Source organism: Vibrio sp. 10N.222.54.E6, from assembly GCF_041473955.1.
Taxonomy (GTDB): domain Bacteria; phylum Pseudomonadota; class Gammaproteobacteria; order Enterobacterales; family Vibrionaceae; genus Vibrio; species Vibrio tasmaniensis_A.
In genome coordinates this window covers 122,508-180,005 of record NZ_JBFRTD010000010.1, presented here as the reverse complement: position 1 = coordinate 180,005, position 57,498 = coordinate 122,508, and the positions used below count along the sequence as shown (strand labels likewise).

55 protein-coding genes, 1 riboswitch and 1 other annotated feature (2 of these 57 running past the window's edge) are annotated in these 57,498 nt (G+C 43.9%); of the genes, 38 read left to right on the top strand and 17 right to left on the bottom strand.

The genetic code is table 11. The features are described from left to right. From AB4513_RS05715 to pyrF, 11 genes are all read left to right on the top strand, one after another. Positions 1-310: the final stretch of a DNA internalization-related competence protein ComEC/Rec2 gene (locus AB4513_RS05715; protein ID WP_372069756.1), read on the top strand. The gene continues 1,823 nt to the left of window position 1, outside the view; 310 of the gene's 2,133 nt are visible here — the last part of the coding sequence; its start codon lies beyond the left edge, outside the window; the stop codon is at positions 308-310. A 31-nt stretch (positions 311-341) separates the two neighbouring features. Then, a complete protein-coding gene (msbA, locus tag AB4513_RS05710; protein WP_009847143.1) occupies positions 342-2,090 on the top strand; it encodes a lipid A ABC transporter ATP-binding protein/permease MsbA in 1,749 nt (582 codons plus the stop codon). A gap of 14 nt (positions 2,091-2,104) precedes the next feature. Beyond that, positions 2,105-3,112, top strand: a complete 1,008-nt coding sequence (lpxK, locus tag AB4513_RS05705) for a tetraacyldisaccharide 4'-kinase (RefSeq protein WP_009847142.1) — start codon at positions 2,105-2,107, stop codon at positions 3,110-3,112. Continuing rightward, entirely contained in the window at positions 3,093-3,272 is a 180-nt protein-coding gene (locus AB4513_RS05700; RefSeq protein ID WP_004736429.1) for a Trm112 family protein, read from the top strand. The genes lpxK and AB4513_RS05700 overlap by 20 nt, the downstream gene beginning before the upstream one ends. Beyond that, positions 3,272-4,018: a 3-deoxy-manno-octulosonate cytidylyltransferase gene (gene kdsB, locus AB4513_RS05695; protein ID WP_009847141.1), complete on the top strand. Its 747-nt coding sequence runs from the start codon at positions 3,272-3,274 to the stop codon at positions 4,016-4,018. Before AB4513_RS05700 ends, kdsB begins: the two co-directional genes overlap by 1 nt. A 278-nt stretch (positions 4,019-4,296) precedes the next feature. Beyond that, a complete protein-coding gene (cmk, locus tag AB4513_RS05690) occupies positions 4,297-4,977 on the top strand; it encodes a (d)CMP kinase (protein WP_009847140.1) in 681 nt (226 codons plus the stop codon). Between the two features lie 106 nt (positions 4,978-5,083). Then, complete coding sequence (gene rpsA / locus AB4513_RS05685; protein ID WP_012604398.1) at positions 5,084-6,754, top strand: 30S ribosomal protein S1; 1,671 nt, start codon at positions 5,084-5,086, stop codon at positions 6,752-6,754. A 121-nt stretch (positions 6,755-6,875) separates the two neighbouring features. Next, a complete protein-coding gene (gene ihfB, locus AB4513_RS05680; RefSeq protein WP_010439923.1) occupies positions 6,876-7,160 on the top strand; it encodes an integration host factor subunit beta in 285 nt (94 codons plus the stop codon). A gap of 129 nt (positions 7,161-7,289) precedes the next feature. Then, positions 7,290-7,562 (top strand): LapA family protein, encoded by a 273-nt coding sequence (locus tag AB4513_RS05675; protein WP_012604397.1) that lies wholly within the window; start codon positions 7,290-7,292, stop codon positions 7,560-7,562. Between the two features lie 12 nt (positions 7,563-7,574). Further along, positions 7,575-8,750 carry a lipopolysaccharide assembly protein LapB gene (lapB, locus tag AB4513_RS05670; RefSeq protein WP_009848862.1) on the top strand — a complete coding sequence of 392 codons (1,176 nt, stop codon included), beginning with the start codon at positions 7,575-7,577 and terminating at the stop codon, positions 8,748-8,750. Between the two features lie 122 nt (positions 8,751-8,872). Next, positions 8,873-9,568 (top strand): orotidine-5'-phosphate decarboxylase, encoded by a 696-nt coding sequence (pyrF, locus tag AB4513_RS05665; protein WP_102257828.1) that lies wholly within the window; start codon positions 8,873-8,875, stop codon positions 9,566-9,568. Between the two features lie 107 nt (positions 9,569-9,675). On the opposite strand, the gene miaE is transcribed toward pyrF, so the two are convergent. Both miaE and AB4513_RS05655 read right to left on the bottom strand, forming a co-directional pair. After that, a complete protein-coding gene (gene miaE, locus AB4513_RS05660) occupies positions 9,676-10,470 on the bottom strand; it encodes a tRNA isopentenyl-2-thiomethyl-A-37 hydroxylase MiaE (protein WP_012604394.1) in 795 nt (264 codons plus the stop codon). A 98-nt stretch (positions 10,471-10,568) separates the two neighbouring features. Next, positions 10,569-11,333, bottom strand: coding sequence for a hypothetical protein (locus tag AB4513_RS05655; RefSeq protein ID WP_009848859.1), 765 nt, complete (start codon positions 11,331-11,333; stop codon positions 10,569-10,571). A gap of 322 nt (positions 11,334-11,655) precedes the next feature. Between AB4513_RS05655 and cysB the strand changes: the two genes are divergently transcribed. Then, a complete protein-coding gene (gene cysB, locus AB4513_RS05650; protein WP_009848858.1) occupies positions 11,656-12,630 on the top strand; it encodes an HTH-type transcriptional regulator CysB in 975 nt (324 codons plus the stop codon). A gap of 169 nt (positions 12,631-12,799) precedes the next feature. Beyond that, the gene (locus AB4513_RS05645) at positions 12,800-14,002 is read left to right on the top strand and encodes a methyltransferase (protein WP_102257829.1); all 1,203 of its coding nucleotides are present in this window, start codon (positions 12,800-12,802) and stop codon (positions 14,000-14,002) included. Between the two features lie 191 nt (positions 14,003-14,193). Here the strand turns inward: AB4513_RS05645 and ald are convergent, their stop codons facing one another. Next, positions 14,194-15,318, bottom strand: a complete 1,125-nt coding sequence (gene ald / locus AB4513_RS05640; RefSeq protein ID WP_009848856.1) for an alanine dehydrogenase — start codon at positions 15,316-15,318, stop codon at positions 14,194-14,196. A gap of 156 nt (positions 15,319-15,474) precedes the next feature. On the opposite strand from ald, the gene lrp reads away from it, so the two are divergent. The 5 genes from lrp (at position 15,475) to serS (ending at position 22,824) form a co-directional block, all read left to right on the top strand. Continuing rightward, a complete protein-coding gene (gene lrp / locus AB4513_RS05635) occupies positions 15,475-15,969 on the top strand; it encodes a leucine-responsive transcriptional regulator Lrp (protein WP_004734558.1) in 495 nt (164 codons plus the stop codon). Between the two features lie 163 nt (positions 15,970-16,132). After that, the gene (locus tag AB4513_RS05630; protein ID WP_102257830.1) at positions 16,133-19,282 is read left to right on the top strand and encodes a DNA translocase FtsK 4TM domain-containing protein; all 3,150 of its coding nucleotides are present in this window, start codon (positions 16,133-16,135) and stop codon (positions 19,280-19,282) included. 75 nt (positions 19,283-19,357) lie between these two features. After that, entirely contained in the window at positions 19,358-19,954 is a 597-nt protein-coding gene (lolA, locus tag AB4513_RS05625; RefSeq protein ID WP_009848826.1) for an outer membrane lipoprotein chaperone LolA, read from the top strand. 64 nt (positions 19,955-20,018) lie between these two features. After that, positions 20,019-21,374 (top strand): replication-associated recombination protein A, encoded by a 1,356-nt coding sequence (locus AB4513_RS05620; RefSeq protein ID WP_032555347.1) that lies wholly within the window; start codon positions 20,019-20,021, stop codon positions 21,372-21,374. Positions 21,375-21,516: 142 nt separating this feature from the next. Next, positions 21,517-22,824 (top strand): serine--tRNA ligase, encoded by a 1,308-nt coding sequence (serS, locus tag AB4513_RS05615; RefSeq protein ID WP_009848824.1) that lies wholly within the window; start codon positions 21,517-21,519, stop codon positions 22,822-22,824. A 110-nt stretch (positions 22,825-22,934) separates the two neighbouring features. Here serS and AB4513_RS05610 read toward each other — a convergent pair whose 3' ends face one another. Together AB4513_RS05610 and bioA are read right to left on the bottom strand one after the other, a co-directional pair. Beyond that, positions 22,935-24,602 (bottom strand): response regulator, encoded by a 1,668-nt coding sequence (locus tag AB4513_RS05610; protein ID WP_102257831.1) that lies wholly within the window; start codon positions 24,600-24,602, stop codon positions 22,935-22,937. A gap of 457 nt (positions 24,603-25,059) precedes the next feature. Further along, positions 25,060-26,343, bottom strand: a complete 1,284-nt coding sequence (bioA, locus tag AB4513_RS05605) for an adenosylmethionine--8-amino-7-oxononanoate transaminase (RefSeq protein ID WP_102257832.1) — start codon at positions 26,341-26,343, stop codon at positions 25,060-25,062. Between the two features lie 159 nt (positions 26,344-26,502). Here bioA and bioB point away from each other — a divergent pair, with 159 nt between their 5' ends. From bioB to bioD, 4 genes are read left to right on the top strand one after another with little or no spacing between them, the layout of a single operon-like run. Then, entirely contained in the window at positions 26,503-27,555 is a 1,053-nt protein-coding gene (gene bioB / locus AB4513_RS05600; protein ID WP_009848820.1) for a biotin synthase BioB, read from the top strand. Beyond that, on the top strand, positions 27,542-28,753 hold the full coding sequence (gene bioF / locus AB4513_RS05595) for an 8-amino-7-oxononanoate synthase (protein ID WP_102257833.1): 1,212 nt from the start codon (positions 27,542-27,544) through the stop codon (positions 28,751-28,753). The genes bioB and bioF overlap by 14 nt, the downstream gene beginning before the upstream one ends. After that, the gene (gene bioC / locus AB4513_RS05590; RefSeq protein WP_009848818.1) at positions 28,754-29,557 is read left to right on the top strand and encodes a malonyl-ACP O-methyltransferase BioC; all 804 of its coding nucleotides are present in this window, start codon (positions 28,754-28,756) and stop codon (positions 29,555-29,557) included. Next, positions 29,554-30,237: a dethiobiotin synthase gene (gene bioD / locus AB4513_RS05585; protein ID WP_102257834.1), complete on the top strand. Its 684-nt coding sequence runs from the start codon at positions 29,554-29,556 to the stop codon at positions 30,235-30,237. Before bioC ends, bioD begins: the two co-directional genes overlap by 4 nt. A 113-nt stretch (positions 30,238-30,350) precedes the next feature. Here bioD and AB4513_RS05580 read toward each other — a convergent pair whose 3' ends face one another. Continuing rightward, entirely contained in the window at positions 30,351-30,518 is a 168-nt protein-coding gene (locus AB4513_RS05580) for a hypothetical protein (RefSeq protein WP_009848816.1), read from the bottom strand. Between the two features lie 277 nt (positions 30,519-30,795). On the opposite strand from AB4513_RS05580, the gene htpX reads away from it, so the two are divergent. After that, positions 30,796-31,659, top strand: a complete 864-nt coding sequence (gene htpX, locus AB4513_RS05575; RefSeq protein ID WP_017098153.1) for a protease HtpX — start codon at positions 30,796-30,798, stop codon at positions 31,657-31,659. Positions 31,660-31,967: 308 nt separating this feature from the next. Here the strand turns inward: htpX and purB are convergent, their stop codons facing one another. The 3 genes from purB to mnmA all read right to left on the bottom strand — a co-directional run bounded on the left by purB (position 31,968) and on the right by mnmA (position 35,282). Next, complete coding sequence (purB, locus tag AB4513_RS05570) at positions 31,968-33,338, bottom strand: adenylosuccinate lyase (RefSeq protein WP_009848814.1); 1,371 nt, start codon at positions 33,336-33,338, stop codon at positions 31,968-31,970. A 143-nt stretch (positions 33,339-33,481) separates the two neighbouring features. Next, a complete protein-coding gene (gene hflD / locus AB4513_RS05565; protein ID WP_009848813.1) occupies positions 33,482-34,099 on the bottom strand; it encodes a high frequency lysogenization protein HflD in 618 nt (205 codons plus the stop codon). 46 nt (positions 34,100-34,145) lie between these two features. Then, on the bottom strand, positions 34,146-35,282 hold the full coding sequence (gene mnmA / locus AB4513_RS05560; RefSeq protein ID WP_009848812.1) for a tRNA 2-thiouridine(34) synthase MnmA: 1,137 nt from the start codon (positions 35,280-35,282) through the stop codon (positions 34,146-34,148). Positions 35,283-35,485: 203 nt separating this feature from the next. Between mnmA and AB4513_RS05555 the strand changes: the two genes are divergently transcribed. Together AB4513_RS05555 and AB4513_RS05550 are read left to right on the top strand one after the other, a co-directional pair. Then, positions 35,486-35,755, top strand: coding sequence for a hypothetical protein (locus tag AB4513_RS05555; protein ID WP_009848811.1), 270 nt, complete (start codon positions 35,486-35,488; stop codon positions 35,753-35,755). 102 nt (positions 35,756-35,857) lie between these two features. Continuing rightward, the gene (locus AB4513_RS05550; protein ID WP_009848810.1) at positions 35,858-37,162 is read left to right on the top strand and encodes an inosine/guanosine kinase; all 1,305 of its coding nucleotides are present in this window, start codon (positions 35,858-35,860) and stop codon (positions 37,160-37,162) included. Positions 37,163-37,329: 167 nt separating this feature from the next. On the opposite strand, the gene AB4513_RS05545 is transcribed toward AB4513_RS05550, so the two are convergent. Continuing rightward, positions 37,330-37,740, bottom strand: coding sequence for an H-NS family nucleoid-associated regulatory protein (locus tag AB4513_RS05545; RefSeq protein WP_012604381.1), 411 nt, complete (start codon positions 37,738-37,740; stop codon positions 37,330-37,332). A gap of 378 nt (positions 37,741-38,118) precedes the next feature. After that, a riboswitch (Lysine riboswitch) is annotated at positions 38,119-38,296 on the top strand. A 112-nt stretch (positions 38,297-38,408) separates the two neighbouring features. On the opposite strand from AB4513_RS05545, the gene AB4513_RS05540 reads away from it, so the two are divergent. The 9 genes from AB4513_RS05540 (at position 38,409) to hisIE (ending at position 47,686) form a co-directional block, all read left to right on the top strand. Next, on the top strand, positions 38,409-40,001 hold the full coding sequence (locus AB4513_RS05540) for a Na+/H+ antiporter NhaC family protein (protein ID WP_029223134.1): 1,593 nt from the start codon (positions 38,409-38,411) through the stop codon (positions 39,999-40,001). A 189-nt stretch (positions 40,002-40,190) separates the two neighbouring features. Then, positions 40,191-40,326: a sequence feature (His leader region), on the top strand. Between the two features lie 53 nt (positions 40,327-40,379). Then, positions 40,380-41,276, top strand: a complete 897-nt coding sequence (hisG, locus tag AB4513_RS05535; RefSeq protein ID WP_009848806.1) for an ATP phosphoribosyltransferase — start codon at positions 40,380-40,382, stop codon at positions 41,274-41,276. Further along, positions 41,276-42,595 (top strand): histidinol dehydrogenase, encoded by a 1,320-nt coding sequence (gene hisD / locus AB4513_RS05530; protein WP_017098157.1) that lies wholly within the window; start codon positions 41,276-41,278, stop codon positions 42,593-42,595. Before hisG ends, hisD begins: the two co-directional genes overlap by 1 nt. A gap of 9 nt (positions 42,596-42,604) precedes the next feature. Then, positions 42,605-43,645, top strand: a complete 1,041-nt coding sequence (gene hisC, locus AB4513_RS05525) for a histidinol-phosphate transaminase (RefSeq protein WP_009848804.1) — start codon at positions 42,605-42,607, stop codon at positions 43,643-43,645. Between the two features lie 130 nt (positions 43,646-43,775). After that, complete coding sequence (gene hisB / locus AB4513_RS05520; protein WP_009848803.1) at positions 43,776-44,864, top strand: bifunctional histidinol-phosphatase/imidazoleglycerol-phosphate dehydratase HisB; 1,089 nt, start codon at positions 43,776-43,778, stop codon at positions 44,862-44,864. Between the two features lie 24 nt (positions 44,865-44,888). Beyond that, positions 44,889-45,503: an imidazole glycerol phosphate synthase subunit HisH gene (gene hisH / locus AB4513_RS05515; RefSeq protein ID WP_009848802.1), complete on the top strand. Its 615-nt coding sequence runs from the start codon at positions 44,889-44,891 to the stop codon at positions 45,501-45,503. A 43-nt stretch (positions 45,504-45,546) separates the two neighbouring features. Then, positions 45,547-46,284: a 1-(5-phosphoribosyl)-5-[(5-phosphoribosylamino)methylideneamino]imidazole-4-carboxamide isomerase gene (hisA, locus tag AB4513_RS05510; protein WP_009848801.1), complete on the top strand. Its 738-nt coding sequence runs from the start codon at positions 45,547-45,549 to the stop codon at positions 46,282-46,284. Continuing rightward, positions 46,266-47,039, top strand: coding sequence for an imidazole glycerol phosphate synthase subunit HisF (hisF, locus tag AB4513_RS05505; RefSeq protein ID WP_004734577.1), 774 nt, complete (start codon positions 46,266-46,268; stop codon positions 47,037-47,039). Before hisA ends, hisF begins: the two co-directional genes overlap by 19 nt. Beyond that, positions 47,036-47,686, top strand: a complete 651-nt coding sequence (gene hisIE / locus AB4513_RS05500; protein ID WP_009848800.1) for a bifunctional phosphoribosyl-AMP cyclohydrolase/phosphoribosyl-ATP diphosphatase HisIE — start codon at positions 47,036-47,038, stop codon at positions 47,684-47,686. Before hisF ends, hisIE begins: the two co-directional genes overlap by 4 nt. Before the next feature lie 241 nt (positions 47,687-47,927). On the opposite strand, the gene AB4513_RS05495 is transcribed toward hisIE, so the two are convergent. The 4 genes from AB4513_RS05495 to AB4513_RS05480 form a co-directional block, all read right to left on the bottom strand. Then, a complete protein-coding gene (locus AB4513_RS05495; RefSeq protein ID WP_009848799.1) occupies positions 47,928-48,443 on the bottom strand; it encodes a YchJ family protein in 516 nt (171 codons plus the stop codon). A 118-nt stretch (positions 48,444-48,561) separates the two neighbouring features. Then, positions 48,562-49,779, bottom strand: coding sequence for an EAL and HDOD domain-containing protein (locus AB4513_RS05490; RefSeq protein WP_009848798.1), 1,218 nt, complete (start codon positions 49,777-49,779; stop codon positions 48,562-48,564). A gap of 123 nt (positions 49,780-49,902) precedes the next feature. Further along, on the bottom strand, positions 49,903-50,637 hold the full coding sequence (gene lpxH / locus AB4513_RS05485; RefSeq protein WP_102257835.1) for a UDP-2,3-diacylglucosamine diphosphatase: 735 nt from the start codon (positions 50,635-50,637) through the stop codon (positions 49,903-49,905). 77 nt (positions 50,638-50,714) lie between these two features. Continuing rightward, positions 50,715-51,209 carry a peptidylprolyl isomerase gene (locus tag AB4513_RS05480; protein ID WP_004734582.1) on the bottom strand — a complete coding sequence of 165 codons (495 nt, stop codon included), beginning with the start codon at positions 51,207-51,209 and terminating at the stop codon, positions 50,715-50,717. Between the two features lie 190 nt (positions 51,210-51,399). On the opposite strand from AB4513_RS05480, the gene cysS reads away from it, so the two are divergent. Beyond that, positions 51,400-52,785: a cysteine--tRNA ligase gene (gene cysS / locus AB4513_RS05475; RefSeq protein ID WP_102257836.1), complete on the top strand. Its 1,386-nt coding sequence runs from the start codon at positions 51,400-51,402 to the stop codon at positions 52,783-52,785. A 97-nt stretch (positions 52,786-52,882) separates the two neighbouring features. Next, positions 52,883-53,461: a thymidine kinase gene (locus tag AB4513_RS05470; protein ID WP_102257837.1), complete on the top strand. Its 579-nt coding sequence runs from the start codon at positions 52,883-52,885 to the stop codon at positions 53,459-53,461. A 134-nt stretch (positions 53,462-53,595) separates the two neighbouring features. Here the strand turns inward: AB4513_RS05470 and AB4513_RS05465 are convergent, their stop codons facing one another. The 3 genes from AB4513_RS05465 to AB4513_RS05455 form a co-directional block, all read right to left on the bottom strand. Beyond that, positions 53,596-54,261: a YdcF family protein gene (locus tag AB4513_RS05465; RefSeq protein WP_102257838.1), complete on the bottom strand. Its 666-nt coding sequence runs from the start codon at positions 54,259-54,261 to the stop codon at positions 53,596-53,598. After that, positions 54,254-55,108 carry an NAD(P)H-binding protein gene (locus tag AB4513_RS05460; RefSeq protein WP_102257839.1) on the bottom strand — a complete coding sequence of 285 codons (855 nt, stop codon included), beginning with the start codon at positions 55,106-55,108 and terminating at the stop codon, positions 54,254-54,256. The genes AB4513_RS05465 and AB4513_RS05460 overlap by 8 nt, the downstream gene beginning before the upstream one ends. Before the next feature lie 114 nt (positions 55,109-55,222). Further along, positions 55,223-55,453 (bottom strand): TIGR02647 family protein, encoded by a 231-nt coding sequence (locus tag AB4513_RS05455; RefSeq protein WP_009848792.1) that lies wholly within the window; start codon positions 55,451-55,453, stop codon positions 55,223-55,225. 259 nt (positions 55,454-55,712) lie between these two features. Here AB4513_RS05455 and AB4513_RS05450 point away from each other — a divergent pair, with 259 nt between their 5' ends. Then, positions 55,713-57,017, top strand: a complete 1,305-nt coding sequence (locus AB4513_RS05450) for an ATPase (RefSeq protein ID WP_102257840.1) — start codon at positions 55,713-55,715, stop codon at positions 57,015-57,017. A 362-nt stretch (positions 57,018-57,379) separates the two neighbouring features. Then, on the top strand, positions 57,380-57,498 hold the start of the coding sequence (gene focA / locus AB4513_RS05445; RefSeq protein ID WP_009848790.1) for a formate transporter FocA. The gene runs 724 nt beyond the window's last position; the window shows 119 of its 843 coding nt (coding positions 1-119); its start codon is at positions 57,380-57,382; the stop codon falls past the right edge of the window.

The following is a 57,498-nucleotide window of genomic DNA, read 5'->3' as shown; positions in this document are numbered from 1 at the left end:
AGGCGAACGGCTTCGAAGTGACGTAATGCTTGTTCCTCATCATGGTAGCAATACGTCTTCGATCGCCAGTTTTATTGAGGCCGTTTCACCTCAGTTAGCGATCGCTTCTTTGGGCAAAGGCAATCAATGGGGGATGCCGAGTGAATCCGTTATTGAACGTTATCACGACGCAGGGAGTGCTTGGCTTGATACTGGAGAAAGCGGCCAAATAACCATCAGTATTGGTCAAGAAGGTTGGCAATATCATGAGATTAGAGAACAACAAGGCAGACAGTGGTATAGGCAGATGCTTCGTAAGGGAGTAGAATAGGAAGATTATTGTGAGAAAATTAAGCGATTCTATGTCAACACAAACAGATGAAACTACCTGGGTCACATTTAAAAGACTTTGGACTTATATTCGACTATATAAGGCCGGCCTTGGTGTTGCGGTTATTGCGCTTATTATAAATGCTGTCACTGATACCTACATGATTTCCTTACTAAAGCCGTTACTTGATGAAGGCTTTGGTAATGCAGAATCTGACTTTTTACGTACGCTCCCTCTCATTATCTTTGTCATGATGTTCGTTCGTGGCATCAGTGGCTTTGTTTCAACTTATTGTTTGAGCTGGGTTTCAGGCAATGTGGTCATGGAAATTCGACGTAAAATATTCAGCCATTTTATGCATATGCCAGTTTCTTTTTTTGATAAAGAACAGACTGGTGCGCTGCTATCTCGAATTACTTACGATTCAGAGCAAGTCTCTGCGGCAACCAGTAAAGCATTAGTCAGTATTGTCCGTGAAGGTGCAAGTATTATTGGCCTGTTGACGCTGATGTTCTGGAATAGTTGGCAGTTGTCTTTGGTGTTGTTCGCTGTCGCCCCTCTTGTCGCGTGGGCAATCAGTATCGTATCGAAGCGATTCAGAAAGATCTCTAAGAACATGCAAACCAGTATGGGTCACGTCGCCTCTTCTGCAGAACAAATGCTGAAAGGACATAAAGTCGTTCTAACGTATGGCGGACAAGATCTAGAAAAACACCGCTTTGACCAAGTTAGTAACCAAATGCGCCAACAAAGCATGAAGCTAATCACTGCTCAAGCGGCCGCTAACCCAATTATTCAGATGATTGCATCACTTGCAATCGTAGTTGTTCTATTTCTTGCTAGTGTTGATTCAATTAAAGCAGAGCTTACTCCTGGTACGTTCACTGTTGTGTTCTCGGCGATGTTTGGTTTACTACGCCCACTAAAAGCTCTGACTAACGTAACGTCTGAATTCCAACGTGGTATGGCAGCGAGTACGACCCTATTTGGTTTGATGGATCTAGATACGGAACAAAATAAAGGTACGTTGAAGCCTGAAACCGTAGCGGGTGAAGTTGAAGTAAAAGATGTGACATTTACTTACCAAGGAGCAGAGAAAGCAGCGCTTGATAAGGTCAGTTTTAATATACCGAAAGGCAAGACAGTCGCACTTGTCGGCCGTTCAGGTTCGGGTAAGAGTACCATTGCGAACCTGTTTACTCGCTTTTATGACGTAGACTCTGGCTCTATTGAGCTTGATGGTCACGACATTCGTGATTATGAATTAAGAAATCTACGTGAGCACTTCGCTCTTGTTTCCCAGAATGTGCACCTATTTAACGATACGGTTGCGAACAACATCGCTTACGCAGCTGAAGAACAGTATTCACGTGAACAGATCGAACACGCGGCTAAACTTGCGCATGCAAGCGAGTTTATCGAAGGCATGGAAAATGGCATCGATACGGTTGTTGGCGAAAATGGCGCGAGCCTGTCTGGCGGTCAAAGACAGCGTATCGCGATTGCACGTGCTCTATTGAGAGATGCACCTGTTCTGATCCTTGATGAGGCGACATCTGCATTGGATACCGAGTCAGAAAGAGCGATTCAATCTGCGTTAGAAGAGCTGCAGAAAGACAAAACAGTACTTGTTATCGCACACCGACTTTCTACTATCGAGCAAGCTGATGAGATTCTAGTGGTTGATGATGGGCATATTGTAGAAAGAGGTGCACATGCCGAGCTCATCGCCCTTGATGGCGCTTATGCACAACTACACCGAATTCAGTTCAGCGGATAAGATTAGGTCTTGTTGTGATCGAAAAAATTTGGTTTAACAATCACCCATTAAAATACTTTCTCTGGCCGCTATTGTGGCCATTGAGTCAGCTGTTCAAAATGATCAGCGGTCAACGTCGTGATGCTTATCTATCGGGGAAAAAAGAGACCTATCGCCCGCTTTTACCCGTGATTGTTGTTGGTAATATCACCGCTGGCGGCAATGGCAAAACACCGGTTGTGATTTGGTTGGTAGAGATGCTTCAGGCTCACGGTTTTAAGCCAGGTGTTGTTTCTCGAGGTTATGGGGCGAAAGCACCAAACTATCCGTTAGTGTTGGATGAAAACACGCCAGCAGAGCACTCTGGTGATGAGCCTCGTTTGATTCGTAAGCGAACTGGTGCGCCTGTAGCGGTTGACCCTGTGCGCGCAAACGCAGTAAAGGCTTTGCTGAGCGAAGGGGTTAATGTCATCATCACTGACGACGGCCTTCAGCATTATGCACTTGAACGCGATATTGAATTTGCTGTTATCGACGGTGCGAGACGCTTTGGTAGTGAGTGCCTAATTCCTTTGGGCCCATTAAGAGAGCCTATATCTCGTTTAGATGACGTAGACTTTTTGGTTAATAATGGCGGTAAAGCGCACGGGCGAGAGTTCTCGATGTCTTTGCTTCCAAGCCAAGCGGTTAACCTGAAGACGGGTCAGAAAAGGTCTGTGGCAGAATTACAGAAGCTGGTGGCTTTTGCTGGTATCGGTCACCCACCACGCTTTTTCAAAACATTGGAAAACCTTGATGGTGACGTGGTTTACACGCAGGGCTTCGCTGACCATCAAGATTTTGATAAAGATGAACTTCATGCCTTGGCAAAAAAAGGTATGAATATGATTATGACAGAAAAAGACGCTGTAAAATGCGAAGAATATGCGCAAGATAACTGGTGGTATCTTCCAGTTTCTGCGCAGTTTGATGAAGATTCGCAACAGCAAATTTTAAAAAGAATAAAAGAGGTTATGGAATACTATGGATCACCGTCTACTTGAGATCGTTGCTTGCCCTGTATGTAAAGGTAAACTAACTTTTGACAAGGATAAGCAAGAGCTTGTTTGTAAAATTGATCGCCTTGCTTACCCAATTAAAGAGGGTATTCCTGTTCTTTTGGAACCTGAAGCTCGCACCGTTTCAATGGATGAGGGTAAGTAATGTCTTATACGGTTGTTATACCTGCAAGATACCAATCGAGCCGTTTACCAGGGAAGCCACTTGCTGACATTGGTGGAAAGCCGATGATTCAATGGGTATACGAACAGTCAATGAAGGCGGGTGCCGATAACGTTATTATCGCTACCGACGACGCTCGAGTTGAAAAAGCGGCCAAAGCATTTGGCGCGACCGTTTGTATGACATCACCGAATCATGAGTCAGGCACTGAGCGCCTCGCTGAAGTGATTGAAGTTATGAAGATTCCAGATGATCATATTATCGTGAATGTTCAAGGTGATGAGCCACTTATCCCACCTGCGATCATTAATCAGGTCGCGAACAACCTTGCGAACAGTACAGCTCCGATGGCAACACTCGGTGTGGAAATTACTCATGCTGACGAAGTGTTTAATCCTAACGCCGTAAAAGTTGTGACCGACAAAGATGGGTATGCCCTGTACTTTAGCCGAGCTACTATTCCTTGGGATCGCGATGCTTACGCGAACAATGGTACAGCTGCTGAATCTCCACTGCTTCGTCACATTGGCATTTACGCTTACCGTGCGGGTTTTATTAATACCTATATCAATTGGGAACCAAGTACCCTTGAGCGTATTGAGTGCCTAGAGCAGCTACGTGTACTTTGGTACGGTGAAAAAATCCATGTAGACGTTGCGGCAGAAGCACCTGCAGCTGGTGTTGATACGCCAGAAGACCTAGAAGCGGTTCGAGCTATTATTGGCTAAGCGTCTTTTAGCGACTACTTCTTTGCTCTACAAAAATGCAAAATCATGAGCCTTGCTTATCGCGAGGCTTTTTTATGCCTAAAGAGAAGCGGATGACAGCCTTATTTATCTAAGTTAACGGATATTGAGTTGGTTGCATGGGTTTCTGTAGCATCACCCCGGAATTATCTGAGATTTACCTCGCTCGACTTGCAAATTTTCTCTATAATATGCCGCCTATAAAGTAGTGGCGAATCGCTAGTACAGAATAAAACTTACGACAAAACGTGGAGTAAAAGATGCCTTCTCAAAGCCCAGTGATTACGGTTGATGGACCAAGTGGTGCAGGTAAAGGTACCCTGTGTATGTTACTAGCAGATAAGCTAGGCTTTCATCTTCTAGACTCAGGCGCGATCTATCGCGTATTGGCTTTAGCGGCAATTCACCATGGCGTGGATACTGAATCAGAAGATGCTTTAGTACCGCTTGCAACTCACTTAGATGTTCAGTTTATCGCTGAAGGTGAGCTAGTGAAGGTTATCTTAGAAGGCGAAGATGTGTCTGGTGAACTTCGTAAAGAAGAGACGGGCATGGCGGCTTCAAAAGTCGCTGCTTTACCTCGCGTTCGTGAAGCACTGTTACGTCGTCAACGTGCTTTTAGCGCAGCTCCTGGTTTAGTTGCAGACGGTCGTGACATGGGAACCGTTGTATTTGTTGAAGCTGAAGCGAAAATATTTTTAGATGCAAGTGCTGAAGAGCGCGCGAGTCGTCGCCTTAAACAGTTGCAACAGAAGGGGTTAGATGTTAAATTTGACGACCTTTTGAGCGAGATCCAAGAGCGAGACGATCGAGATCGTAATCGCCCAGTGGCGCCACTTCGCCCTGCAGAGGATGCTCTAGTGCTTGATTCCACCTCAATGAATATTGAGCAGGTAGTCGAAAAAGCACTACACTATATTGAATCGAAACTGGCTGGGTAATTTCGCCGAGCTAGTACGAACGTTGGTCGCAAGGATGATGACCGGCGAATTTATCAACCCCATGCGGTAGGATACCCATGGACGTTTAATTATTGAAGATTAAATAATGACTGAATCTTTTGCTCAACTCTTTGAAGAGTTTCTATCTGAAACTGAATTCCAACAAGGCAGCATCGTTAAAGGTACTGTAGTAGCTATCGAGAACGGTTACGTTCTTGTAGACGCTGGTCTTAAGTCTGAATCTGCTATCCCTGCTGAACAATTCAAGAACGCTGCTGGCGAACTTGAAGTTGAAGTTGGTGCTGAAGTAGACGTAGCTCTAGACGCTGTTGAAGATGGTTTCGGTGAAACTCAACTTTCTCGTGAGAAAGCTAAGCGTCACGAAGCTTGGATCGTACTTGAGAAAGCTTGTGAAGAAGCTGAAACTGTTGTTGGTATCATCAACGGTAAAGTTAAAGGCGGTTTCACTGTTGAACTTAACGGTATCCGTGCTTTCCTTCCTGGTTCTCTAGTAGACGTACGTCCTATCCGTGACACTGCTCACCTAGAAAACAAAGAGCTAGAGTTCAAAGTAATCAAGCTAGACCAGAAGCGTAACAACGTTGTTGTTTCTCGTCGTGCTGTTATCGAATCTGAAAACAGTGTTGAGCGTGACGAACTTCTTGAAACTCTACAAGAAGGTACTGAAGTTAAAGGTATCGTTAAGAACCTTACTGACTACGGTGCATTCGTTGATCTTGGCGGTGTTGACGGTCTTCTACATATCACAGATATGGCTTGGAAGCGCGTTAAGCACCCATCAGAGATCGTTAACGTTGGTGACGAAATCCTAGTTAAAGTTCTTAAGTTCGATCGTGAGCGCACTCGTGTTTCACTAGGTCTTAAGCAACTAGGCGAAGATCCATGGGTAGCAATCGCTAAGCGTTACCCAGAAGGTCACAAGCTTTCTGGTCGTGTTACAAACCTAACTGACTACGGCTGCTTCGTTGAAATCGAAGAAGGCGTTGAAGGTCTAGTACACGTTTCTGAAATGGATTGGACTAACAAGAACATCCACCCTTCTAAAGTTGTTAATGTTGGCGACGAAGTTGAGGTTATGGTTCTTGATATCGACGAAGAACGTCGTCGTATCTCTCTAGGTCTGAAACAGTGTAAAGCTAACCCATGGCAGTCATTTGCAGAAATGCAAGCTAAGGGCGACAAAGTTACTGGTAAGATCAAGTCTATCACTGACTTTGGTATCTTCATCGGTCTAGAAGGCGGTATCGACGGTCTTGTACACCTATCTGACATTTCTTGGAACGCTGCCGGCGAAGAAGCTGTACGTGAATACAAGAAAGGCGACGAAATCTCTGCTGTTGTTCTAGCAGTAGATGCAGAGCGTGAGCGTATTTCTCTTGGCGTTAAGCAAATGGAAAACGACCCGTTCAACGCATACGTTGCTGACAACAAGAAAGGTGTTCTTGTAAACGGTACTGTAACTGCAGTTGACGCTAAAGGCGCTACTATCGAGCTAATCGAAGGCGTTGAAGGCTACCTACGTGCTTCTGAAGTTTCTCGTGACCGTATCGAAGATGCATCTCTAATCCTAAGCGTTGGCGACAGCGTTGAAGCGAAGTTCACTGGTGTAGACCGTAAGAACCGCGTAATCAACCTATCTATCAAAGCTAAAGATGAAGCTGATGAGCAAGAAGCAATGGCTTCACTGAACAAGTCTGATGAAGGCGCGTTCGGTAACGCAATGGCAGACGCATTCAAAGCTGCTAAAGGCGAATAATAGCTTCTCATTAAGAGAATTATAGCTATCTAGCCAAGAAAGGAGCCGTAAGGCTCCTTTTTTTTTGCTTATTTTTCCTATAGGTCTATAATTTCTAAAAAGAAAACCAACGAGGGTAACTATGACTAAGTCTGAATTGATTGAAAGACTGTGCGCTGAGCAAACGCATCTTTCTGCAAAAGAAATTGAAGACGCTGTAAAAGACATTTTAGAGCACATGGCTTCAACACTAGAAAGTGGTGATCGAATCGAAATTCGCGGCTTTGGCAGCTTTTCTCTGCATTACCGTGAACCTCGTGTTGGACGTAATCCTAAAACTGGTGACAAGGTTGAGTTGGAAGGTAAATACGTTCCTCACTTCAAACCAGGTAAAGAGCTACGCGAACGAGTAAACTCAGGGTTGTAGGCTACTTATCGGAATTAAGAAAAGCGGCATACTATAATGTATGCCGCTTTTTTATGACCATAATATGGTGGTCTGATTAGTAATTTTCCTGCATAATCGTACAGCTAATTAATCAATGAGTGATGAACTATGAAAATTATAAAAATAGTCGCTGTTATCGCACTTTTCCTAATGGCACTGGCTTTAGGCTCTCAAAACCAAACAATTGTGAATTTCAATTATTTGCTAGCGCAAGGTGACTTCCACCTGTCAAGCTTGCTAGGTGTTGTATTCGTTTCAGGTTTTGCTCTTGCTTGGTTAGTCTTTGGAAATATGCACATGCGATCTCAACTAAAAATTCATCGCTTGAAGAAGCAACTCAATAAGCAATCAAAGCAGGTCGCTGCTGAAACTAAAGCTTAAAGGCCATATTTGATGTTAGAGTTACTGTTCTTACTTTTGCCCATCGCAGCCGCTTATGGTTGGTATATGGGTAATCGTAATGCTCAGCAAGAAAAACAAAAGCAATCACACCAGATCTCCCGCCAATACGTGACGGGTTTGAACCTATTACTGTCAGACCAATCTGACAAAGCGGTTGATCACTTCATTGAGTTACTTCAAGTAGACAATGAAACCATCGATACTCACTTGGCTTTGGGCAACTTGTTCCGCTCAAGAGGCGAAGTCGACCGCGCTATTCGTATTCACCAAAATCTTATCTCTCGGTCTGGGCTTACCCTCGATCAAAAAAACCTCGCATTGCAACAATTAGCTAAAGACTATACGGTCTCAGGCTTTCTTGATCGCGCAGAGAAAATTTTTGAACAGCTTGTAGAAGAGCCTGATCATAAAGAAGGCGCTTTACAGCAGTTGGTTGCCATTTATCAGCAAACGCGTGAGTGGAATAAAGCGATTCATTACGGGAATATCTTAGTTAAGCTGAGCAAGAAGAAAATGAAGACGCGTGCGATGGTTGCACACTTCTGGTGTGAGCTTGCGATGCAAGAACAAGCCGACGGCAACCGCCCTAAAGCGCTTCAGCACTTCAAGAAGGCCCTTTCAGAAGACCCTAAATGTGTTCGAGCCAGTATTGCTTTAGGAAAATTCTATTTAGCCAATGAAGATTATCACAAGACAATTACTTATTTAGAGTCAGTTCTCGAGCAAGATATCGACTTCATTAGTGAAGTCCTGCCAACGCTTGCTGAGTGTTACCACAAACTTGGACAAGAAGCGCAGTTGGTCGAGTTCCTTAAAGCGTGTATTCAGAAGAAAGCCGGTGTTTCCGCTGAGTTGATGCTGGCTCAACTCGTTGCCGACCATGAAGATGTTGGCTCTGCTCAAGAGCTACTGACAAAGCAGCTTGTTAAAAACCCAACCATGAAAGGTTTTTATCGATTAATTGATTATCACCTAGAGGAAGCGGAAGAAGGTAGAGCCAAAGACAGCTTAACAACGCTTCAATCTATGGTTGGTGAACAACTCAAGGTTAAGCCTCATTACCGATGCCGTCAGTGTGGTTTCTCAACTCACTCAATGTATTGGCACTGCCCTTCATGTAAGGGGTGGGGAACGATCAAGCCTATTCGTGGGCTTGATGGTGAATAGATTTGTGGTCATTTTAAGACCAAATTATTAATTGCAGCTTTCGGGCTGCATTTTTATGACTGTTATTTATGGCCTGATTGGTATAAATATTTTGTAGAAAGTTAACTGCGTTAGGAGATGAAATGAACGACCAAAAAATCATTGTAGCATTGGATTATGATAACCAAGCGGATGCGTTAGCCTTTGTCGATCGTATTGACCCAGCATCTTGCCGCCTAAAAGTTGGCAAAGAGATGTTTACTCTGTTTGGCCCTGAATTTGTTCGTGAATTACATAAACGTGGTTTCTCTGTGTTTTTGGACCTTAAGTTCCACGATATCCCGAACACATGTTCAAAAGCGGTACGTGCTGCCGCTGAGATGGGCGTGTGGATGGTGAACGTACACGCGAGCGGTGGCGAGCGTATGATGACGGCTTCTCGTGAAATTTTGGAACCATATGGTAAAGCTCGTCCATTGTTAATCGGTGTGACGGTACTAACCAGTATGGAGCAATCTGACTTAGCGGGTATCGGTCTGGATCTAGAGCCACAGCAACAAGTGATGCGCTTAGCGTCTTTGACTAAAAACTCAGGCCTAGACGGTGTTGTATGTTCTGCACAAGAGGCTTCTTTGCTCAAAGGTGCACTTGGTCAGGAGTTCAAACTAGTAACTCCAGGTATTCGTCCTGTAGGCGCTGATGTTGGTGACCAGAAGCGTATCATGACGCCTTCTAAGGCGATTGAGTCAGGTTCTGACTATCTTGTTATCGGTCGTCCAATTACTCAAGCAGCAGACCCTGCATCAGTACTTGCTGAAATCAACGGCACGCTAGCTTAAGCTTATCATTAAGTCGTAATTCCAATAAAGAAGGCCAGCAATTTGCTGGCCTTCTTATAGGTGTACTAAATACAGAATTGGTCTGGAGTAGACTTGTTCTAAACGGCTTAAACCGGAGCGCCACTATGAAACTTAAAGTCGCTGTCTTCTGAAGTGATAAGTTCTGCTTCAACTTGCGCAAAATGAGCAATACGCTCAGAGATATCTTTCCCTGCGATTTGTTCCGCGAGTTCAAGATAGTCTTGATAGTGACGAGCTTCTGAACGAAGTAGAGATACGTAAAACTTTTCCATGTCTTCTTCTAAGAAAGGAGCCAGTTTAGCAAAGCGTTCACAAGAGCGAGCTTCAATAAATGCACCAATAATAAGCTTATCAACTAGAGCATCAGGCTCGTAAGTCTTAACTTGCTTGATTAAACCCTTAGCGTAGCGGCCCGCCTCGATCGGTTGATAAGTCACGCCTTTTTTTACCATCAATTCCATCACTTGGTAGAAGTGATGCAGCTCTTCTTTGATCAGCAATACCATTTTATCGATCAAGTCAGCACCGTAATTACAGCCTTCTTTCGCTGTAATTTGCTTTGATACATTACTTTTACCACGTAGAGACTCCAAGTCTCCAATACGACGGTAAGCAAATTGCTCGTAGGGCAAAATCCACTCATTCAGTTGCTTCGCGCTTTCTTTATCTACCGCATATTTACGGATAAGGAACAAAGCACTTTGAGCTGCTTTAAGTTCACAAAGCATGTGATCGCGTAGAATGATATGAAGGTTTTCAGGCTTCTTGGCTTCATCTATCCATGAATCTGGCGTTTCAGCTTTAAGAAAAGAGTGTATAGGGGCTAATAATTCTTGATACATGGTAAGGGCAAGTTTGTTGATAATGCGGGATTTTATCACAGCTTAAGAGATCCCCCTATACGGAGAAAGGAAATTCCACAGGTACAAAAAAGGCCGCTAATTTAAATAGAGCGGCCTTTAAGTGTTGAGTTAGAGCGTTACCATTTTTTCTTCTGACCGAATAGAGCATCCATGTCATCTTCACGCTCTTTCGATTCCATCTGCTGTAAATCTTCTGCGTTTTTATTTAGGCGCTTCTGATCAAGATCGTCAAGCATCTGTTGTAGCTTGTCTTTCGCTTGATTGGAGTATGCGTCGTTTTTAGTGGCTAATGCATCGATGCCTTTGCGCAACAGTTGAATCGCTGTGCCAGGCTGTCCACGAGATATCGAGTCATTTGCACGTTTGATAACATTCTCGATGTTGATGCGAATTTGGATTGTTTCTAAGCGAGCGTTTTCAACCACAAAAGCTTGAGTATTAAAACGTCCTTTATTGTGCTCGTTACGAACCGTGTCACGCAAGCGTTTAACTAGCTTAAGCATCATGATTGCTTGCTTGTCACTACTAGGCATGCGAAAAGCGGTGCTTTCGCCCCCTTGGTGGTTCTCTTTAAGCTGAGTGATTTGTTGCTTTACGCTTTCGATGCGTTGGGCAAGCTGCTTATTTTTAGGATCGAGTTCATACATATTAACTAATGCATCAAGAATTCGATTGTTTAAGCATATAAGAAGATCTTGGCTAAACGGCATGTGGTGAGCATTGCCAATTAACTCTTCTGTTCCATCTATAATGGTTAGATAACGAGAAGCTTCCTGTTTCTTCGTTGTTTCTACCTTAACTTTGTATTGAAGCATGATGTTGTAGCCTAAAACCAACACCAAAAGCACGGCTACCAAGGCGATTATTAAACCAATATTCATATATTTGTGTCTGCTTATTGTTTTCTATAGCTAACTAGAGAGGATACACGATTCCATTGTGTATAGGCACTTGTAAATTACAATTTTTGATTATCTCTTGTTGAGCGCAATCGGCAATCAAAATTTACTAACTAATGTGTGAGAATGAGGAGTGGCTTACAAAGCGTCAGTGATGTTTTTATTTGTTACGCTTTAAAAGCTCGATATTTCTGTCATTTTAGTTCTCGAAGCGTTATAACTATTAATTATATTACACGAGACTATAACGCTCTATTTGCAAATAAGTTAGCGCAGAAATGAGTAAAGGATTACGAGGTTAGATATGAAGTTACAGCAACTGAAGTACATTGTTGAGGTTCTAAACCATAACCTAAATGTTTCAGCGACAGCAGAGAGTTTGTACACATCTCAGCCCGGCATAAGTAAACAGGTTAGATTACTTGAAGACGAGCTAGGCATTCAAATATTTGAGCGTAGCGGTAAGCATTTAACTCAGGTTACACAAGCCGGTGAGGATATTATTCGTATCTCTCAAGAGATTTTGGCTCGTGTTGAGAGTATTAAAGCGGTTGCGGGTGAGCACACTCATCCTGAGATGGGCACATTGAATATTTCAACCACTCATACTCAAGCTCGTTATGCACTCCCTGATGTTATTAAAGGTTTCACGGCGCGTTATCCAAAAGTGTCGCTTCACATGCATCAAGGTACGCCAAGCCAGATGTCAGAAGCGGTAGCTAAGGGTACAGCGAACTTTGCGATTGCAACGGAAGCGCTACACCTTTATCAAGATGCAATTATGCTGCCTTGTTATCATTGGAACCGTTCGATCGTGGTAACGAAAGATCACCCTCTTGCACAGAAACGAAATATCTCGATTGAAGATCTTGCCGCTTATTCTCTCGTGACTTATGTATTTGGTTTTACTGGCCGTTCCGAGCTGGATACAGCATTTAACAAAGTAGGCTTAACACCGCGTGTTGTGTTTACCGCGACGGATGCTGATGTGATTAAAACTTATGTTCGGATGGGGATCGGGGTGGGTGTAATTGCAAGCATGGCGATTGACCACGAGCAAGATACAGACTTGGTTGCTATTGACGCGAGCCACTTGTTTGGTGCGAGTACCACAAGTATTGGCTTTAGAAAGGGTACTTTCTTACGTTCTTACATGTTCGATTTCATGGAGCGTTTTGCACCGCACTTAACTCGCCCAGTAGTTGAGCAAGCTATTTCTTTGAAATCGAATGAAGAGATCGAAGAGATGTTTAAAGACATCGACTTACCCGTTCGCTAAGGGTCATAGTCTTACCTAGATTCCCAATTCGGCCTGTTTACAGGCCGTTTTCATTTAAGCTCATTTGTGGTTTTATTGCTGGTAGGTTGTCTTTATACAACCTCAATTTGTAACCTTCCTTTCCATTTAGGCCTCTTACCCCTACAATCATCGCACCATAGGGGGAAGCATGCATTCACGATTCAAAATACTCGATTCATTTTTGCTAGAGCACCAGATTTACTGGCGTTCAGAGCCTTTTCACCTATGCCAAACTCACGATCAGCCATGGACAGACGTGAACCTTCCACTTGTCGATTGGTTAGATGGTTTGAGTATTGAACGCATTCAAACGCTAAAAGAACAGCCTCAAGTTCTGATTTCGGAACTTATGCGTTTTCTCCCAGAGTTAGGGAATGCCAATCAACACATCCAGTTTGATAATTCGGCTTTAGTTGGGCTTGATCTTCCGCGCGGTACTGCCGATGGTATTCCCGGCAGAAAGCTGCAACAAATCGTCGCGATGGGTGAGGCTTCATTAGAGCACCATCATGGTAAAGAGTGGCTTGAATGGTGTTCTGGCAAAGGCTTTCTCGGTCGGATCTTATCTCAGCAATCAGATCAAAAAGTCACTAGCTTTGAATGGCAACAATCGTTGTGTGAAAGCGGACAAAAGATTGCAGATGACCAGAAACTAGAGATGGACTTTGTTCAAGGTGACGCGTTTTCAAAAGATGCAGATAGGGTGTTTAACTCAAATCAACATGCTGTTGCTCTTCATGCTTGTGGTGACCTTCATGTCGAATTAGTGAAGAAATCTGTTTCACATGGGCTTCCTGCAGTCACCATTTCTCCATGTTGCTACCACCTTATTCACGATGAAAGCTACCAAGCGATGTCATCCGTTGCGAAAAGCTCAGCATTAACGTTGAGCAAGAGCGACTTAAGAATCCCGCTTCAAGAAACCGTCACTGGTGGTGAAAGAGTAAAAAGGCACCGTCAGTTAGAAATGAGTTACCGATTAGGCTTTAGCCAACTACTTAAGGGTGAGCTTGGTGTCGACGAGTACATTCCTGTACCAAGCATCAAGAAATCGGAGCTATCCGAAGGCTTTGAATCATTTTGTTGCTGGGCATCTGAAGTGAAAGATATATCGCTGGGTTCAGATATTGATTTTGACTCTTATTTAATTCAAGGCGAAGCGCTTTTCTGGGAAATGGAAAAGCTGAGTTTAGTTCAACAAGTCTTTAGAAGACCTTTAGAGATATGGTTGGCCTTAGATCGTGCCATTTATCTGCAAGAACAAGGTTATCAAGCTTCGATTGAAGAGTTCTGCGAACGTAGTGTAACGCCAAGAAACCTATTGATTCATGGGGTTAAGATCGAGCGCTAGCGGTAAACAGCACTGGTACGTGTTTTTACGATCTAACATCATGAATGCAAAATAAAGCTATAAATACAAAAAAATGATAAATACAAAAAAGCCAGCGCGACATAATGTCGTACTGGCTTTTTGTTTAATGTGTCTGAATTAACTGAACGCTTCAACGAGAAGGTTATTGCATTCAGTTAGCCATTACATCATTAGTTAAACATCGCGATTGCTTCTGCAGGCGCTACGTATTCTAGGTCAAAGCTTTCTGCAACTTCTTTACAAGTCACTTTACCGTGGATTATGTTTAGACCTTCTAGGAAACCTTCATCAGATAGAAGTGCTTCGCGGTAACCTTTGTTCGCTAGCTTAACAATGTAAGGAAGTGTTGCATTGTTTAGTGCGTAAGTAGAAGTACGAGCAACGGCACCTGGCATGTTAGCAACACAGTAGTGAACTACGTCATCAACGATGTAAGTTGGATCGGCGTGAGTCGTTGCATGTGAAGTTTCAAAACAACCACCTTGGTCGATTGCAACATCAACAACCGCTGAACCTGGCTTCATCTTAGCGATGTGATCTTTTGTAACAAGTTTAGGAGCGGCTGCGCCTGGGATTAGCACTGCACCAATCACTAGGTCAGCTTCTAGAACATGCTTCTCAATAGCGTCTTCAGTAGAATAAACCACTTTTGCGCGACCTTGGAATTCTTCATCAAGACGACGAAGAGTATCTACGTTGCGATCAAGAATGGTTACATCAGCGCGAAGGCCAACAGCCATACGTGCTGCGTTAGCACCAACAACACCGCCGCCAACAACAACAACTTTTGCTGGCTCAACACCAGGAACGCCGCCAAGAAGAAGACCACAACCACCGTTAGATTTCTCTAGTGTTTGTGCACCTGCTTGAATAGACATGCGACCAGCGACTTCAGACATTGGTGCTAATAGTGGCAAGCGACCCATATTATCTGTTACAGTCTCATAGGCTACGCAGACAGCTTTGCTCTTGATCAGCTCTTCAGTTTGTGGAAAATCTGGTGCAAGGTGTAAATAGGTAAATAATATTTGCCCTTCGCGAAGCATAGCTCGCTCGACAGCTTGAGGTTCTTTAACCTTTACAATCATTTCTGCTTTCGCGAAAACGTCAGCAGCAGTAGGAAGAATGGATGCGCCTACAGCGATGTAATCATCGTCTGAAAAACCGATACCATTACCGGCATTGGTTTCTACAAAAACTTGGTGGCCGTGTGAGATTAGTTCTCTCACGCTAGCTGGGGTCATACCAACGCGGTATTCGTGGTTCTTGATTTCCTTAGGTACGCCAATGATCATCCTGACTCCTCATTTTATTTTGGTTGTTTTATCTATGTGTAGGGTAATTCTGTCGAATTAATATCTAGTATAGATATGTTTAAGTAAAATTTGATACTGAATATTAAAAAGTTGTAGTATATTTTTTTGCAAGGAAGTAATAAGGTGGAATAAAAAATGGCAGACAATTATAAGAAGCCGTCCAAGGAACTAGATCGTATTGACCGCAACATTCTTAATGAGTTGCAAAAAGACGGTCGTATCTCAAACGTTGAACTCTCAAAACGAGTAGGACTTTCTCCAACTCCATGTCTTGAGCGTGTTCGTCGTTTAGAGCGTCAAGGTTACATTACTGGGTACACAGCATTGCTGAACCCACAGTACCTTGATGCTTCACTTTTAGTGTTTGTTGAAATTACGTTGAACCGTGGTGCGCCAGATGTGTTCGAACAATTCAACACCGCTGTGCAGAAACTGGATGACATCCAAGAGTGTCATTTAGTGTCGGGTGATTTTGACTATCTTCTAAAAACACGTGTATCTGATATGGGTGCTTACCGTAAGCTACTGGGTGATACGTTACTTCGTCTACCAGGCGTAAACGACACTCGAACTTACGTTGTAATGGAAGAAGTGAAACAAACCAATCAACTTGTGATTAAAACTCGTTAATCACAATTGGTGAAATGAAAGAAAGCGGACATTTGTTCCGCTTTCTTGCTTTCTGGAATTGGGTTTTTCTGTTTGATATGGTTAAATCAACAGTAGTTTCATTGAAACGAGCGGCTATTGCCGCTCGAGATGTTTTTATCCCGTTTAATTATTAAGTTGGTTTATGTTCAAGCAGAGCAGTAATAAAGTAGAAACAATCATTAAAACGAGTGAAGAGCCTCAGTCTCCTCGTTTAAGTGGTTCTCAACGTCTAAAAGAGTGCAGCCTAATTCTAGGTGTTCTCTTCTCTATTCTACTTGCCGTTGCGTTATTAACTTTTAGCCCTGCTGACCCATCATGGTCGCAAACGGCTTGGGGTGGTGATATTCAAAATGCAGGAGGCTACGTAGGTGCATGGTTGGCGGATACGCTTTTCTTTGTGTTTGGTTCTTTAGCTTATCCTTTACCTATCTTGGTGACGGTTGCTGCGTGGGTATTATTCCGTAAACGTAATGAAGATGAGCAGATCGATTTCATGCTGTGGGGTACTCGTTTACTTGGACTGATTGTCCTTATTCTTACTAGCTGTGGTTTAGCGGATATCAACTTCGATGATATTTGGTACTTTTCATCTGGTGGTGTAGTCGGTGATGTATTAACAAGTCTTGCACTTCCAACGCTGAACGTTCTGGGCAGTACGTTGGTTCTTCTTTTCTTATGGGGAGCTGGCTTTACCCTATTAACGGGCATTTCCTGGTTAAGTATTGTTGAATGGTTAGGCGAGTGTGCAATCAAATCCTTTACGTCAGCCGTTAATAAGGCGCGCGGCCAAGATCAAGAGCTGCTTGAACCTCAGTTAACAGAATCGGCAGACCGCGATTTAATCGAAGAACGTCATCAAGAGCCGAGTTACCGTGATGTTCCTGCTTTAGAAGATAACAAAGAATCAAAAGAGCATGATCTACTAGATCCTGCGATGAGCTTCTCAGCGACCAATGAGTCTTCAGGCGAGGCTACAAATGCGCTAGACAGTGCCGCGTCGCCGAAGCGCCATTACAATATTCATATGCCTGTCGATGCGCCAGCGAAGCAAGACGCTTCAGCTCAAGAAGTGTCTGATATTCAACGTCAACCTGAAGTTGAACCTGAGCCGATCCCTGCTGCGCCTGTTTACCAAGCGCCAGAAGAGCCTTTGGAAGAGGGCATTGAGCGCTCGAAGCAGTTGAATGCAACGATAGAGCAGCTAGAGAATGCTGCAATGTATGAAGATGATCTAGCGGCTCAAGAGCAAGTTGACGCACATGAATCTCAGGTTGCGTACCAACAATACATGCAAAACGAACAAGCGGAAGTTAGTCCAACTCATAGTGATTTTGATAGTGCTGAAACAGCAACGGATAGTTCCTCTGAAGTCGAGGGTGAACTCGGTGCAGAAGACGTTCAGCCTGAATCTTTATATGCTTCGCCAGTGGATGAAACAGAAGAAACAATCGAAGAAGGTTCTTCTGTGCAAGCATCTCCGTTTGATATGGCGGAAGAGCAAGATGAACAAGCTTCAGTGTTCCAACCTGTATCGATTGAAGATGTTAATACTGAGCAACAAGAGCCTTTCGCTGCCCAGCAAGGTAATGCGGAGTTTGAACAAGCTAACGAACAAACTGAAGAGCTTGCTGTTGATCTTCCATGGGAAGAGGTCACGGAAGATGAGTCTGCGCACCAAGACCAAGACCAAGACCAAGATGTAGCAGCATTCCAAAATCTGGTATCTGAAGCGCAAGCGAATATGGCGGCGACACAAAACCCGTTCTTGGTACAGCAAGATGTGAATTTGCCCAAACCTGCCGAGCCATTGCCAACACTTGAGCTGTTGTTCCACCCTGAAAAACGTGAAACCTTTATTGACCGCGATGCACTAGAGGCGATTGCTCGTCTTGTTGAATCGAAGCTAGCGGACTACAAGATAAAGGCAGATGTGGTTGATATCTTCCCTGGCCCTGTCATCACTCGATTCGAACTCGATCTGGCTCCTGGCGTGAAAGTGAGCCGTATTTCTGGTCTTTCTATGGACTTAGCGCGTTCACTTTCTGCATTGGCAGTGCGTGTCGTAGAGGTAATACCGGGTAAACCTTATGTTGGTTTGGAATTGCCGAACATGAGCCGTCAAACCGTATTCTTCTCCGATGTGGTAGGTAGCCCTCAGTTCCAAGAAGCGACGTCACCAACGACCGTTGTTCTAGGACAAGATATTGCAGGTGAAGCGGTTATTGCTGATTTATCGAAGATGCCACACGTACTGGTTGCAGGTACCACCGGTTCTGGTAAGTCGGTGGGTGTGAACGTGATGATCTTGAGTATGCTTTACAAGGCATCGCCTGAAGACGTTCGTTTCATCATGATTGACCCGAAAATGTTGGAATTGTCTATCTATGAAGGTATTCCACATCTATTGTCTGAAGTCGTTACCGACATGAAAGATGCGTCTAACGCCCTTCGTTGGTGTGTTGGCGAAATGGAACGTCGTTATAAACTGATGTCGGCACTTGGTGTTCGTAACATTAAAGGCTACAACGACAAATTGAAGATGGCTGCGGAAGCGGGTCACCCAATTCATGATCCTCTGTGGAAACCGGGCGACAGCATGGACCCTGAAGCACCATTATTGGAAAAACTGCCTTACATCGTAGTTGTCGTCGATGAATTCGCCGATTTAATCATGGTAGTGGGTAAGAAAGTTGAAGAATTGATTGCTCGTTTGGCACAAAAAGCACGTGCGGCGGGTGTTCACTTGATCCTAGCGACTCAGCGCCCGTCAGTGGATGTTATTACGGGTCTTATTAAAGCCAATATCCCGACACGTGTAGCCTTTACTGTATCAACCAAAACGGACTCTCGAACGATTCTTGACCAAGGTGGTGCAGAATCATTATTGGGTATGGGTGATATGTTGTACTTGCCACCGGGTTCAAGCCACACAACTCGTGTACACGGCGCATTTGCATCTGATGATGATGTACATGCGGTCGTGAATAACTGGAAAGCACGCGGTAAGCCAAACTATATTGAAGAGATTACTAACGGCGACCAAACCCCAGAAACACTGTTACCAGGTGAGAAAATGGAAGGCGATGAAGAAGTCGATCCTCTGTTTGATCAAGTTGTCGAACACGTTGTCCATTCACGTCGTGGTTCAGTTTCTGGTGTGCAACGTCGATTTAAGATCGGCTACAACCGTGCCGCACGAATTGTTGAGCAATTAGAAGCTCAAGGTATTGTCAGTGCTCCAGGACATAACGGTAACCGAGAAGTCTTGGCGCCCGCGCCACCAAAAGATTAGTTCCAATAGGAACTCATAACTATTCAGTCGGTCAAAACCAAAACATGACCGACTTATGTTCTAACAGGATTATTGATGAAAAAAGTATTCGCACTTTTATTTATGAGCTTCTCAGTATTTGCTTCTCCGAAAGAAGAGTTGAGTAGCCGCTTGTCGCTGAATGCAGGTTTTAGCGCTGACTTTAAACAAGTTGTCACCAGCCCTGACGGTGATGTTGTGATGGAAGGCGAGGGCACAGTAGAGATTGCACGCCCTAGCTTGTTCCGTTGGGAAACGACTTTCCCTGATGAAAACCTATTGGTCTCTGATGGTCAAAGCTTGTGGTACTACAGTCCGTTCATTGAACAAGTGAGCATTTACTGGCAAGAACAAGCCACATCGCAAACGCCATTTGTATTGCTGACTCGTAACCAAGCAAGTGATTGGGATAACTACAATGTTGCGCAAACGGGTAACCAATTTACGCTAACGCCAACGGCTGTGGACTCTAATCAGGGCGATTTCCAGATTAACATCACTGAGAAAGGCATTGTTCAGGGCTTTAATGTGATTGAACAAGACGGCCAAAAAGGTGAGTTTACCTTTAACAATGTTGACTTAGGTAAACCTGCTGCAGACCGCTTTACTTTTGTGGCGCCGGAAGGTGTCGAGGTCGACGACCAAAGAAACTGATCCAAACTGGCAGATCGTTTGGTAGTAAGTCGATAGGTATTGATGCCATCAACGAATCAAGAGATTGCAATTGAGTAATTACAGCTTAGATTTTGCGGGGGACGAAGATTTTCGTCCCCTTGCTGCTCGTATGAGACCTGAAACTGTTGAACAGTATATTGGTCAGCAGCATATATTAGGTCCAGGTAAACCCCTTCGCAGAGCGTTGGAGGCGGGCCATATCCACTCCATGATTTTATGGGGGCCTCCGGGCACCGGTAAAACCACGCTGGCAGAAGTGGCAGCTAATTACGCCAATGCAGAAGTCGAGCGCGTATCTGCGGTGACTTCGGGTGTAAAAGACATTCGTATCGCCATTGAAAAAGCGCGTGAGAACAAGCAAGCAGGGCGTAGAACGATTTTATTTGTGGACGAAGTCCATCGCTTTAACAAAAGTCAGCAAGATGCTTTTCTACCTCATATCGAAGATGGCACGGTTACGTTTATTGGCGCGACGACAGAAAACCCTTCTTTTGAATTGAACAACGCTTTGTTGTCGCGTGCGCGTGTTTACAAATTGACTTCGCTCAATACAGAGGATATTTCTCTCGTCATTCGCCAAGCCATTGAAGATAAACAGCGTGGCCTAGGTGATGTGTCGGCTGATTTTGCTGATAACGTACTAGATCGCCTCGCTGAACTGGTCAACGGTGATGCACGTATGTCGCTCAACTATCTTGAGCTGCTGTATGACATGGCAGAAGACAACGACAAAGGCGAGAAAGCGATAACGTTGCAGTTGTTAGCGGAAGTGGCTGGTGAGAAGGTTGCTCGTTTCGATAATAAGGGGGATATTTGGTACGACCTAATCTCTGCCGTTCACAAATCGATTCGCGGTTCAAACCCTGATGGGGCGTTGTATTGGTCGGCGCGAATGATTGCGGCGGGTTGTGACCCTTTGTATATCGTAAGGCGTTTATTAGCGATTGCTTCTGAAGATATTGGTAATGCTGACCCAAGAGCAATGCAGGTTGCGATGTCGGCTTGGGATTGCTTCACGCGTATTGGCCCTGCAGAAGGGGAGCGTGCGATTGCTCAGGCAGTTGTCTATTTAGCGTGTGCACCAAAGAGTAACGCCGTTTACACCGCTTGGAAGCAAGCCTTAACGGATGCGCATAATCTTCCTGAATATGAAGTGCCTCATCATTTAAGAAATGCACCCACAACTTTGATGAAGGACATGGGCTACGGGCAGGAATACCGTTATGCTCATGATGAACCAGGTGCCTACGCGGCTGGCGAAAAGTATTTACCGCCTGAAATGGGCGAAACACAATACTATTTCCCAACAAAACGAGGCTTAGAGACCAAAATTGGCGAGAAGCTAGATTATCTGGCGGATTTGGACGCAAAAAGCCCACAAAAACGCTATGAAAAGTAGTCTTTTTTGGATATCGTTACCTAGTCATAAAAATTCAATTAAATCGTTACAAATTGGTCGAAATAGCACCAGTTTTAGGGGTTTAGCAGTGATTCAGTAGCAATCTACTGAATATTCAAATAACTAAAGCATAGGATTAGCAATGCTGGATTCTAAATTACTTCGAGCTGAGCTGGATGAAACAGCGGCAAAATTAGCACGTCGAGGCTTCACCCTTGATGTAGAGACAATTCGTGAACTTGAAGAAAAACGTAAGTCCCTTCAGATGAAAACTGAAGAGCTACAAGCGTTACGTAACTCTCGATCGAAGTCCATTGGTCAAGCGAAAGCAAAAGGCGACCATGAAGAAGCTGAGCGTATCCTTGCAGAAGTAGGCAACTTAGGCGCAGAACTAGACCAAGCTAAAGTAACATTGGCTGAGCTTCAATCTGAGCTAGAAGCGATCACAATGTCAATTCCTAACCTACCTGACGCAGAAGTGCCAGATGGTAAAGATGAAGACGACAACGTAGAAGTTTCTCGTTGGGGTCAACCTAAGACTTACGACTTCGAAGTGAAAGATCACGTGGATCTTGGCGAAATGTCTGGCGGTCTTGATTTTGCTAGCGCAGTTAAAATCTCTGGTTCTCGTTTTATCGTGATGAAAGGCAAATTCGCACGTCTACACCGTGCTATTGCTCAGTTCATGCTGGACCTTCACACTGATGAGCACGGCTACACAGAAATGTACGTACCGTACCTAGTGAACCACGATAGCCTATACGGTACTGGTCAACTTCCTAAGTTCGGCGAAGACTTGTTCCACACAAGCCCGCTAACTGAGCAAGTAAGTGATGTACCGCTTAAGACGTTATCGCTTATCCCTACTGCGGAAGTACCGGTAACGAACATGGTTCGTGACACGATTACTGATGAAGCTGAACTGCCACTTAAGATGACAGCTCACACTCCATGTTTCCGTTCTGAAGCGGGTTCTTACGGTCGTGACACTCGTGGTCTTATCCGTATGCACCAATTCGACAAAGTTGAATTAGTACAAATTACTAAGCCAGAAGACTCAATGGCAGCGCTTGAAGAGCTAACAGGTCATGCTGAGAAAGTACTTCAACTTCTAGAGCTTCCTTACCGTAAAGTGATTCTATGTACGGGTGACATGGGCTTCGGTTCTGCGAAAACTTACGACTTAGAAGTCTGGGTTCCAGCACAAGAGACATACCGTGAAATTTCTTCTTGTTCAAACATGTGGGATTTCCAAGCGCGTCGTATGCAAGCTCGTTTCCGTCGTAAAGGCGAGAAGAAACCTGAACTTGTACACACACTTAACGGTTCTGGTCTTGCTGTTGGTCGTACTATGGTTGCTATTCTTGAGAACAACCAAGAAGCAGATGGCCGTATTGCTATCCCAACAGTACTTCAACCATACATGGGCGGCGTAACGCACATCGGCTAATGCCAATTTTGGTTAATCAAATTTAGATTAATCTGACTTGTTAGAATATTTAAAAGGCTTTGCTGTAATGGCAAAGCCTTTTTTGTATGCGGACGTTGTTTAAATAGAAGCTACATATATGAGAAGGCAGCCTCGGAAGTATTGTTTGCTTGTTTCCAGGCCAAGTCTGCTTGCTTACATGCCAGAAGCGCCTTTCGGTAATAGTTTTGATAGTTGTTTTGTGTCAGCTCATCAATCGTATAAAGCTGTGTGATCACTTCGTCACATTGCTTGATGATGGTTAGCACTTGTTTTGCACCCATTGAATCAGGCCAAATAACAGAGAGCAATTTTATCGTATTCATACATACGTTCTTGATCATCGGACATCGTTTATGAATATCTAAGTAAGCCACAAGCACCTGTTTGTAGTCTGACTTTGCTAGTTTGATGCCGATATTCTTCTCTTTGAGCCAGTTCATTTTTGCGGTGTTGCGATGTTTCATCTCAGTGCACATCGTTATCTGACTTGAAACCACTGTCTCGCTCGCTGTTTTCACTATCAACATGCTGCAACGGTTTTCCGCAATTTTAAACTCGTTTTCACAGCTCATCCTATCCAATAACCATGCATGGTGATAAATCACAGGGAAGGCATCAAAGTCATTCTTATCGTGCAATGCGGTTAGTATAGTGACTGCTTTTTGATATTGGTTAGCTTCCATCGCGATGTGAGCTGCGATAAGTGCTAAGTCAGTTTGAAGCCCTGATCTTGCCTCGGTAGGGATCTTCGAAATTAAGTAATTGACGTGACCCAAATTCGCTTGCTTATCGATGCCATCTGAGGCGCAATAGAGCAAGAATCGTATATGACTTAGCTTCATATATAGGTTGTCTCGAAAGGTGTCCTTATTGATTTGCACATGGTTTTGGTAGTGGAATAGCGCTGTTTTAGTATCATTAACCGATAAGCATAGATTTGCGATTGCAAGCTCTCTCTCAGAGTTACCTGGTGTTAGTTTACTCGCTAACTTGAAGTGAGCAATGGCTGCCGGAACCTTATTGCTGATCAGGTTTACTTGAGCTGCTTGGTCTCGATACAAAATGCAGGTTGGCGCAGAATTGATCAAACTTTCAATCATCGACTGTGCTTCGCTAAGCTGCCCCAAATTCGCAAGGCTGTTTGCTAATCCTGCTTGAGCCCAATCAAAACTGCCTTCATCTATCGCTTTCCGATAGACATTCTTGGCTTCCTCGTAGAGCTCTAGTTTTGATAGAAAGCTCCCTCGAAATTGCTGGATTGTTGCGAAGTATTCGGGATGAAACGCGGCAAGCCCTTCGCAATGCTCTAGGCCCGCTTGATAGTTATTCTCTCTCTCAGCCTTATAAATGTCTTGTAAAATCAGCTTCTTCCTTAAGGAACTGGTGATGCGCTGTTTTAGAGTTTCGCGGTTAAACGGTTTTAACAAATAGTTATCAGGTCGTAGTTCAAGGATAGGGCGTATCGATAGAGCTGAATTTTCACCTGTAACAAGAATAAATATTCCGTCATCTTTTAATCTGTTGGCTTGCTTCAATTCTTCAAATAGCTGTTTGCCGTTGATCGTGTTACCAAAGTTGTAATCACAAATGATGACATCAAAAGTTGTGTCATTCGTGATGGTCATTGCAACACGAGGTGATTTCGCAATGGCAATCAAACGTTCTGAAAAACCAATATGAACCAGCATGTTACGAATAGTTGATAACACTATCGTTGAGTCATCAATGATAAGTGCATTTAGTTGGGTTAATTTCATGCTTACTTTAAATTATTTACTGACGTGAATTACGTAGCTATTGCGGATTGTCTTGATGTCTTGCACGACCGACAAAACAAGAAGCGTTAGGTTTCTACGAAGTTGATATAAGCCTTCGCTAGAATTGGATTCTTTTTTTGCGAATATTTTTATCTAATAGGAGTTAAAAATATTGGCTAATTTGATTCTGAGATGAACTCGAATAAGGAAGGTCATTCATTATATTCAGTACCAAAATGGCGCGTATTTTATGACGGCTTTTTACCCGATAGGTAACACTCTTTTGCTAATTGTTTTTATGGAGAGGATTAAATTTATTTGTGGGGTTTTTCGAGTTCAAATCAAAGATAAAACAATGGCTTGGGGTGTGTTTGTTGGCTGGTTTTTCACGTGAAGGATAAGCCGCCGTTAGTATTTTATGGGCGGCTTATAGGTTTTCTAAATGATGTTTGTTAAATCAACTTGGTTTGAAGCAAGCAGATTGTTGGAGGGCTTTATCAATAGATGAAACAAGTTGTTCGATGTGCTCAGCCTTGCTAATGAAAGGAGGCATCATATAAATCAACTTACCAAACGGACGTATCCAAACGCCTTGTTCAACAAAGTGAGCTTGGATGGTTTCCATATCGACAGGTGTGTGGGTTTCAACGACGCCAATAGCGCCCAACCAGCGAACATCTTTGACAAGAGCATGCTTGAGTAGAGGCGGTAGTAACTCAGAAAAGAGTTGTTCAATCTGATGAGTCTGATTTTGCCAATGACCTTGCTCTATGATGGACAAACTTGCCGCACCTACTGCACAAGCTAAAGGGTTGCCCATGAAGGTTGGCCCGTGCATAAAGCACCCGGCTTCACCGCCACATACCGTGTCGGCGACATCTTTACTCGCAAGCGTCGCTGACAGCGTCATGTAGCCACCAGTTAAAGCCTTCCCTACGCATAAGATATCAGGTTGAACATCGGCATGTTCGCAAGCAAACAATTTCCCTGTACGGCCAAAGCCGGTCGCAATCTCATCCAAAATAAGTAATACGTTGAATTCATCACACAGTAGGCGAACTTGTTTTAGGAACTCAGGGTGGTAGATGCGCATGCCGCCAGCGCCTTGAACGATTGGTTCTAAGATCACAGCTGCCACTTCTTTGTGGTGGACCGTTAGCTTTTCTCGAAAGCTATCGATGTCACTTGAGTTCCACTCATCCCAGAAGCCAGTTTTTGGTGAATCGGCAAAGACGTGCTCAGGCAAAAAGCCTTTGTAGAGACTATGCATTGAGTTATCAGGATCGGTCACTGACATTGCCGCAAAGGTATCACCGTGGTAACCATCTCTCAACGTGAGGAATTTTGAACGAGGTTGCCCTTTAGCGTGCCAGTATTGGAGAGCCATCTTGAGACTAACCTCTACGGCTACTGAACCTGAATCAGCCAAGAATACGTGCTCGAGATTATTTGGTGCTAGGTTCAAAAGTTTCTTACATAAATCGATAGCAGGCTGGTGGGTGATACCTCCAAACATAACATGCGAAACCTTATCGATTTGGCTGTGAGCTGCAGCATTGAGCTCTGGATGATTGTAGCCGTGGATGGTTGACCACCAAGAGGACATACCATCAATAATTCGTTTTCCGCCCTCTAATTCTAGGTAAACGTCGTCTGCGTTAGTGACTGGGTAGCAGGTCAGAGGTGTCAACGTTGATGTATAAGGATGCCAGATATGCTGGCGGTCAAAGGCGAGATCCATAGTAACTTCCATTCTTGGTGTGGCTAAAAAATAACCAGATGTAAACTTTTGATATTATCAATGTGTTGACAGTCTAAAGCTTGTCGGTAGACTATCCAAGCATAAATACAATCTCTATTGATAGAGATGTAACATCAAATAATAAAAAAGGATCGACACGTGGAAGTTCGTCATGACTGGACAGTTGCTGAAGTAAGAGCACTGCTTGAAAAACCGTTTATGGATTTAATGTTTGAAGCTCAAGTGGTTCATAGACAGTACCAAGAGCACAACCACGTGCAGGTGAGTACACTGTTATCGATTAAGACAGGTGCTTGTCCTGAAGATTGTAAGTACTGCCCTCAGAGTGCTCACTACCGAACGGATGTCGACAAAGAACGCTTAATGGAAGTCGAGCGTGTTTTGGATGCGGCGCAAAAAGCCAAGAACGCAGGCTCGACTCGCTTCTGTATGGGCGCGGCATGGAAAAACCCGAAAGAACGCGATATGCCTCACCTAACTGACATGATCAAAGGTGTGAAAGGCATGGGCCTAGAAACATGTATGACACTAGGCATGTTAACGCCTGATCAAGCAGGTGAGCTAGCGGACGCAGGTTTGGATTACTACAACCATAACCTTGATACGTCTCCGGAGTTCTACGGCAGCATCATCACCACTCGTACTTACCAAGACCGTTTAGATACGCTATCTCATGTGCGTGATGCCGGTATGAAGATCTGTTCTGGTGGTATTATTGGTATGGGCGAAAGTACCAATGACCGTGCAGGCCTGCTTGTAGAGCTTGCGAACCTTCCTGTTCACCCAGAAAGTGTACCAATCAACATGCTCGTAAAAGTCAAAGGCACACCGATGGAAAACGTCGATGATGTTGAGTCTTTCGACTTCGTCAAACTGATTGCGATTGCTCGCATCATGATGCCTATGTCTGCGGTTCGTTTATCAGCAGGCCGTGAGAACATGAACGAACAGATGCAAGCTATGTGTTTCATGGCGGGTGCGAATTCTATCTTCTACGGCTGTAAGCTACTGACTACGCCAAACCCAGATGAAGACACGGACATGCAGCTGTTTAAGAAGTTAGGTATCAACAGCCAACAGGTGGCTCAGAAGCCAGACGAAATTCAAGAAAATGAACTGTTAGATCAAGTGGTGGAGCGCGTTGCTGCTCGTCCAACGAAAGATGACATGTTCTACGATGCCACTGTTTAAATCTCGCATCAAAAGTGCCCTTGCTCATCGCCGTGAGCAAGGGTTAACTCGTCAACTTAAGGTGCTCGAAAACAGCAATAGCCCTTTGCTTAATAGTGAAGGTTCTCGCTTTATTAACTTTTCGAGTAATGATTACCTAGGCTTGGCAAACGATCCTGAACTGGTCGATGCATGGCAAACCGGACTTTCCAAATATGGTGCTGGAAGTGCAGCATCGCCATTGGTCACGGGTTTTAGTCCTGCTCATCGAAATTTAGAGGCTCAGCTGTGTGAATGGCTTGGCTTTGAACGTGCCATTCTATTTAGTTCTGGTTTCAGTGCTAATCAAGCTTTGTTGTTTTCTCTGCTCGAAAAAGACGATTTTCTACTGCAAGATAAGCTCAACCACGCCTCTTTGATGGAAGCGGGGATGCTTTCACCTGCAACCATGAAACGCTTTAAGCATAACGACACGCAACATTTAGAGTCGCTATTGAGTCAAACTCCACAATCCTTGGTTGTGACTGAGGGTGTGTTCAGCATGGATGGTGATCAAGCGCCTCTCAGCCAGATATCTAGCCTGACTAATCAATACGACAGTTGGTTGGTGGTTGATGATGCCCACGGTATTGGCGTATTAGGTGATAACGGGGCAGGGAGTTGCAACGCCGCACAAATCTCACCTGATATCTTGGTGGTGACCTTTGGTAAAGCATTTGGCCTTTCTGGTGCTGCGATTCTTTGTTCGTCAGAAGTGGGTGATTACTTAACTCAGTGTGCGCGTCATCATGTGTATTCGACGGCAATGCCACCTTCACAAGCGGTGGCTTTGTCTCATGCATGCCAGATGATTCAAACGCAAGAGTGGCGTCGTGAGAAACTCACGGAGTTAGGCGCTCTCTATGCAGAGCAGATGAATGATGTGAAAGGTTTTATTGATACTCAGACGCCGATCAAGCCATTTTTAATCGGCGAAGCCCAAGCAGCACTATCTATTGCTGAAGAGTTAAAGCGCAACCAAGTTTGGGTAACGGCAATAAGGCCACCAACGGTGCCTATTGGGACTGCTCGTTTGCGTATTACCTTAACGGCGAACCACAGTCAGAAACAGATTCTTCAGTTAACTGACTCGTTGCTTCAAGCAATAGAGCGAAGCAACGACTCTGGAAGCAAACCAAGCATAGAATCAAGCTTTGAATTAAAGAAAGAGGCTCAGTAAATGTCACAAGAAGCAGTAGTGCATAATTACGTAAGCCAAGATAAGAGTGCGATTGCTGAAGCCTTCGGCAAAGCAGCTGCAACCTATGACAAACACGCTGAGTTTCAGCGCGATGTAGGCCACCGACTATTGGATAAGCTACCGAGTGACCTCTCTGGGTTAAAGGTGCTCGATCTAGGTTGTGGTACAGGGTATTTCTCTGAACAGTTAGTTAAGCGAGGTGCTGCAGTGGTATGTGCTGACCTTTCCAATGGAATGTTGGACGAAGCAAAACAGCGCTGTGGTGTATCAGTCTCTTCATATCAACAAGCCGATGCCGAGCAATTACCGTTTGAAGACGGGCACTTTGACATCGTTTTCTCTAGCCTTGCGTTGCAATGGTGTGACGACTTGTCGTCGCCTTTGAGAGAGATGAAGCGTGTTACAGCGGTTGGTGGACGTGTTATTTTCTCAACTTTGCTTGATGGATCACTGTTTGAACTGAAAAAGTCGTGGTCCAAAATTGACGCACATCAACACGTTAACCATTTTATTACAATCAATCAGGTAAAAATTGCGTTAGCGCAATCTAGCTGTACGGCTCATCAACTAGACTTGCCCACCATCACCGTTTGGTACGACACTGCGTTTGAACTGATGCGCGACCTTAAAGGTATCGGCGCTAATCACGTAAGTGGTCGCTCACAAGGTTTAACAAGTCGCCGCATGTTGCAGCTTGTTGAACGGGAATATCGAGAGTTTAAAAACCATCAAGGTTTCTTGCCAGCAACATATCAAGTTTGTTTAGGGGTTATTCAATTATGATTGATGCATTATTCATTGCAGGTACGGATACCGAAGTGGGAAAAACTATGGTTTCAAAAGCGATTCTTCAAGCTTTGGCCGCACAAGATTTATCAACAATTGGTTATAAGCCAGTTGCAGCAGGGTGTGAACAATACCCTGAAGGGTTACGTAACAGTGATGCATTGCACCTTCAAGAAGCTGCGACGCAAGATATCGCCTACGAAGACGTTAATCCGTATGCGCTGTTGCTACCATCATCACCACACATTGCAGCAAAGCATGATGGTGTGGTGATTGATGAAACCGTATTATCAGCTAAGTTGGCAGAGCATAAGCAAAACTCTGACATCGTGTTAGTTGAAGGTGCTGGTGGTTGGCGTGTACCGGTTTCTGATGAAGAATATTTGTCTAGCTGGGTCAAAAAAGAGCAGCTGCCAGTGGTATTGACGGTCGGCATTAAGCTTGGCTGTTTGAGTCATGCACTGCTAACTGCAGAAGTGATTCGTGCTGATGGACTGAACCTAGTAGGTTGGGTTGCAAACCGCATTAACCCAGGTACTGAACATTACGCTGAAATTATAGCGATGCTTGAAGATAAGCTAGGTGCACCGAAGTTAGGTGAAATTCCGTATGTGCCAAGAGCAAAGTCTAAGAACATTGGTAAGTATATTAATATACAGCCATTGCTCGACCTTTAAACTTCGAGTTATACGTTAAACAAGAAAAGGGCTGCGATTGCAGCCCTTTTGCTATGTTAAGCCTTTTGGCCATGAGTTTATAAACAACTGGCCTTTGAACAAGTCGCTATGGGTTAGTGTTCTTTTGTAAGTCCCATTAGTGCTTGTTGTGTCTCTGTGATTTTTGTCTGTGCCGCTTGCGGTGTTAGGATCCCAATCTGCTTTTTTGCTTCTTCTTCAGTAATCCCTAGGTGACAGCACAGTAAATCGATAGCCATTTGAGTGTTAGTACCTTCAACCATGATTCTTCCCTTTTTGTACATGGACTAGCCAATAAATCATCTGAAGCCACTGTAAACGGATTGTTATACCGACACCATACGACTTAGGTCTAATAGACTGGAGGTGATTCGAATATGGTCTCGTAATCAAATGTTGCAATTTAATGCTTAACCTTGTTTTCTTAATCTAAGACTATATGTATAAGTAAGTATAAGTCTTCAAGGTTGGAATAAATTGCTGTCTGCCTTGTCTATAATAATAAGTTTTATAAAAACAGCTTTCATGCGGAGATAAGTAATGAAGCGAGTAATGTTGTTCCTTGCAACCAACCTAGCGGTTGTATTGGTACTAAGTGTTGTTCTTAATATTGTATACGCAGTTACAGGTATGCAACCTGGTAGCCTATCAGGCTTATTGGTGATGGCTGCAGTATTTGGCTTTGGTGGCTCATTCATTTCATTGATGATGTCAAAGAAAATGGCGCTACGATCGGTAGGCGGTATGGTCATTGAAAGCCCACGTAACGAAACAGAACATTGGTTGATGGAGACGGTAAGCCGTCAATCTCAACAAGTTGGTATTGGTATGCCAACAGTGGCGATCTACGACTCGCCAGACATCAACGCATTCGCGACGGGCGCTAAGCGTAATGATTCATTAGTAGCAGTCTCTACGGGTCTGCTACACAACATGACGCGTGATGAAGCTGAAGCAGTGTTAGCGCATGAAGTGAGTCACATCGCGAACGGTGATATGGTGACCATGACGCTAATGCAGGGCGTGGTGAACACGTTCGTTATCTTCCTATCTCGTTTCATCGCCAACATTGTTGCGTCGAATGACAACGAAGAAGAGGGTGGCAGCAACATGATGGTGTACTTTGGTGTGTCTATGGTGCTGGAATTAGTATTTGGTTTCTTAGCAAGCTTCATTACGATGTGGTACAGCCGTCATCGTGAATTCCATGCCGATGCAGGTGCTGCGCACTTAGTAGGTAAAGAGAAGATGATAGCAGCGCTAGAGCGTCTTAAGGTGAGCCATGAGCCACAACTAGAAGGTTCTATGATGGCATTTGGTATCAACGGCAAGAAATCGCTTACTGAGCTTCTGATGAGCCACCCACCACTAGACAAGCGTATTGCGTCTCTACGTAACATGTAATCGCTACGTAATTCTCGTCGCTAGACGACAAGAGACCTTTGAAAGGCTTCCTTCGGGAGGCCTTTTTTGATCTTGGTATTCAAGACAGTAAGTATCCGAGGGATATGTGTCTGGTGATAGAGGGTTACTAGTGATGAAGCGTTGCAATATTTATTGGTTGATATCGCACGGACTGACATGTGTAGGGTAATTAGGAGGGGGGCTATGTTCTTTTGATAACAGCGCGTACTAAGCACACTTTCTTCCGCCCAACAAAAAGGCTTCCACATGGGAAGCCTTAGTCTATTCTGTGATTCGAAATTCGAATCTTACAGCTTGTCAGTTAGCTCGATAGCTTGACCGATGTAGTTCGCTGGAGTCATCTCTTTCAGACGAACTTTCTCGTCTGCAGGGATTTCAAGGCCGTCGATGAATGCACGCATGCCTTCGCCATCTACACGTTTACCACGAGTTAGCTCTTTTAGCTTCTCGTATGGCTTCTCGATGCCGTAACGGCGCATTACTGTTTGTACTGGTTCTGCTAGTACTTCCCAGTTCTTGTCTAGTTCAGCAAGTAGCGCTTCACGGTTAACTTCTAGCTTGCTAATACCTTTCAGAGTCGAAGTGTATGCAATGATAGCGTAGCCAACACCAACACCTAGGTTACGAAGAACCGTAGAGTCAGTAAGGTCACGCTGCCAGCGAGAAACTGGAAGCTTTTGTGCAAGGTGGCTGAATACTGCGTTTGCTAGACCAAGGTTGCCTTCAGAGTTTTCGAAGTCAATTGGGTTAACTTTATGCGGCATTGTAGAAGAACCGATTTCGCCAGCAATAGTCTTCTGCTTGAAGTGACCAAGAGCGATGTAGCCCCAAACGTCACGGTCGAAGTCCAGAAGGATTGTGTTGAAACGTGCAACTGCATCAAAAAGCTCAGCGATGTAATCGTGAGGTTCGATTTGAGTTGTGTACGGGTTCCAAGTTACGCCAAGAGATTCAGTGATGAACTCTTCGCTGAACTGGTGCCATTCAACTTCTGGGTATGCAGAAAGGTGTGCGTTGTAGTTACCTACAGCACCGTTGATTTTCGCTAGGATCTCAACGTTTTCGATTTGCTTGTATTGACGTTCCATACGGTACGCAACGTTAGCCATCTCTTTACCCATAGTAGAAGGAGAAGCCGGCTGACCGTGTGTACGAGACAGTAATGGAATGTCGCGGTACTCGTTCGCAAGTGCTTTGATAGCATCAATTACGTTACGGATTTCTGGAAGAATCACTGTGTCACGAGCTTCTTTAAGCATAAGCGCGTGAGATGTGTTGTTGATGTCTTCAGAAGTACATGCAAAGTGAATAAATTCGTTTACAGCGTGAAGTTCAGGAACGCCAGCAACTTTCTCTTTCAAGAAGTACTCAACCGCTTTAACGTCGTGGTTAGTCGTGCGCTCGATCTCTTTGATACGTAGAGCATCTTCTTCACTGAAGTTAGCTGCTAGTTCATCAAGAAACTGGTTAGCTTCTGCACTGAACGCTGGTACTTCTTTGATTGCATCTGTAGCTGCAAGCTTTTGTAACCAACGAACTTCAACGATAGAGCGGTACTTTAGTAGGCCAAACTCACTAAAGATGCTGCGTAATGCAACAGTCTTGCTTCCGTAACGGCCGTCTACTGGTGAAACAGCAGTCAATGCTGACAGTTCCATGGTGTTCTCCTGAATTGAGTTTTCTAAATTTTGAGAGGTTTATACCAGTAACAATCTCAATTGTCACGCATATTGCGCAATCGTTTGCGTGAGAGTTGTGTTGGTACAAAAAACAAGCTCGCGACGAGGCGCGAGCTAATAAATTACATGCGAGCTAGCAGGATTTGAGCCTGCTCGATCATCTTCTTGCGACCGAAGATAAGGTGGCGACGTTTACCGCCAACTTGACGCCATAACACAGCGCTTCGAATTCCTGATAGCAGCAGGGCACGAACCTTATGCTGGCTCGACGTCTGTTGAAGTACAGCTGGCGTCCCAGAAACCTGAATACGCGGGCCGATAGGGCTCACAACATCAAGGTAGATACTGGCTAGGTTGCTGATCATTTGCTCGTCAAACAGATCAAAGTGTTCAGTTTGACGTTCTGCAGTTTGAATACGATCGCCAAGCTGAGACATAGAGTCGTTACGAGAAGATAGCTTACGCTCAAGTGCCATCAAGCTGATGATGTAGCGAGTAATATCGCTACCAGCGGGAGTACTATCGATACCTTTTACTAAGCACTCAAGGCCAAGCTTTAGGTTCGCTTCACGTCCAAAGACACCCACGGTGTTCGCTGGATTGGTATTTAAAATGGCACTGAGTGAAGCTTCGAAGGCATCTTTATCACAATGGCCGTCTTTCGCTACTTGTTGAACCAAAGCCACAGCTTGGCAAATTCCAGCGAAAGCAATAGTACGGTCATAAAGTGTATTAGCCACGTAGTAACTCCTAGTTGTCTTCTATTGTTTGTCGTTCGATTATTGGTTAGATGCGCTTTTCAATGATACCACCACCAAGACATACGTTGTCTAGGTAGAACACTGCTGATTGACCTGGGGTCACCGCAATTTGTGGTTCGTCAAAAATAACCTTAATGTTCTCGTCATCAATTGGGATGATTGTACAAGGAATATCGGTCTGACGGTAACGTGTTTTTACCGTGCACGTCATAACTTCAGTAATTGGTGTGCGATTAACCCAATGAAGCTGAGAAGCGATCAAACCTTCTGATTTTAAAAGAGGGTGGTCTTTACCTTGTACCGCGATCAGAACATTACGTTTAAGATCTTTTTCACCAACAAACCATGGTTCTTCATTACCGCCGCCACCTTTGGTACCACCGATATGCAGGCCTTTACGTTGGCCTAGCGTATGGTACATCAAGCCTTGGTGTTGCCCAATAACTTGGCCTTCTGGTGTCTCGATGTTTCCCGGTTGAGCGGGTAGGTATTTGCCTAAGAACTCAGTGAACTTTCGCTCACCAATAAAGCAGATGCCTGTTGAATCTTTCTTTTTCGCAGTGATCAAGTCTTGCTCTTCAGCAATACGTCGTACTTCTGGCTTCTCTAATTCACCCACAGGGAATAGGCTGCGTGCCACTTGATCTGAGCTTAGCGTATAAAGGAAATAACTTTGGTCTTTATTGCCGTCTAGGCCGCGTAGCATTTCTGGCTTCGCACCAGCGTCTAGCTCTTCTTGTGTTGGGAAAGTACGACGAACATAGTGACCCATCGCGATGTAGTCTGCGTCTAATACTTCATCCGCAAACTCTAAGAATGCTTTGAATTTGATTTCTTTGTTACAAAGGATATCTGGGTTCGGTGTACGACCCGCTTTGTATTCTTCCAGAAAGTACTCGAATACATTATCCCAGTACTCTGCTGCAAAGTTGATAGTGTGAAGGTGGATACCTAACTTGTCACATACCGCTTGAGCATCAGCAAGGTCTTCAGCTGCCGTGCAGTATTCTTCGTTATCGTCTTCTTCCCAGTTTTTCATGAAAAGGCCTTCTACCTGATAGCCTTGTTGCTGAAGAAGATACGCCGATACTGACGAATCTACACCGCCGGACATACCGACAATTACTTTCTTTTCGCTGTTTCCAGAGCTGATATCTGACATGTCTAAACACCGTTACTATTACTTGGTCGCAGATTCTAACAGAAAGAGAAACACCGTGACAGATCCGAGACCGGAATCACAGTTTCATTTGCACAAATAATGCGCTGACTTCGTTAGAGAATCGCATGAACGCGAGGAGACTCGCTAGGATGTCAGATCTATATGTGGCATAGTCGCTCAAAATCCAAGAGCTGAGATAAAAAATGTCTGAACAAAATGAGTTTATGCAAGAAGAACAGTTGATCGAGATTATCGAGAACCAACTTGAAGATGGGCAACCAGTAAAAGTTAAAGAGACGCTAATGCGTTTAATGATGACAGGTACACCTCGTGAAGAGGCAATTGTAGCGATGGCATGTGCACTGGCAATTGAAGTATTTGATGTAATGAAAAACGGCGCAGAGTTTAATCAAAAACGTTACGCCGAGCATTTGGGCATGCTGCCTGATCTTAGCTTTATGGAAGGCGAATAAAAAAATAGCCTAGCAAACGTTTGCTATAGTTTGAAAGATTGCCGCGTTAAATATAGCGCGGTAGAATCCGCCACCTATTTCCCCTTGACTTAGACTAGCCCTATGAAATTCCCTGGACAACGTAAATCAAAGCACTATTTTCCGGTTCACGCTCGTGACCCTTTAGTAAGCCAAGCTCAAACGAGCAAAAGAATGTCACGTACCCATATTATCGGTATTGACCAAACTTTGGTGGATATTGAAGCAAAGGTGAGTTCTGAGCTAATCGAAAAATATGGCTTAAGTAAGGGACACTCTTTGGTTATTGGTGATGAAGCTGCTGAATCTTTGTATCAAGAATTAAAAGAACAGTGCCTGATCACTAATGAATACGCAGGTGGCACAATTGGTAATACATTACACAACTACTCAGTATTGGCGGATGACCGTTCAACACTATTGGGTGTAATGAGCCAAGATATTAAAATTGGTAGCTACGGTTACCGCTATTTATGTAATACATCAAGCAGAATGGATCTGAACCATTTACAAGGGGTAGATGGCGCAATTGGTCGCTGCTTTGCATTAATTACAGAAGATGGTGAACGTACTTTCGCAATTAGCGAAGGACAAATGAACCAATTAAAACCAGAAAGCATTCCTGAGAAAATTTTCAAAAGTGCTTCTGCTTTAGTATTAACGGCGTATTTAGTTCGTTGTAAACCAGGTGACCCTATGCCTGAAGCAACAATGAAAGCTATTGAGTACGCGAAGAAATACGATGTACCTGTTGTTTTAACGCTTGGTACTAAATTCGTTATTCAAGATGATCCAGAGTTTTGGAAAGATTTCCTTGAACAACATGTAACCGTTGTTGCAATGAATGAAGACGAAGCTGAAGCATTAACGGGTGAAAGCGATCCTCTAGCTGCTTCAGACAAAGCACTAGATTGGGTAGACTTAGTTCTATGTACAGCAGGCCCTGTGGGCTTGTTTATGGCGGGTTACACAGAAGATGCAGTGAAGCGTGAAACATCATTACCGTTGTTACCAGGCTCGATTGCTGAATTTAACCGTTATGAGTTTAGTCGTCCCGCACATAAAGATTTATGTGAAAATCCAACGAAAATCTATTCGCATATCGCACCTTACATGGGCGGCCCAGAAAAGATTAAGAATACGAATGGTGCCGGTGATGCTGCGTTGTCTGCTCTATTACATGATATGGCCGCTAATAAGTACCATAAAGAAAATGTGCCTAACTCAAGTAAGCATCAGCATTCATTCTTGACGTATTCTTCTTTCTCACAAGTTTGTAAATATTCAAACCGCGCAAGTTATGAAGTATTAGTTCAGCACTCGCCACGATTATCTCGAGGCCTTCCTGAAAGAGAAGATAGTCTAGAAGAAGCGTACTGGGAAAGATAAGGCATTTTTTTGATTTATATTTCACTATTAGAAATATAAAAAAGGCTCCGAAAGGAGCCTTTTTTGTTTCTGAATATATTGAAGCCGTAAATAATACTTTAGTCGACTTAAATATTAATTCTATTGCTTAGTGGGTTATTGATGATTCACTTAGCAAACTCGATGCCTTAAAGAGCAAACTCTTCTAGAGATTTACCAGCATCTAGTTGTTCTTGGATAGCTGAAGGCGTACGGCCTTGACCTGTCCAAGTTTTTTCGTCGCCATTCGCGTCTACGTATTTGTATTTCGCAGGGCGAGGAGCACGTTTAGATTTTGTTGTTTTAGATTTTGCTTCACCAGAAAGTGCAGCAATAAGATCGGCAACATCGATTCCGTCTTTTGCAATTTGTTCTGCGATAGCAGAAAGCTTAGCTTCTTGCTCTGCTTTTGCTGCGCGTTCTTCAGCTTCAGACTCTTGACGTTCTTGTACAACAATAGTCAGCTTGTCTAGCGCTTCTTCAAGTTGCTCAAGAGTTAATTCACGTGAGAACGCACGAAGGCTACGGATATTTAATAGAGTTTTTGTTAATTCAGACATGATATTTCCCATCAAGGTAAACTAAATAATCCTCCTAATAATAAACAGAGCCTAAGAATAAAACAAATAGTATTTCTTCTATTAGTTATTTAAATAAGAAAATGAGACGAGTGTTTTAAGATGAAAAGATAGACTTCTAATGAACTTATAATAACTATTAAGAATATCTTAAAAAAAACAGGTGATATCTGATATGTGTTAAGTGGAGTAATCCGTAAAAGTTGACTATTCTTCTATTGATTACTTCATTAACAAAAAGCTTATTTTTCTCGGAATGATATGTTGCATTGTTGCTCTTGATGGGTACAATTGCGGCTACCTGATGCGGTGCTTTGGTTAATCTGTTGTTAAACTCTGGTTTACACGGTTAATAATGTTACCGCACGTAGAGGTGCAATTATAAAGAGTAGTTTTCGTTGGGGTGATGCCAATGAACGGGAATGAAAGGTGTAATTGCCGAAGTAAATTGTATATCTAAGCAATTTGCTGGGGTTGTGCTCAATAGGTACAACACTGCCATAGTCTTAATTTTAAACTATGGAGCGCTACTGTAGGGTTGGGTGAAGTGTTCACTTCCCTTTCGCTTAGTTCAACATGAGCTTGATAAGCCGTATCAAGTTTATCTGCAGTAGATCTCTAGCCAAATAAAAAACTGGTTTTTGAAGATCATGAATTTAATAGATTTTGCAACATCGCCTTTATCGCTGCTTCCTCCCTTGGTTGCCTTGACTCTTGCTATTGTTACCCGCCGTGTATTAGTTTCCTTGGGTGTCGGTATCGTCATGGGTGCGATTCTACTTGCTGACTACTCAGTAGGTAACGCAGCTAGCTACGTCTTTACTAAAGTATCTGGTGTTTTCATCGAAGATGGTGGTATTAACACTTGGAACATGAGCATCGTTGCTTTCCTAATTATCCTTGGAATGACAACGGCATTATTAACACTATCTGGCGGTACTCGCGCATTCGCTGAGTGGGCACAGTCTCGTGTTAAGAGCAAACGTGGTTCAAAACTACTTGCTGCATTTTTAGGTGTATTCATCTTTGTTGATGATTACTTCAACAGCTTAGCGGTAGGTGCCATCTCTCGCCCTGTAACTGACCGCTTCTACGTATCTCGCGCTAAGCTAGCTTATATCCTAGATTCAACTGCTGCTCCTATGTGTGTGATCATGCCGGCTTCTAGCTGGGGAGCTTACATCATCACTATCATTGGTGGCATCTTAGTGACACACGGTGTGACAGAGTATTCTGCACTGGGTGCTTACGTTCGCCTTATCCCAATGAACTTCTACGCTGTGTTCGCGCTATTAATGGTGTTTGCTGTTGCGTGGTTTGGTTTAGATGTTGGCAAAATGCGCGAGCATGAGATCGAAGCCTCTCAAGGCCGTGGTTTTGAAGGTGATAATGATCAAAAGCAAGCGCACGATCTAAACGAAGAGCTGGATATTCAAGAGAGCGAAAACGGTTCTGTTTCTGATCTCGTTATGCCAATCGTAGCGTTAATCGTCGCGACGGTTGCAGCAATGCTTTACACCGGTGGCCAAGCGCTTACTGCTGATGGTCAAGCATTCAACTTACTTGGTGCATTTGAAAATACAGATGTAGGTAAGTCTCTGGTTTACGGTGGTGTTATTGGTTTACTCGTTGCGCTAGCAACGGTATTCAAACAGAAACTGCCTATGGCTGATATCACAAGAACAATGTGGATTGGTGCAAGCTCAATGTTTGGCGCTATCCTTATCCTTGTATTTGCATGGACGATTGGTTCTGTTATTGGCGACATGAAAACAGGTTCGTACCTATCCTCTCTAGCAACAGGTAACATCGATTACCACTGGCTACCGGTTATCTTGTTCCTTCTTGCTGGCCTAATGGCATTCTCGACAGGTACATCTTGGGGTACGTTCGGTATCATGTTACCGATTGCGGGTGACATGGCTGCTGCCTCTGACATCGCGCTAATTCTTCCTATGCTAAGTGCGGTTCTTGCGGGTTCTGTATTTGGTGATCACTGTTCTCCAATCTCGGATACAACGATTCTGTCTTCTACAGGTGCGCGTTGTAACCACATTGACCACGTATCGACTCAGCTCCCTTATGCGCTGTCTGTGGCGTTCGTATCGTGTATTGGTTTTATCACCCTAGGAATGACATCATCAACTGGCATTGCATTTGGCGCAGCGTCTCTAACGTTTGTTGCGGTATGTTTTGCATTGGCTTATTTCTCTCGTTGCAAGATAGCAACGTGTAAAAGCTAATCATCATTTGATTGAATAATGAGAAGGGAGGCGTTTGCCTCCCTTTTTTTGTGTTCGTTAATTTAATTTTAAATTTCGTGAAAAAAGTTCGAATAAATGGTTGAAAAAGGGTGTCAGCTTAGTTAGTGTGGAGACAAGACAGCAAACAACCTAAGAGCTGATAAGTATGCGTAAATTAGTAATGAACATTCATCACCATCATCACCCTATCTAGTCTTTCGGGGAGATTTACGTATACCCGGGAGCAAGAATTCTCCCGGAGGTTAAGTCAAAGAATTTAGATTTAAACCCTCGGGACGACAAAGTCTTCCGAGGGTTTTTTAGTTTTAGCACTTTTAAATAATCAATAAATTCAAATATTTGCACAGGGATACAGCAATGCAGACACAACGCCTAAGAATCGCAATTCAAAAGAAAGGTCGCTTAAGTAAAGAGTGCCAAGATCTACTTAAAAAATGTGGTGTGAAATTTAACATCATGGGTGAGCGCTTAGTTGTTCATTCACTAAATATGCCAATCGACTTGTTACTCGTTCGTGATGATGACATCCCAGGTCTTATCATGGATGGTGTGGTTGACCTTGGTTTCATCGGTGAAAATGAACTAGAAGAAGTTCGACTAGACCGTGTTGCTCTAAAAGAACCATCAGAGTTTCGCACACTACGTCGTTTAGACTTCGGTGGTTGCCGCCTTTCTATCGCAATCAACAAAGATGAAGTCTACAACGGCCCACAAGATCTTGCGGGCAAACGTATTGCAACAACCTACCCACAACTACTAAAAGCCTACATGGATGAGCAGGGTGTTGAATTCAGCACTTGTATGCTAACAGGTTCGGTTGAAGTTGCTCCTCGCGCAGGTCTAGCAGACGCTATTGCAGACTTAGTTTCTACAGGCGCAACGCTAGAAGCAAACGGCCTAAAAGAAGCAGAAGCTATCTTCCAATCTAAAGCAACACTGATTCAACGTGTTGGTGATTTCGATGCAGACAAAACGGCATTGATTGAAAAACTACTGACTCGTATGCAGGGTGTTCAACAAGCGAAAGAGTCGAAGTACATCATGCTTCACGCACCAACGTCTCAGCTAGAGCAAATCAAAGCTCTACTACCTGGGGCTGAAGATCCTACGGTTCTTCCTCTATCTACAGACAAAGACAAAGTTGCCGTTCACCTCGTAAGTACAGAGAACTTGTTCTGGGAAACTATGGAACAGCTGAAAGAGTTGGGTGCAAGCTCGATTCTAGTATTACCAATCGAAAAAATGATGGGGTAGTGACGATGAGAACCGTTGTTTGGCAATCTTTAAGTGAATCACAGCAAGACTCGGTATTAGAGCGTCCAGCTATTACTGAAGGTGCAAACATCACAGCGACTGTTTCTGATGTTATTGCAAAAGTACGAAATGAAGGCGATGCCGCACTTAAGGAACTGACTGAAAAGTTTGATGGTGTGACTCCAGAATCTATCCGAGTTAGTTCGGGTGAGATCGAAGAGGCATGTGCTCGTCTAACACCAGAGATGAAGCAAGCGTTGGAGCAAGCTTACAGCAACATTGCTAAGTTTCATGAAGCTCAAAAGCCACAGCCAATTAAGGTTGAAACACAGCCTGGTGTTGTGTGTGAGCAGGTGACGCGCGCGATTAATACTGTTGGACTTTATATTCCGGGGGGCAGTGCGCCACTTCCGTCAACGGTTCTTATGTTAGGTGTACCTGCTCAAATTGCGGGTTGTCGTAAGGTTGTGCTTTGCTCACCTCCGCCCATCGCGGATGAAATCTTGTATGTCGCTAATCTTTGTAAAATCGATGAGGTTTACAATGTTGGTGGTGGTCAAGCCGTTGCTGCCATGGCTTACGGGACCGAGAGCGTTGCTAAGGTTGATAAGATCTTCGGCCCAGGTAACGCTTACGTAACGGAAGCTAAACGCCAAGTAAGTAACGACTTCCGTGGCGCTGCGATTGATATGCCTGCTGGCCCGTCTGAAGTGTTAGTGATTGCAGACGAAACTGCGGATGCTGACTTCATTGCTGCTGATCTACTGAGCCAAGCTGAACACGGGCCAGATTCACAGGTTGTATTAGTAACACCATCACCAGTTATTGCCGACCAAGTAACCGATGCAGTTCAGAAGCAACTGAAAGAGCTGTCTCGTGCGAACATCGCTCAGCAAGCATTGGCTTCAAGTCTAATCATCATTGCTGAATCGATCACTCAAGCGATTGCGATTTCGAATTTCTATGGCCCGGAACACTTGATTGTTCAGACCAAGAGTCCACGTGAACTGCTGCCATTACTAGATAATGCAGGTTCAATCTTCTTGGGTGACTGGTCTCCAGAATCTGCAGGTGACTACGCATCAGGCACAAACCACGTTCTTCCGACTTACGGCTATACCAAGACTTATTCAAGCCTAGGTTTGGCGGATTTCTCTAAGCGTATGACGGTACAAGAGTTAACAGCTGATGGCTTACAAGGCCTAGCGCCAACGGTAGTCACAATGGCGGAAGCCGAAGGTTTGGACGCACACAAACGTGCGGTGACCATCCGAGTTGAAAAATTAAATCGATTTGAACAGCTAAATAAAGCGAAATAAGGGTAGGGCATGGAAAAGTTAGCAAGAAAACAAGTTCAGGCTCTAACACCTTACTTGTCTGCAAGACGCATTGGTGGCAGCGGAGATGTATGGTTGAACGCCAACGAATCTCCGTTTGATAACGAGTACACCTTAAATCTGACTCGACTTAATCGCTACAGCGAGTGTCAGCCTAAAGAGCTAATCGATGCTTACGCTCAATATGCGGGTGTTGCACCAGAGCAAACGTTGACTACTCGTGGTGCTGACGAAGGCATTGAACTACTGATTCGTGCTTTCTGTGAGCCGAACGAAGACGCTATTCTTTACTGCCCACCCACTTACGGTATGTACGCAATCAGTGCAGAGACGATTGGTGTTGAGCGTAAAGTGGTGCCTCTGACTTCTGAATGGCAATTGGATCTTCCTGCTATTGAAGCTCAACTTGACAACGTAAAAGTGGTCTTTGTTTGTAGTCCAAATAACCCAACCGGTAATTTGGTTGATCGCAAAGACATCATCAAGCTGCTTGAAATGACACAAGACAAAGCGATTGTTGTGATGGATGAAGCGTATATCGATTTCTGCCCTGAAGCATCAACGGTGGATTTGCTTGCTCAGTATCCGAATCTAGCGATTCTTCGAACTCTCTCGAAAGCATTTGCTTTAGCGGGTTTACGTTGTGGCTTTACGCTAGCGAACAAAGAGCTTATCGATGTATTGTTAAAAGTGATTGCTCCTTATCCAGTGCCAATCCCTGTTGCTGACATTGCCGTTCAAGCACTTTCAGAGCAAGGACTAGCGCGTGCTAAGTTCCAAGTTCTGGATTTAAGTGCTAACCGAGCGTATTTACAAGCCGGTTTACTAGGTATGCCTCAAGTGACGGTGTTTGATGGTTGGGGTAACTACCTACTGGTTAAATTCCCGAACGGCGATGAGTTATTTAAAGCGGCTTGGGATACGGGCATCATTTTGCGTAATTCACCAATTGAAGACTGTGTTCGTATTAGTATTGGTAATCGCGAAGAGTGCGAAAAGACACTTGGATTCATTCGTAACTTTTATCAGTAACGAAAGGCTTACCAGTAATAACATTTGCCAGTTTTAGTGGATTAATAATCGGCTGGCAAATGAAACCAATATTTTGGGTTAGCGTTGATTTTAGCTAGGCCAGCAGATTTAAAATTAAAAGGAAGTTCAAGTGAGTAAACAACAGAAAATACTTTTTATAGACCGTGACGGCACCTTAATTGTTGAGCCGCCAGTTGACTTTCAAGTAGACCGTTTAGACAAACTAAAATTCGAACCGTTAGTGATTCCTAGCCTACTTGCACTGCAAGATGCGGGTTATCGCTTAGTGATGGTGACTAACCAAGATGGTCTAGGTACAGATAGCTACCCGCAAGAAGAGTTCGATGCTCCACACAATATGATGATGGAGTTCTTTGAGTCTCAGGGCGTTAAGTTTGATGATGTTCTAATCTGCCCTCACTTTGATGAAGACAATTGCTCTTGCCGCAAGCCTAAGCTGGGTATGGTTAAAGAATACCTACAGGGCGGTAAAGTTGACTTCCAAAAGTCAGTCGTGATTGGTGATCGAATGACGGATCTTCAACTTGCTGAGAACATGGCAATTCGTGGTATCCAATACGGACCAGATGCGCAAGCTGAAGGCACGCTTAACTGGCCACAAATCGTTAAAGATCTGACGGTTAATGCGCGCATTGCTGAAGTGGTTCGTACCACTAAAGAAACGGACATCAAGGTGGCAGTAAACCTTGATGAAACCGGTGGCAACAAGATCGATACTGGCATGGGGTTCTTCGATCACATGCTTGATCAAATCGCGACACACGGCGGTTTCCAAATGAACCTGACTGTGAAGGGCGATCTACACATTGATGATCACCACACAGTAGAAGATACCGCTCTTGCTTTAGGCCAAGCATTGAAAGATGCATTAGGCGATAAACGTGGTATTGGCCGCTTTGGTTTCAGCCTACCAATGGATGAGTGTTTGGCTCAGTGTGCGCTAGACCTTTCTGGCCGTCCATACCTGAAGTTCGATGCTAAATTCAGCCGCGAGCAAGTGGGTGACCTTTCAACAGAGATGGTGGTTCACTTCTTCCGTTCTCTAACCGATACATTGGCTTGTACGCTACACCTTTCTTCTGACGGTAATAATGATCACCACATCATTGAGAGCCTATTCAAAGCGTTTGGCCGTACTCTTCGCCAAGCAATCAAAGTTGAAGGTAACGAGTTACCAAGCAGCAAAGGCGTTCTGTAAGGCTAACGTTAGCAAGGAAAAACAATGAAAGATCAAAAAGTCGTTATTATTGATACTGGTTGTGCCAATGTTTCCTCGGTGAAGTTTGCGATTGAACGTCTAGGCTACGCAGTTGAAATTTCAAAAGAACCAGAAGTTGTTCTTGCTGCGGACAAGCTGTTCCTACCGGGTGTAGGCACAGCAAGTGAGGCAATGAAGAACTTGCAAGAGCGCGACCTTGTTTCTCTTGTGAAGCAAGTAGAGAAGCCTTTGCTAGGTATTTGTTTAGGTATGCAGCTGTTAGGCAAATTGTCTCAAGAGAAAGGCCAAAAGGCTGACGAGTTAGTTGAATGCCTAGGTTTGTGTGACGGTGAAGTTCGTTTACTTCAAACGGGCGACTTGCCTTTACCACACATGGGCTGGAACACAGTAACCGCGACACCTAATCACCCTCTATTTAAAGACATTGAAGAAGGTGAATACTTCTATTTTGTTCACAGCTTCGCAATGCCGGTGGGTGACTACACAATCGCACAATGTGATTACGGTAATCCGTTCACAGCCGCAGTGCAAAGTGGCAACTATTATGGTGTTCAGTTCCACCCAGAGCGATCTTCGAAAGCTGGCTCTAAGCTGATTCAGAATTTCTTGGAATTGTAATAAGGATTAGGCAGCGGCTAACGTTGCCCTATAAGGAATGTAAATGATTATTCCCGCGTTAGATTTAATTGAAGGTCAAGTAGTTCGCTTATTCCAAGGAGACTACGGGCAAGTAACAGAATACAAAGTAGACCCAGCTGAGCAGTTTAACTTGTACCACCAAGCTGGCGCAGGTTGGCTTCACCTTGTTGACTTAACGGGTGCAAAAGACACAACGGCTCGTCAGTTAGACTTGATTGCTAAGCTCCTTGCTAGCACGCCTGCGAACATCCAGATTGGTGGTGGCGTGCGTAACGAACAAGATGTCGTTGATCTACTAGAAGCTGGCGCACAGCGCGTTGTGGTTGGTTCTACGGCAGTTAAGCAACCTGAGTTGGTTAAAGGTTGGATGGAGAAGTACGGTGCGGAAAAAATCGTGCTGGCTCTGGACATCAATATTGACGAAAGCGGCACACGTAAAGTCGCGATTTCAGGTTGGCAAGAAGATTCAGGTGTGACCATTGAAGCGCTGGTTGAAGACTACCTCACGGTTGGCCTTAAACACGTTCTGTGTACCGATATTTCACGTGATGGCACGCTAGAAGGATCAAACGTAGAGCTCTATGTTGATCTTTGTAAGCAGTACCCACAAGTACAATTCCAATCATCGGGTGGCATTGGCAGCCTAGCTGATATCGAAGCACTTAAAGGCAGCGGCGTTGCGGGTGTGATTGTTGGTCGTGCACTGCTTGATGGCAAGTTCACCACAGAGGAGGCATTTGCATGTTGGCAAAGCGAATAATCCCTTGTTTGGATGTCCGTGATGGACAAGTGGTTAAGGGCGTTCAATTCCGTAATCACGAAATTATTGGTGACATCGTTCCGCTAGCACAACGCTACGCAGAAGAGGGCGCTGATGAATTAGTATTTTATGACATCACCGCATCAAGTGATGGCCGTGTGGTCGATAAAAGCTGGGTGAAACGTGTAGCAGAAGTGATTGATATTCCTTTCTGTGTGGCTGGTGGTATTAAGTCTGCGGAAGATGCAGCACGCATTCTTGAGTTTGGTGCAGATAAAGTATCCATCAACTCGCCTGCATTGGCTAACCCACAGCTAATCACTGACCTAGCTGATAAGTTCGGCGTACAGTGTATCGTTGTCGGTATCGATTCATACTTCGATAAAGAGACGGGTAAATATCAGGTTTACCAATTCACAGGCGATGAAGCGCGTACCAAAGCAACCAAGTGGGAAACCAAAGATTGGGTGCAGGAAGTACAGAAGCGTGGCGCCGGTGAGATCGTGTTAAACATGATGAACCAAGATGGCGTTCGCAACGGCTATGATATCGACCAGTTAAATATGGTACGTTCAGTGTGTAATGTACCCCTGATTGCATCAGGTGGCGCAGGTGCGATGGAGCACTTTGCTGAAGCCTATAAAAAAACCAACGTGGACGGAGCACTTGCGGCTTCGGTATTCCACAAGCAAGTCATCAATATTGGTGAACTTAAACAGTATTTGAAACAACAAGATGTAGAGGTGCGACTATGAGTTTTGAAACCGCAAGCTTATCAAAAACAGAAGTAGGCGCATTGTCAGAGCGTATTAACTGGGAAAAAGTCGATGGCTTAGTGCCAGCTATTGTTCAAGATTACCAATCGAGCCAAGTGCTAATGATGGGATACATGAACCCTGCAGCACTTGAGAAAACGGGTGAAACTGGCAATGTGACGTTTTTCTCTCGCACCAAAGAGCGTCTTTGGACGAAAGGTGAAACGTCAGGCAACGTATTACAACTGCAAAACATCGCCTTGGACTGTGACAGCGACACCTTACTGGTTAAAGTTAATCCCATTGGCCCAACGTGCCACACAGGTACAACAACGTGTTGGGATGGAGACAAACAAGAAGAGTCTCAGATGGTGTGGCTTCATCAGCTTGAGCAGCTACTGGCTGCCCGCAAGGACGCAGACCCTGAGTCTTCTTATACTGCCAGTCTATATGCCCGTGGCACCAAGCGTATTTCGCAAAAAGTGGGCGAAGAAGGCGTTGAAGTCGCGCTTGCGGCGACGTCGGGCGATAAGGCGGAATTAGTGTGTGAATCAGCAGATTTGATTTACCACTTGATGGTTCTTCTTCAAGACCAAGGCTTGTCGATGAACGATGTGGTCAACAAGCTAAAAGAACGTCACAAGTAAGCTCTGTTTAGATTAATCGAACCACGTAGCAGATAGATAAAAGCCCCGTAAACAATTATATTTACGGGGCTTTTTAGCTTTTTAATTTTCAAGATTTCAAGATTTCAAGATTTCAAGATTTCAAGATTTCAAGATCTCTAAGCCCTGCGTCACTTTTTTAAACTCTGACTTTACGTCATTCCAAGGAGCCTAAGCGACATCAGGAATTTCTTTACTTAATCAAACATTTTAATTTTCTGACTTACCCGCAGCACTTTTTATATTTCTTCCCACTACCACAAATGCACGGGTCATTACGGCCGATCTTGAAGCTTTCAACCGTTTGGTTTAAGCGTGGGTCAATTTCAGGTTCTTCTTGCTCATTTCCTTGCTCGGGGAAAGTGCCATCAATGTAGTACCACAAGTCGTCTTTACGTATAAAGCGCGAGCGCTCTTGCATGCAGTATTGTGCGCCTTCTTCATTGAAGTAAGCTTTAAACTCAACAAAGCCTTCGTCTTGGTGTGAGCCTGCCTCAGTATCGATGACTTCTAGGCCTGCCCAATCACTGTCGATAGATTCGGCAATACCTTCTCTTTGCGCTTCTGCGTTGCAGCTAGGGTGGTAAGTCGCAACAACATAGTCAACCAAACCCAACACGTGCGCTGAATAACGTGAGCGCATCAACTGTTCAGGCGTTTCAACAGCACTGTGGTGAAGGTGCGCTGATTCACAGCACTGTTGGTAAGTATTTTTGCTACCGCATGGGCATAAAGACATGGTCAAATCCTGTAAAAATGGCCTCTGTTAAGAGGCCATAAATGAATGTGTTGGAGTTTATCAAGAAACGACTGCTCACCAAAGCTGAGTTTCGATTGAAGTTGCTGTGTGACGTGAACTATTTCAAAGTAGGAGACAGCAGGTCTTGGGCCCAAGAGGTTGCTTCGTCATAAGCTTGACCTAGCTCTGCTTCGTTGAGTTTGAGCAGTTTACGAATGCGCGTTGCTTCATCCCAGCGAGCTTGTTCATAAGCTATGACCATCGCCAAAATGGCACCTAATATACCCTTGCGCTCAATCAAGGCTTGTTTAATCTCATCATCGATCGGCACCGAGTCCAGTACTTTTACTAACGGCAGATCGAATAGGGAGTCGAGCAGCGAGAACATGCCAGTTAAAAAGGCTTGCCCGGGCTCAACCTTAACGTTCATTTTCTCGACCAACAGTTCACATTGGCGCGCGCGTATCACGGCTAAACCATAAAGTGAGTCTGGTTTATCTTCTTTCGCGGATGCGATAGCAACCAGTGACACTAGCTTACGTAGTTTTTGTTCACCAAGATAAACAAGCGCTTGGTGGAATGAACGAATCGGTGTTGATGAGCCACCAGCGGAGTTTACGTAAGAGAGCAGCTTATACGACATAGTCATATCAAGGGTAATCAAACGCTCTACTTCGGCAAAGTTGATAGGATCGTTGGCAATCTCTTTCAACAGTTGAACAATGGTTAAAAAAGCAGGGTTTAATGCGCGAGTTTGGATCATCTCCGGCTTACTGAAAAAGTAGCCTTGAAAGTAGTTAAACCCGGCTTGGATTGCTTCTTGGTATTCTTCGTGAGTTTCTACTTTCTCCGCTAGAAACTCGATATTCAAGTCTTTCAGAGTGTTCATGAACATCGCAGCTTTAGCGATTGAGATCAAACGTATGTCGAATTTGATAATTGATACGTAAGGTAAGAAGCGTTTCCATGCTTTGCTAGGCACAAAGTCATCTAACGCGATCGTGTAACCCGCATCATAAATTGTGATGATGGCTTCTAGCAGTTCGTCTGTTGGCTCACAGTCTTCCAGTACCTCGACAACTAAGCTCTCTTTCGGAAATAGAGTCGGGACTAGGTTAACCAAGCTTGCATATGGAAAATTAACGAATCCAAGCTTATCGCCCAATGTATTATAGTGGGTAGATAAGAAGTGGTCGGAAAGCAAACGGCTAGTAGCGAGCTCCGGCTCTACTTCAGGGAAAGTGTTCTTAGGACCATCCCTAAATAGCAACTCGTAACCTATGGTCTTCTTGTCTGCATCGAGTATTGGTTGACGCGCTACGTATGAATATTTCAACTTGGTACTGTGTTCGGTTTATTTTTGATAGACAAATAATAGCTAATTCAGGAGAAATTACCATATACAAGTGAAGAAAATCTGACCGATGATAATAATAAAAGTGAAAGTTTAAGCGTGATGCTAAAAGCGATTGCTAAACTCGCGATTCTGTAGTTCAAAACTTTGCGGAGTGAACACCAGAACTGATCCTTGGGTATACCAATCACCCAATACGATACGGGTTTTAGTGCAATTACTAGCACTATAGGAGTGTATGTTTGGACGGTGAGTATGACCGTGGATCATCAAATCGACGTTGTGTTGTTTCATCACATTTTCGACTTCTTGCTGTGTTACATCCATGATATCGAGTGACTTTGTCTGCTTGTCATCTTTGATATCAGACTGAACCTTGGAGACAATTTTCTTTTTGATAAAAAATGGAATTCTATTAAAGACCCATTGTAACCAGGGCTGATGAACTTTTTCACGAAAGGCGAGGTACTTTATATCTTCGGTACACAGAGTATCACCATGCAATACCACTGCTTTTTGTCCGTAGATATCGATAGTAGACACTTCATCTAGAAGTTGTACGCCTGTTTGTTTCGCAAATTTTTTGCCAACTAAAAAGTCCCGATTGCCTTGTGTGAAATAGCAAGGTACGCCAGTGTTAACTAAGTCTATAAACGTTTGGCGAATTGAATTCGCGAACTCGCTTGTATCGTCGTCACCAATCCAGAATTCGAAAAGATCACCCAACACGTAGAGTGCATCCGCTTCTACGGCCTCATTCTTCATGAAGGTTAAGAAGCAGTCTGTGATGTCTTGTCGCGACGGAGCAAGGTGTAGGTCTGATATAAAATATGTTTTCATAGATCTAAAAAAAGGGAGCGATTCGCTCCCTATATCCTGATTTTATCGGCTCATCAATACTAACCGAAAGCGGTGAATTAAGCTTCGATTGTAGTACCAGTGATGATCACTTCTTCTAGAGGTACGTCTTGGTGCATACCCATAGAACCAGTGCTAACACCTTTGATCTTGTTTACGATGTCCATGCCTTCAACAACTTCTGCGAATACACAGTAGCCCCAACCGTCTAGGCTTTCGCTACGGAAGTTTAGGAAAGAGTTGTCGTTAACGTTGATGAAGAACTGAGAGCTCGCTGAATGCGGTTCCATAGTACGAGCCATTGCTAGCGTCCCCACTTTGTTCGCTAGGCCGTTGTTTGCTTCGTTCTTGATAGTCGCGCGAGTTGTTTTTTCTTTAAGGCCAGAAGTCATGCCGCCGCCTTGAACCATGAAACCATCGATAACACGGTGGAATAGCGTGTTGTCGTAAAAACCGTCACGGCAATACTGTAGGAAGTTTGCGCTTGTTTCTGGTGCTTTTTCTTCGTTAAGTTGAACTTTGATGTCACCAAAATTTGTGTGAAGGATGATCATGATTGTTACCTTACTGTCTTTTTAATATGAAGTTCGAATTCTAGCGCATGTTGGCGGACTTTCAAATCACCAAATCATTAACTTAACTCGGATGTTTGAGGTAATTCCTGCTTTGGGGGATTACCTATTAAGGTATGACTTGTTATACTGCGATCTTATTTTTGATTAATCCATAAAATAGATAGAGATCATGCTGAAGATATATAACACGCTCACAAGACAGAAAGAGGAATTCAAACCAATTACAGCTGGCAAAGTCGGTATGTATGTCTGTGGGGTAACCATATACGATCTCTGTCATATTGGTCATGGCCGCACGTTCGTTTCATTTGACGTGGTAACTCGTTACCTGCGTTACCTTGGTTACGATTTGAATTTCGTTCGTAATATCACTGATATCGATGACAAAATCATCAAGCGCGCTAATGAAAACGGCGAGTCTTGTGACTCTCTGACTGAGCGTCTGATCGGTGAAATGCACGCGGACTTCGATGCATTGAACATGAAACGCCCAGATGTCGAGCCTCGTGCGACTGAATTCATCACAGAGATCATTGAGTTAGTAGAAAAGCTAATTCAACGTGGCTTTGCTTACGTTGCAAGCAACGGTGACGTGATGTTCGAAGTTAAGAAGTTTGACGAATACGGTAAGCTTTCTAAGCAAGATCTTGACCAGCTTCAAGCGGGCGCCCGTGTTGACATCGATTCTGCAAAACGTAGCCCGTTAGACTTTGTTCTTTGGAAGATGTCTAAGCCTGGTGAACCGACGTGGGAATCGCCATGGGGTCCAGGTCGTCCAGGTTGGCACATTGAGTGTTCAGCAATGAACTCGTCTATTCTTGGCAATCACTTCGATATTCATGGTGGTGGTTCGGATCTACAGTTCCCTCACCACGAGAACGAAATCGCACAATCTTGCTGTGCACATGGCACCCAGTATGTGAATACTTGGATGCACAGTGGCATGGTGATGGTAGACAGAGAAAAAATGTCTAAGTCACTGGGTAACTTTTTCACTATCCGTGACGTACTTCAGCATTACGATGCAGAGACAGTTCGTTACTTCCTAATGTCTGGTCACTACCGTAGCCAACTAAACTACAGCGAAGATAACCTAAATCAGGCTCGTGCATCACTTGAACGTCTCTATACATCACTTCGTGGTCTAGACGTTACCGCAGCCCCTGCTGGTGGTGAAGAGTATGTGACTCGTTTCTCTACAGCGATGAACGATGATTTCAACACACCTGAAGCTTATTCAGTGCTGTTTGAAATGGCTCGTGAAATCAACCGTATCAAGACTGAAAGCATAGAAAAAGCAAGTGCACTAGGTGCGTTGATGCGTGAACTGGCAGACATCATCGGTATTCTTCACCAAGATCCAGAAGCTTTCTTGCAAGGCGATACAGCAGGTAACGATGACGAAGTCGCTGAAATCGAAGGCCTAATTAAGCTACGTAATGACTCTCGCGCTTCGAAGGATTGGGCAAATGCCGATCTTGCACGTGATAAGCTGAACGAGCTAGGTATTGTTCTGGAAGATGGTCCAGAAGGTACGACTTGGCGTCGTAAGTAAATCTTATAAAAAGGGCTGATTTTCAGCCCTTTTTTCTAGCAAAAATTCTCTAATTTCACCTTTTTATCTTCAACTTTTAATTAACAGGAATATTTCTGTGGCTCAGATGTATTTTTATTACTCGGCAATGAACGCGGGTAAATCAACAACGCTTCTTCAATCTTCATTCAACTACCAAGAACGTGGTATGACACCAGTGATCTTTACGGCTGCATTAGATGATCGCTATGGTATCGGTAAAGTGAGTTCACGAATTGGTCTTCAATCTGAAGCTCAACTGTTTAAAAACGACACCAATATGTTTGAGGCAATTCAAAAACTCAACGAAGAAGAAAAGCGTCATTGTGTATTGATCGATGAGTGTCAGTTTTTGTCGAAAGAGCAGGTTTACCAACTAACAGAAGTGGTTGATAAGCTGCACATCCCTGTACTTTGCTACGGTTTGCGCACTGACTTCTTGGGTGAATTATTTGAAGGTAGCCGCTACTTGTTGTCTTGGGCTGACAAATTAGTAGAACTTAAAACAATTTGCCACTGTGGCCGTAAGGCCAATATGGTAATTCGTACAGATGAGCACGGTGTGGCAATTGCTGTAGGTGACCAAGTCGCTATTGGTGGCAATGACCAATATGTTTCGGCTTGCCGTTTACATTATAAAGAAGCGTTAGGTAAATAAGCAGCTCTTTGGTTAATTCTTCTTAAGTGAATAAAGCTGAAATCAACAAGCTCAAGTAATAGCTAGAATAAGAAACGGTGGCCAAGTGCCACCGTTTTTGTTTTCTGAAAAAGAGTATTGCGTGACTTAAAGTTTTATTCGAAACCCAGCTTCTTCAATGCTTGATAGGCATGGTCAACGTCGTCAGGGATGGGCATCTCAATTTGAAAGCCCTGAGCGGGGTAGGATTTGATTCGCTCATAATCAGCAATCAATGCACCTAACACCATGTCTAACGGCAACTCTTCGTTAAAGTAATCATCCCAGTCTTGCCATTGTGAAGTGACTTGAATCTCGGTAACTTCGTCAGGCCACTGTTTAGCAAACGTTGCGTAAGTGCGTTTCTCCATAAAGGGCTTCTGAACTAGGGTCAGCCGTTTAGGTGATAATCCTCGCTGATCCAGTAGCTCGTAGGTAAACCGTACATTTTCCCCAGTGTTTGTCGCGTGCTTCTCAATGATAATGTCTAAGTCAGGCACACCACAGTCTCGTGCGATAGAAGCGAACGTTTCTGCTTCTGAACGCTCAAAGCTTCCTTCTGTAAAACGTCCCACACCACCAGAAAAAACGATGTAAGGCGCTATCTTTTGGTGATAAAGCTCGGCTGCATATTCAGCGACGCGGGTATCGTTGCTACACAATACAAAAATACAGTCTGAAGGCGTAACCTTGTGACCCATAGACATAAAGTTCCAAAGGGTGTCTACTGAGCGATGCAGTTTTATATTGGGATTTCTCTTAGCTGTAGATTGCTCAGTCATGAAGTGCGTCCAGTGTGGATTCGAATTTAAACGAGTAACCTAAGTCGAGAATCTTTTTCGACGAGATCAGTTTGTCTGGCGTATCGACAAGAGGGGGAAGTGGCTCGCTGCTATTGGCACTTTTTAATGCTGCTGCGTAGAACTCTGCCTTGCTCACTGTATTTGGTGTGGTGACATTTACGATTTCATTGTGCAGTTGATTGATGGCGAAATCGACCGCACCAATCGCATCATCAAGGTGAAGCATGTTGGCAGGAGCTTGAGTACTAACCTGCTTCAATTTACTTGCAAACCTCGATGGGTGACGGTTCGGGCCAATTAATCCACTGAAACGAAGAATGGTGTAATCGATGCCGGAATCCATCACCAGCTGTTCAGCTTTCAGCATCACGCGTGCATTGTCCGAAAATGCGGATGCTTGCTCGTTTTCTGAGGTAGAAAGAGTGAGTGAGGCGTCTTGCTCGTACAGAACTCCGGGCTTGGTTGGGTATACCGTCGTCGAACTGACCATAATGAGCTTTTTCACGTTAGCCTTCTGGCAAGCCCTGGTCAGTTGTTGCCAATAGTCGGCGTACTCGACACCAGCGCCTTTTCTAAAGCCGGGAGGAAAGCTACCAATCACTATCTCAGTATTGTTTTCCAATAGGAGTGAGTAGAGTTGGCCAATAGAGCGTTCAGGTTGTATTGCATCAAAACTGAATACTTCACAAGGAATGCGTTCGTTGCCAATAGCGTCAGCGCCTTCTTGGGTAGTCTTCGTCACGACGACTTGGTTATCATGTTTTTCTAAATGTTCAGATAAAGGTGCACCGACCCATCCTGCACCAACAATAAATATAGAAGCCATGTGTTCCTCACAACTGCAAATGACGAATTTACAATAAGCCTAACAAACCTTTGCCCAAAAATGAAAAAACTCCACGGCCGAAGCGAGTGGAGTTTTTACTAGAACCGTGGAGTTTTAGTTCAGTACGCGAAGTAACTTGTCTGCGCGCTCTGCCATCTGGATACCTTCATCTGTTAGGTAACCACCGTCTGGCTGAGTGCAAAGATTCTTTTCGAATAGGCGCTTAACAGCGTCTTGAGTTTCTTGAGCAGCCTCTTGATGAACTTTAATTCCAGTAGCGGCGCTACTTACATCAAATTGAAGAAGGAGGTTTAAATCAGCAATATGTTCAGCGTTGTACTTCATAATTAACCTATATATTCATAACGTTCTCTACCTTCACCTTAGTGCGCATTCACGGCTCAAGCAATAGCAAATAAATAGAATTGATAAGTGATACCAAATTGAATGATTAATCGTCGTATGGTGGGTTTATTTTAGTTAGATTGCGTGATTTGCAGCCACTTAAATTCTGAACGATGTTTATTGGGAAGTGGTTGTAATATATTGTGTTACTAGAAATATATTGCATCCAGCTAATATTGTATAAAAAGGAAACGCATCAGTGAGAGTGAACAAAGTAGCATTAACGATCAGTATGCTATTTGCTATCTCAGGTTGTCAAAGTACACCCTCAGAGCAGACAGGCGCGAACCAAACCACAAATGACAATGAATCAACAGTAGAGGTCCGTTCATTTCAGTCTGTCCAAAGTGTTTACTCCGAGTGGGAGACTAAGCTTGAAGAACACGCTCAATTGTCTCTCTATGCTCCAGAGAATTACAATGAACTATTAGACGCTTGGGATGATGCTGAAAGCATTTATGCGGACTTACTGAAAGATCAAACACGGTTAACCAAGAGTTACTCGATTTTTTCGACATTAACTTACGCTGAAGCCTTTGATGAAAAAATCGCGTTGATTCGATCAAATTATGACTCGATCTTAGTGCTAAAGGAAAAGGCTGACAGAGTATTAGCCGACTCGATAGTGCAAATGGATTACTTAAAGTTTCTTGGTGCCGACACTATGTTTGCATCGAGCTACAAGCGCTTGTATTCAGAATACAGCGAGCTGTTTGAGTATGTGCTGGTTGACGAACTTGAAGATGCTCAGGAAGCACAGGTAGAGTTTCTTAATAACGCGAGTTTGTTAGAAGTTAAAGTGGCCCACAAGAAGTACATCGAACCTTTGAAGGATGAGTTGGAGTTCTTGGAAGATGAAGATTTCGACGACGTTGTTCCACTGACGTTTGCTAAAGCGGCATCTCAAATTGCTTTGGCAGAAAGCCAAGTGAAAGCCAGTCCCCGTGAAAAGTCGATCATTGAAGACGCAGTTCACGCTGCAGAGTTCGAATTAAACCACGTGCGCAGTGTTGCTCATGAAGTTAAAGTGCTCGCAAGTATTAAAGGTGACAAATTTGAACAATCGGTTTTAAATGCCGAGAATCAGTTATTGAGCATTTCACGAGTGGTTAATGATGAAGATCACCGTGATGTTGTATTGCGCCTTCAGTCTCAAAAAATTGTAGCGAGTGTTAAAGCGCTGCAAGGCTCAGACATGACGGCGTCATTAAAGTCAGAGATTAAAACTTTGACTGAGCGACTCGCTAAGTTAGAAAGTGAGAATCAGAAACAAACACAGAAATTGGTTGAAGCGACCAAGCACAACCAATTGTTAGATGATCAGGTTACCAAGAGTGATGCTCATATAAAGAGCCTAGAAGAGTTAGTGGATAGTTTGAAAAGCTTAGGTGGTAAAGTTGCCAGCGAAAGTGACTCTGATGTGATTCTTCCTAGTGTTGAATCTAGCCTAGAGGATGCATCTCTCGAACAATCATTAGAAGAAATGGTTGAACCTTCGGTTTAGTAAGACTAATTTCTTTATTTGTGATTGAGTTAAAAGCGCCTAAGGGCGCTTTTTTACGTTCTGTTGATCTATGTCAAAATCTGAAAACAAAAGTGTTCATTGAGTCATTATAGTGTACGTTATTCTTTGTGTTTTAACGTAACTTGTTGATATTTATAGATGTGTTATTTTCTATGCTGATAACTAATCATTCAGCAGAGTTTTATTTTTACTACTAAAGTCGTATGAATTTGGAATAACTTGGACTAATTCCTTTCAACAGGGTTGTGAGAGGCATTTCGAGCTTAAAATAGCTCTTGAATTCAGAAATGAAAGAGAGGATTATCGCGCTCCCGACGACATGTTTCAAAATGTAAATCATCATGAATCTAAACCAATTCGACTCATTATTACCGCCACAAATGGCTGAGCGCGCTGCAGATATTGGCGTAGGTAAAGCAACCAAAGATCCAATCAAATCTTTTCTCCTAGCGATTTCTGC

What these genes read in the sequence shown, in the direction of transcription:
- msbA (WP_009847143.1), top strand. Translation starts at nt 342, where the DNA reads ATGTCAACACAAACAGATGAAACTACCTGGGTCACATTTAAAAGACTT.
- AB4513_RS05700 (WP_004736429.1), top strand. Translation starts at nt 3,093, where the DNA reads ATGGATCACCGTCTACTTGAGATCGTTGCTTGCCCTGTATGTAAAGGT.
- kdsB (WP_009847141.1), top strand. Translation starts at nt 3,272, where the DNA reads ATGTCTTATACGGTTGTTATACCTGCAAGATACCAATCGAGCCGTTTA.
- cmk (WP_009847140.1), top strand. Translation starts at nt 4,297, where the DNA reads ATGCCTTCTCAAAGCCCAGTGATTACGGTTGATGGACCAAGTGGTGCA.
- rpsA (WP_012604398.1), top strand. Translation starts at nt 5,084, where the DNA reads ATGACTGAATCTTTTGCTCAACTCTTTGAAGAGTTTCTATCTGAAACT.
- ihfB (WP_010439923.1), top strand. Translation starts at nt 6,876, where the DNA reads ATGACTAAGTCTGAATTGATTGAAAGACTGTGCGCTGAGCAAACGCAT.
- AB4513_RS05675 (WP_012604397.1), top strand. Translation starts at nt 7,290, where the DNA reads ATGAAAATTATAAAAATAGTCGCTGTTATCGCACTTTTCCTAATGGCA.
- lapB (WP_009848862.1), top strand. Translation starts at nt 7,575, where the DNA reads ATGTTAGAGTTACTGTTCTTACTTTTGCCCATCGCAGCCGCTTATGGT.
- pyrF (WP_102257828.1), top strand. Translation starts at nt 8,873, where the DNA reads ATGAACGACCAAAAAATCATTGTAGCATTGGATTATGATAACCAAGCG.
- AB4513_RS05655 (WP_009848859.1), bottom strand. Translation starts at nt 11,333, where the DNA reads ATGAATATTGGTTTAATAATCGCCTTGGTAGCCGTGCTTTTGGTGTTG.
- cysB (WP_009848858.1), top strand. Translation starts at nt 11,656, where the DNA reads ATGAAGTTACAGCAACTGAAGTACATTGTTGAGGTTCTAAACCATAAC.
- AB4513_RS05645 (WP_102257829.1), top strand. Translation starts at nt 12,800, where the DNA reads ATGCATTCACGATTCAAAATACTCGATTCATTTTTGCTAGAGCACCAG.
- ald (WP_009848856.1), bottom strand. Translation starts at nt 15,318, where the DNA reads ATGATCATTGGCGTACCTAAGGAAATCAAGAACCACGAATACCGCGTT.
- lrp (WP_004734558.1), top strand. Translation starts at nt 15,475, where the DNA reads ATGGCAGACAATTATAAGAAGCCGTCCAAGGAACTAGATCGTATTGAC.
- AB4513_RS05630 (WP_102257830.1), top strand. Translation starts at nt 16,133, where the DNA reads ATGTTCAAGCAGAGCAGTAATAAAGTAGAAACAATCATTAAAACGAGT.
- lolA (WP_009848826.1), top strand. Translation starts at nt 19,358, where the DNA reads ATGAAAAAAGTATTCGCACTTTTATTTATGAGCTTCTCAGTATTTGCT.
- serS (WP_009848824.1), top strand. Translation starts at nt 21,517, where the DNA reads ATGCTGGATTCTAAATTACTTCGAGCTGAGCTGGATGAAACAGCGGCA.
- AB4513_RS05610 (WP_102257831.1), bottom strand. Translation starts at nt 24,602, where the DNA reads ATGAAATTAACCCAACTAAATGCACTTATCATTGATGACTCAACGATA.
- bioA (WP_102257832.1), bottom strand. Translation starts at nt 26,343, where the DNA reads ATGGATCTCGCCTTTGACCGCCAGCATATCTGGCATCCTTATACATCA.
- bioF (WP_102257833.1), top strand. Translation starts at nt 27,542, where the DNA reads ATGCCACTGTTTAAATCTCGCATCAAAAGTGCCCTTGCTCATCGCCGT.
- bioC (WP_009848818.1), top strand. Translation starts at nt 28,754, where the DNA reads ATGTCACAAGAAGCAGTAGTGCATAATTACGTAAGCCAAGATAAGAGT.
- bioD (WP_102257834.1), top strand. Translation starts at nt 29,554, where the DNA reads ATGATTGATGCATTATTCATTGCAGGTACGGATACCGAAGTGGGAAAA.
- AB4513_RS05580 (WP_009848816.1), bottom strand. Translation starts at nt 30,518, where the DNA reads ATGGTTGAAGGTACTAACACTCAAATGGCTATCGATTTACTGTGCTGT.
- htpX (WP_017098153.1), top strand. Translation starts at nt 30,796, where the DNA reads ATGAAGCGAGTAATGTTGTTCCTTGCAACCAACCTAGCGGTTGTATTG.
- purB (WP_009848814.1), bottom strand. Translation starts at nt 33,338, where the DNA reads ATGGAACTGTCAGCATTGACTGCTGTTTCACCAGTAGACGGCCGTTAC.
- mnmA (WP_009848812.1), bottom strand. Translation starts at nt 35,282, where the DNA reads ATGTCAGATATCAGCTCTGGAAACAGCGAAAAGAAAGTAATTGTCGGT.
- AB4513_RS05555 (WP_009848811.1), top strand. Translation starts at nt 35,486, where the DNA reads ATGTCTGAACAAAATGAGTTTATGCAAGAAGAACAGTTGATCGAGATT.
- AB4513_RS05550 (WP_009848810.1), top strand. Translation starts at nt 35,858, where the DNA reads ATGAAATTCCCTGGACAACGTAAATCAAAGCACTATTTTCCGGTTCAC.
- AB4513_RS05545 (WP_012604381.1), bottom strand. Translation starts at nt 37,740, where the DNA reads ATGTCTGAATTAACAAAAACTCTATTAAATATCCGTAGCCTTCGTGCG.
- AB4513_RS05540 (WP_029223134.1), top strand. Translation starts at nt 38,409, where the DNA reads ATGAATTTAATAGATTTTGCAACATCGCCTTTATCGCTGCTTCCTCCC.
- hisG (WP_009848806.1), top strand. Translation starts at nt 40,380, where the DNA reads ATGCAGACACAACGCCTAAGAATCGCAATTCAAAAGAAAGGTCGCTTA.
- hisC (WP_009848804.1), top strand. Translation starts at nt 42,605, where the DNA reads ATGGAAAAGTTAGCAAGAAAACAAGTTCAGGCTCTAACACCTTACTTG.
- hisH (WP_009848802.1), top strand. Translation starts at nt 44,889, where the DNA reads ATGAAAGATCAAAAAGTCGTTATTATTGATACTGGTTGTGCCAATGTT.
- hisA (WP_009848801.1), top strand. Translation starts at nt 45,547, where the DNA reads ATGATTATTCCCGCGTTAGATTTAATTGAAGGTCAAGTAGTTCGCTTA.
- hisF (WP_004734577.1), top strand. Translation starts at nt 46,266, where the DNA reads ATGTTGGCAAAGCGAATAATCCCTTGTTTGGATGTCCGTGATGGACAA.
- hisIE (WP_009848800.1), top strand. Translation starts at nt 47,036, where the DNA reads ATGAGTTTTGAAACCGCAAGCTTATCAAAAACAGAAGTAGGCGCATTG.
- AB4513_RS05495 (WP_009848799.1), bottom strand. Translation starts at nt 48,443, where the DNA reads ATGTCTTTATGCCCATGCGGTAGCAAAAATACTTACCAACAGTGCTGT.
- lpxH (WP_102257835.1), bottom strand. Translation starts at nt 50,637, where the DNA reads ATGAAAACATATTTTATATCAGACCTACACCTTGCTCCGTCGCGACAA.
- AB4513_RS05480 (WP_004734582.1), bottom strand. Translation starts at nt 51,209, where the DNA reads ATGATCATCCTTCACACAAATTTTGGTGACATCAAAGTTCAACTTAAC.
- cysS (WP_102257836.1), top strand. Translation starts at nt 51,400, where the DNA reads ATGCTGAAGATATATAACACGCTCACAAGACAGAAAGAGGAATTCAAA.
- AB4513_RS05465 (WP_102257838.1), bottom strand. Translation starts at nt 54,261, where the DNA reads ATGACTGAGCAATCTACAGCTAAGAGAAATCCCAATATAAAACTGCAT.
- AB4513_RS05460 (WP_102257839.1), bottom strand. Translation starts at nt 55,108, where the DNA reads ATGGCTTCTATATTTATTGTTGGTGCAGGATGGGTCGGTGCACCTTTA.
- AB4513_RS05455 (WP_009848792.1), bottom strand. Translation starts at nt 55,453, where the DNA reads ATGAAGTACAACGCTGAACATATTGCTGATTTAAACCTCCTTCTTCAA.